This is a genomic window from Caenispirillum salinarum AK4, from assembly GCF_000315795.1.
GTDB classification, from domain to species: Bacteria; Pseudomonadota; Alphaproteobacteria; order Rhodospirillales; family Rhodospirillaceae; genus Caenispirillum; species Caenispirillum salinarum.
In genome coordinates this window covers 168,902-225,568 of sequence record NZ_ANHY01000005.1, presented here as the reverse complement: position 1 = coordinate 225,568, position 56,667 = coordinate 168,902, and the positions used below count along the sequence as shown (strand labels likewise).

The 56,667-nt window shown below is 70.1% G+C and carries 50 protein-coding genes; 24 read left to right on the top strand and 26 right to left on the bottom strand.

Annotated features, from left to right (window positions below; all coding sequences use genetic code 11):
* Positions 1-107 precede the first annotated feature (107 nt).
* From C882_RS06255 to C882_RS06230, 6 genes are read right to left on the bottom strand one after another with little or no spacing between them, the layout of a single operon-like run.
* On the bottom strand, positions 108-509 hold the full coding sequence (locus tag C882_RS06255; protein ID WP_009539729.1) for a hypothetical protein: 402 nt from the start codon (positions 507-509) through the stop codon (positions 108-110).
* Positions 510-525: 16 nt separating this feature from the next.
* Entirely contained in the window at positions 526-1,533 is a 1,008-nt protein-coding gene (locus C882_RS06250) for an ABC transporter ATP-binding protein (protein WP_009539728.1), read from the bottom strand.
* A complete protein-coding gene (locus C882_RS06245) occupies positions 1,530-2,591 on the bottom strand; it encodes an ABC transporter ATP-binding protein (RefSeq protein ID WP_009539727.1) in 1,062 nt (353 codons plus the stop codon). Before C882_RS06245 ends, C882_RS06250 begins: the two co-directional genes overlap by 4 nt.
* Position 2,592: 1 nt before the next feature.
* Complete coding sequence (locus C882_RS06240; protein ID WP_009539726.1) at positions 2,593-3,489, bottom strand: ABC transporter permease; 897 nt, start codon at positions 3,487-3,489, stop codon at positions 2,593-2,595.
* 1 nt (position 3,490) lies between these two features.
* A complete protein-coding gene (locus C882_RS06235) occupies positions 3,491-4,429 on the bottom strand; it encodes an ABC transporter permease (protein WP_009539725.1) in 939 nt (312 codons plus the stop codon).
* Positions 4,430-4,442: 13 nt separating this feature from the next.
* Positions 4,443-6,029, bottom strand: a complete 1,587-nt coding sequence (locus C882_RS06230) for an ABC transporter substrate-binding protein (protein WP_009539724.1) — start codon at positions 6,027-6,029, stop codon at positions 4,443-4,445.
* 305 nt (positions 6,030-6,334) lie between these two features.
* On the opposite strand from C882_RS06230, the gene C882_RS06225 reads away from it, so the two are divergent.
* From C882_RS06225 to C882_RS06195, 7 genes are all read left to right on the top strand, one after another.
* Positions 6,335-6,847 carry a sigma-70 family RNA polymerase sigma factor gene (locus C882_RS06225; protein ID WP_009539722.1) on the top strand — a complete coding sequence of 171 codons (513 nt, stop codon included), beginning with the start codon at positions 6,335-6,337 and terminating at the stop codon, positions 6,845-6,847.
* A 109-nt stretch (positions 6,848-6,956) separates the two neighbouring features.
* Positions 6,957-7,997: a FecR family protein gene (locus C882_RS06220; RefSeq protein ID WP_009539721.1), complete on the top strand. Its 1,041-nt coding sequence runs from the start codon at positions 6,957-6,959 to the stop codon at positions 7,995-7,997.
* A 150-nt stretch (positions 7,998-8,147) separates the two neighbouring features.
* Positions 8,148-10,556 (top strand): TonB-dependent receptor domain-containing protein, encoded by a 2,409-nt coding sequence (locus C882_RS06215; protein WP_083875715.1) that lies wholly within the window; start codon positions 8,148-8,150, stop codon positions 10,554-10,556.
* Positions 10,556-10,885, top strand: a complete 330-nt coding sequence (locus C882_RS06210) for a hypothetical protein (protein WP_009539719.1) — start codon at positions 10,556-10,558, stop codon at positions 10,883-10,885. The genes C882_RS06215 and C882_RS06210 overlap by 1 nt, the downstream gene beginning before the upstream one ends.
* A 16-nt stretch (positions 10,886-10,901) precedes the next feature.
* Positions 10,902-12,494 carry a PepSY-associated TM helix domain-containing protein gene (locus tag C882_RS06205; RefSeq protein WP_009539718.1) on the top strand — a complete coding sequence of 531 codons (1,593 nt, stop codon included), beginning with the start codon at positions 10,902-10,904 and terminating at the stop codon, positions 12,492-12,494.
* Positions 12,491-13,057: a hypothetical protein gene (locus C882_RS06200; protein WP_009539717.1), complete on the top strand. Its 567-nt coding sequence runs from the start codon at positions 12,491-12,493 to the stop codon at positions 13,055-13,057. The genes C882_RS06205 and C882_RS06200 overlap by 4 nt, the downstream gene beginning before the upstream one ends.
* 71 nt (positions 13,058-13,128) lie before the next feature.
* Positions 13,129-13,332 carry a hypothetical protein gene (locus tag C882_RS06195; protein ID WP_009539716.1) on the top strand — a complete coding sequence of 68 codons (204 nt, stop codon included), beginning with the start codon at positions 13,129-13,131 and terminating at the stop codon, positions 13,330-13,332.
* Positions 13,333-13,344: 12 nt separating this feature from the next.
* Here C882_RS06195 and C882_RS06190 read toward each other — a convergent pair whose 3' ends face one another.
* From C882_RS06190 to acsA, 5 genes are read right to left on the bottom strand one after another with little or no spacing between them, the layout of a single operon-like run.
* Positions 13,345-13,599, bottom strand: coding sequence for an acyl carrier protein (locus C882_RS06190; protein WP_009539715.1), 255 nt, complete (start codon positions 13,597-13,599; stop codon positions 13,345-13,347).
* Positions 13,596-14,768, bottom strand: a complete 1,173-nt coding sequence (locus tag C882_RS06185; RefSeq protein WP_009539714.1) for a dihydrolipoamide acetyltransferase family protein — start codon at positions 14,766-14,768, stop codon at positions 13,596-13,598. Before C882_RS06185 ends, C882_RS06190 begins: the two co-directional genes overlap by 4 nt.
* On the bottom strand, positions 14,765-15,790 hold the full coding sequence (locus C882_RS06180) for an alpha-ketoacid dehydrogenase subunit beta (protein ID WP_009539713.1): 1,026 nt from the start codon (positions 15,788-15,790) through the stop codon (positions 14,765-14,767). The genes C882_RS06185 and C882_RS06180 overlap by 4 nt, the downstream gene beginning before the upstream one ends.
* The gene (pdhA, locus tag C882_RS06175; RefSeq protein WP_009539712.1) at positions 15,787-16,806 is read right to left on the bottom strand and encodes a pyruvate dehydrogenase (acetyl-transferring) E1 component subunit alpha; all 1,020 of its coding nucleotides are present in this window, start codon (positions 16,804-16,806) and stop codon (positions 15,787-15,789) included. Before pdhA ends, C882_RS06180 begins: the two co-directional genes overlap by 4 nt.
* Positions 16,803-18,560, bottom strand: a complete 1,758-nt coding sequence (acsA, locus tag C882_RS06170) for an acetate--CoA ligase (protein WP_009539711.1) — start codon at positions 18,558-18,560, stop codon at positions 16,803-16,805. Before acsA ends, pdhA begins: the two co-directional genes overlap by 4 nt.
* A gap of 227 nt (positions 18,561-18,787) precedes the next feature.
* On the opposite strand from acsA, the gene C882_RS06165 reads away from it, so the two are divergent.
* The 4 genes from C882_RS06165 (at position 18,788) to C882_RS06150 (ending at position 22,522) form a co-directional block, all read left to right on the top strand.
* On the top strand, positions 18,788-19,675 hold the full coding sequence (locus tag C882_RS06165) for a mechanosensitive ion channel family protein (protein WP_052000017.1): 888 nt from the start codon (positions 18,788-18,790) through the stop codon (positions 19,673-19,675).
* Between the two features lie 136 nt (positions 19,676-19,811).
* Positions 19,812-20,834, top strand: coding sequence for a TerC family protein (locus tag C882_RS06160; RefSeq protein WP_009539708.1), 1,023 nt, complete (start codon positions 19,812-19,814; stop codon positions 20,832-20,834).
* Positions 20,835-20,897: 63 nt separating this feature from the next.
* On the top strand, positions 20,898-22,205 hold the full coding sequence (locus C882_RS06155; protein ID WP_009539707.1) for a hemolysin family protein: 1,308 nt from the start codon (positions 20,898-20,900) through the stop codon (positions 22,203-22,205).
* Positions 22,202-22,522 carry a PGPGW domain-containing protein gene (locus tag C882_RS06150; protein ID WP_009539706.1) on the top strand — a complete coding sequence of 107 codons (321 nt, stop codon included), beginning with the start codon at positions 22,202-22,204 and terminating at the stop codon, positions 22,520-22,522. Before C882_RS06155 ends, C882_RS06150 begins: the two co-directional genes overlap by 4 nt.
* 19 nt (positions 22,523-22,541) lie before the next feature.
* On the opposite strand, the gene C882_RS22990 is transcribed toward C882_RS06150, so the two are convergent.
* The 7 genes from C882_RS22990 to C882_RS06115 form a co-directional block, all read right to left on the bottom strand.
* Complete coding sequence (locus C882_RS22990; RefSeq protein ID WP_009539705.1) at positions 22,542-24,683, bottom strand: sensor histidine kinase; 2,142 nt, start codon at positions 24,681-24,683, stop codon at positions 22,542-22,544.
* A 124-nt stretch (positions 24,684-24,807) separates the two neighbouring features.
* Positions 24,808-25,719: a LysR family transcriptional regulator gene (locus C882_RS06140; RefSeq protein ID WP_009539704.1), complete on the bottom strand. Its 912-nt coding sequence runs from the start codon at positions 25,717-25,719 to the stop codon at positions 24,808-24,810.
* Positions 25,720-25,736: 17 nt separating this feature from the next.
* On the bottom strand, positions 25,737-25,922 hold the full coding sequence (locus C882_RS06135) for a hypothetical protein (RefSeq protein ID WP_009539703.1): 186 nt from the start codon (positions 25,920-25,922) through the stop codon (positions 25,737-25,739).
* Between the two features lie 126 nt (positions 25,923-26,048).
* On the bottom strand, positions 26,049-27,584 hold the full coding sequence (locus tag C882_RS06130) for a tripartite tricarboxylate transporter permease (RefSeq protein ID WP_009539702.1): 1,536 nt from the start codon (positions 27,582-27,584) through the stop codon (positions 26,049-26,051).
* A 167-nt stretch (positions 27,585-27,751) separates the two neighbouring features.
* Positions 27,752-28,240 (bottom strand): tripartite tricarboxylate transporter TctB family protein, encoded by a 489-nt coding sequence (locus tag C882_RS06125; protein WP_009539701.1) that lies wholly within the window; start codon positions 28,238-28,240, stop codon positions 27,752-27,754.
* A 122-nt stretch (positions 28,241-28,362) separates the two neighbouring features.
* Positions 28,363-29,367, bottom strand: coding sequence for a tripartite tricarboxylate transporter substrate binding protein (locus tag C882_RS06120; protein ID WP_009539700.1), 1,005 nt, complete (start codon positions 29,365-29,367; stop codon positions 28,363-28,365).
* Positions 29,368-29,555: 188 nt separating this feature from the next.
* Positions 29,556-30,644 (bottom strand): ABC transporter substrate-binding protein, encoded by a 1,089-nt coding sequence (locus C882_RS06115; protein ID WP_009539699.1) that lies wholly within the window; start codon positions 30,642-30,644, stop codon positions 29,556-29,558.
* Positions 30,645-30,707: 63 nt separating this feature from the next.
* Here C882_RS06115 and C882_RS06110 point away from each other — a divergent pair, with 63 nt between their 5' ends.
* From C882_RS06110 to bfr (C882_RS06090), 5 genes are all read left to right on the top strand, one after another.
* A complete protein-coding gene (locus tag C882_RS06110) occupies positions 30,708-31,373 on the top strand; it encodes a response regulator transcription factor (RefSeq protein ID WP_009539698.1) in 666 nt (221 codons plus the stop codon).
* Positions 31,370-32,773 carry a sensor histidine kinase gene (locus C882_RS06105; RefSeq protein ID WP_009539697.1) on the top strand — a complete coding sequence of 468 codons (1,404 nt, stop codon included), beginning with the start codon at positions 31,370-31,372 and terminating at the stop codon, positions 32,771-32,773. The genes C882_RS06110 and C882_RS06105 overlap by 4 nt, the downstream gene beginning before the upstream one ends.
* Positions 32,774-32,955: 182 nt before the next feature.
* Positions 32,956-34,656, top strand: coding sequence for a Na/Pi cotransporter family protein (locus tag C882_RS06100; RefSeq protein WP_236262506.1), 1,701 nt, complete (start codon positions 32,956-32,958; stop codon positions 34,654-34,656).
* A gap of 192 nt (positions 34,657-34,848) precedes the next feature.
* Positions 34,849-35,334 (top strand): bacterioferritin, encoded by a 486-nt coding sequence (gene bfr, locus C882_RS06095; RefSeq protein WP_043643866.1) that lies wholly within the window; start codon positions 34,849-34,851, stop codon positions 35,332-35,334.
* The gene (gene bfr / locus C882_RS06090) at positions 35,331-35,810 is read left to right on the top strand and encodes a bacterioferritin (RefSeq protein WP_009539695.1); all 480 of its coding nucleotides are present in this window, start codon (positions 35,331-35,333) and stop codon (positions 35,808-35,810) included. The genes bfr (C882_RS06095) and bfr (C882_RS06090) overlap by 4 nt, the downstream gene beginning before the upstream one ends.
* Before the next feature lie 66 nt (positions 35,811-35,876).
* Here the strand turns inward: bfr (C882_RS06090) and C882_RS06085 are convergent, their stop codons facing one another.
* The gene (locus tag C882_RS06085; RefSeq protein WP_009539694.1) at positions 35,877-36,698 is read right to left on the bottom strand and encodes a crotonase/enoyl-CoA hydratase family protein; all 822 of its coding nucleotides are present in this window, start codon (positions 36,696-36,698) and stop codon (positions 35,877-35,879) included.
* Positions 36,699-36,766: 68 nt separating this feature from the next.
* Positions 36,767-37,603, bottom strand: coding sequence for an alpha/beta fold hydrolase (locus C882_RS06080; protein ID WP_009539693.1), 837 nt, complete (start codon positions 37,601-37,603; stop codon positions 36,767-36,769).
* Between the two features lie 114 nt (positions 37,604-37,717).
* Between C882_RS06080 and C882_RS06075 the strand changes: the two genes are divergently transcribed.
* On the top strand, positions 37,718-38,485 hold the full coding sequence (locus tag C882_RS06075) for an SHOCT domain-containing protein (protein WP_009539692.1): 768 nt from the start codon (positions 37,718-37,720) through the stop codon (positions 38,483-38,485).
* A 127-nt stretch (positions 38,486-38,612) separates the two neighbouring features.
* Positions 38,613-39,572, top strand: coding sequence for a tyrosine-type recombinase/integrase (locus C882_RS06070; protein WP_009539691.1), 960 nt, complete (start codon positions 38,613-38,615; stop codon positions 39,570-39,572).
* A 3-nt stretch (positions 39,573-39,575) separates the two neighbouring features.
* Here the strand turns inward: C882_RS06070 and C882_RS06065 are convergent, their stop codons facing one another.
* Positions 39,576-41,042 carry a helix-turn-helix domain-containing protein gene (locus C882_RS06065; protein WP_009539690.1) on the bottom strand — a complete coding sequence of 489 codons (1,467 nt, stop codon included), beginning with the start codon at positions 41,040-41,042 and terminating at the stop codon, positions 39,576-39,578.
* Positions 41,043-41,232: 190 nt separating this feature from the next.
* On the opposite strand from C882_RS06065, the gene aceA reads away from it, so the two are divergent.
* The 3 genes from aceA to C882_RS06050 all read left to right on the top strand — a co-directional run bounded on the left by aceA (position 41,233) and on the right by C882_RS06050 (position 43,574).
* Entirely contained in the window at positions 41,233-42,540 is a 1,308-nt protein-coding gene (aceA, locus tag C882_RS06060) for an isocitrate lyase (RefSeq protein WP_009539689.1), read from the top strand.
* 45 nt (positions 42,541-42,585) lie between these two features.
* Positions 42,586-42,834, top strand: a complete 249-nt coding sequence (locus C882_RS06055) for a DUF4170 domain-containing protein (protein ID WP_009539688.1) — start codon at positions 42,586-42,588, stop codon at positions 42,832-42,834.
* A 155-nt stretch (positions 42,835-42,989) separates the two neighbouring features.
* Complete coding sequence (locus C882_RS06050) at positions 42,990-43,574, top strand: tetratricopeptide repeat protein (protein ID WP_009539687.1); 585 nt, start codon at positions 42,990-42,992, stop codon at positions 43,572-43,574.
* Positions 43,575-43,583: 9 nt separating this feature from the next.
* Here C882_RS06050 and C882_RS06045 read toward each other — a convergent pair whose 3' ends face one another.
* The 5 genes from C882_RS06045 to C882_RS06025 all read right to left on the bottom strand — a co-directional run bounded on the left by C882_RS06045 (position 43,584) and on the right by C882_RS06025 (position 53,445).
* Complete coding sequence (locus C882_RS06045; protein WP_009539686.1) at positions 43,584-46,892, bottom strand: PAS domain S-box protein; 3,309 nt, start codon at positions 46,890-46,892, stop codon at positions 43,584-43,586.
* Between the two features lie 73 nt (positions 46,893-46,965).
* Positions 46,966-48,402 (bottom strand): sensor domain-containing diguanylate cyclase, encoded by a 1,437-nt coding sequence (locus tag C882_RS06040; RefSeq protein ID WP_043643862.1) that lies wholly within the window; start codon positions 48,400-48,402, stop codon positions 46,966-46,968.
* Between the two features lie 127 nt (positions 48,403-48,529).
* The gene (locus C882_RS06035; protein WP_009539684.1) at positions 48,530-49,096 is read right to left on the bottom strand and encodes a winged helix DNA-binding protein; all 567 of its coding nucleotides are present in this window, start codon (positions 49,094-49,096) and stop codon (positions 48,530-48,532) included.
* A gap of 31 nt (positions 49,097-49,127) precedes the next feature.
* Entirely contained in the window at positions 49,128-49,781 is a 654-nt protein-coding gene (locus tag C882_RS06030) for a VOC family protein (protein WP_009539683.1), read from the bottom strand.
* A 4-nt stretch (positions 49,782-49,785) separates the two neighbouring features.
* The gene (locus C882_RS06025; RefSeq protein ID WP_009539682.1) at positions 49,786-53,445 is read right to left on the bottom strand and encodes a hydantoinase B/oxoprolinase family protein; all 3,660 of its coding nucleotides are present in this window, start codon (positions 53,443-53,445) and stop codon (positions 49,786-49,788) included.
* A gap of 216 nt (positions 53,446-53,661) precedes the next feature.
* On the opposite strand from C882_RS06025, the gene dctP reads away from it, so the two are divergent.
* The 3 genes from dctP to C882_RS06010 all read left to right on the top strand — a co-directional run bounded on the left by dctP (position 53,662) and on the right by C882_RS06010 (position 56,651).
* Entirely contained in the window at positions 53,662-54,657 is a 996-nt protein-coding gene (dctP, locus tag C882_RS06020; protein WP_009539681.1) for a TRAP transporter substrate-binding protein DctP, read from the top strand.
* 85 nt (positions 54,658-54,742) lie between these two features.
* Entirely contained in the window at positions 54,743-55,342 is a 600-nt protein-coding gene (locus tag C882_RS06015; protein WP_009539680.1) for a TRAP transporter small permease, read from the top strand.
* A 7-nt stretch (positions 55,343-55,349) separates the two neighbouring features.
* Complete coding sequence (locus tag C882_RS06010; RefSeq protein WP_009539679.1) at positions 55,350-56,651, top strand: TRAP transporter large permease; 1,302 nt, start codon at positions 55,350-55,352, stop codon at positions 56,649-56,651.
* Positions 56,652-56,667: the final 16 nt, after the last annotated feature.

The following is a 56,667-nucleotide window of genomic DNA, read 5'->3' as shown; positions in this document are numbered from 1 at the left end:
GCATTCGCGTTCGCCAAAATCGGCATCCTGTCCCCGCAACCACCGATGCCAAAGAAAGCCCGCAGTCCTCGCGACGGCGGGCTTTTTTCGTGGTGCGGCCGGTGACGCTATTCTCTGCCGCGCGACCTGACGAGCCCTGCCAGCACCTGCCGCCGACCGGTGTCGTCCTCTGCCGCGTCCGGGTCTGGCGGGCGCTGTACGAAGCCGCTGCAGGCGATGCCCGCTTGGGTCACGGCCACCACCACCACGGGGTCGTCGATCGCCCTGGCGACGTTGACAAGGTCGTCGATCGTCAGCCGGTCCGGAGTCTCGCTGTCCCGATAGGCGTCGGCGGCATCGCCGATCTGTTGAAGCTGGTCGTTCGACAAATCCGCGGCCAGGCGGTCTCCGATGCATTCGGCACGCTCGCGGTCCAGGCCATGATCGGTCAGGGCGGACGAGATGCGGTCCGCCGGAGTCGCGCAGGCGGCAACCGCCACGAGGGCCAGGAGGACACAGTGGGGGCGCATGATCTTTCCCTTCGGGTCACGCCTCGAGCCGCCGCTCCTTCGCGTCGGCTTCCAGCGGAAAGTGGCAGGTATAGGTGTGATCGGGCGCCGCCGACGACAGCGCAGGCGCCACCTCCCGGCAGTAGTCCCGGGCGCGCGGGCATCGGGTATGGAATTCGCAGCCCGTCGGACGGTGGGCCAGGCTGGGAATGTCGCCCCGCGCCTCCACCCGGTGCAGCTTGGCGTCGGGGTCGGGCTCGGGGTTGGCCGACAGCAGGACTTCCGTGTACGGGTGGCGGGGACGGTGGAAGACCTCTTCCGTCGGCCCCTGCTCGACGAAGCGGCCCAGGTACATCACCGCCATCTGGTCGGAGATGTGGCGCACGACGTTGAGGTTGTGCGTGATGACCACCATTCCGATGCCCAGCCGGTCCTGAAGTTCCGCCAAAAGGTTCATCACCTCGCCCTGGATGGAGACGTCCAGGCCCGCTGTCGGCTCGTCGGCGATCACCAGCCGCGGGTCGAGCGCCAGCGCCCGCGCCACGCCGACGCGGCGCGCCTGCCCGCCGGACAGTTGATGCGGGAAGCGCTGGGCGAAGCCGGCGGGCAGGCCGACCATTTCCAGCAGGCGGCGGGTTTCGGCATCCATGTCCCGGTCGCGAACCCCGTGAATGCGGAACGGCTCGGTGATGAGCGAGCGCACGGTCAGGCGCGGCGACAGCGATCCGACGGGGTCCTGGAACATCATCGCCATGTCGCGGCGCACGGGCTTATAGGCGCGCTGCGACAGGCCGCGCAGCTCGGTGCCGTCGAACCGCATGGACCCGCCGTGCGACGGGATCAGTCCCATGAGCGCGCGGGCGATGGTGGACTTGCCCGAGCCGCTCTCGCCCACAAGACCCAGCGTCTCCCCCCGTCCGATGCGGAAGGAAACGTCGCAGACGGCGTCGATGTACGGGTCCTTCACGCGCCGCATCAGCGCCCGCAGCGCCCCCATGCTGCGGAACCGGACCTTCAGGTGCTCGACCTCCAGCAGCGTGCTCATGGCCGGCGCTCCTCCGCCGCGTCGCGCAGATGGCAGCGGGCGGTGTGCGGGGCGTCGGGCGCGACCTCGCCGGAGACCACCGCGTAGGACGGCGGCACCTCGTGGTCGCAGCGGTCGAAGGCGTGCGGGCAGCGTGTCTTGAAGATGCATCCCGTCGGTACCTGGTCGCCCACCAGGCTGGGGACCACGCCGGGGATGGTGGGCAGGCGGCGGGTCTTTTCCTTGATGCGGCCGGGGTCGCAGTCCAGCAGCGCCTGGGTGTAGGGGTGGCCGGGATTGTGGAAGATGTCGCGCACGCTGCCCTGTTCCACCACCTCTCCGGCGTAGAGCACCACGACGTCGTGGCACAGTTCCGCCACCGTGCCCAGGTGGTGGGAGACGAACAGGATGGAACAGCCGATTTCCGCCTGGAGGCGCTCCAGCAGGCCGATGATCTGCACCTCCGTCGTGGCGTCGAGCGCGGTGGTCGGTTCGTCGGCCAGCAGCAGGGCGGGCTCCACCATCATGGCCATGGCGATGCAGATGCGTTGGCGCATGCCGCCGGAAAACTGGTGCGGATAGCCGTTCACCCGGTCCTCGGGGTCGGGGATGCCGACACGTCGCAGCGCCTCCACCGCGCGCTTGCGCTTCTCGGCCTTGGAGATGGGATCGCGGTACTGGATGTCGATCATCTGCTGGCCGATGCTCATGACGCGGTTGAGCGAGGTCATGGGGTCCTGGAAGATCATGGACATGCGCCGGCCCCGAATGCCGCGCATCTCGCGCGGGGAGAGCGTCAGCAGGTCGCGGCCGTCCATGACGATCTCGCCGCCGACCACGCGGGCGTTCTCGGCCAGCAGGCGGATGACGGCATAGGCCAGCGTCGACTTGCCGCTGCCGCTTTCCCCCACCACGCCGACGATGCGCCCCCTGGGCACGGTCATGGAGATGTCGCGCAGCGCATGGATGCGCCCGCGCGGACTGGTGAAGTCCAGCGACAGGTGGCGCACGTCCAGCAGCGGGGCGGCGGCGTCGCGCGGAGCCTCCGGGCGGGTCGGGGCGGCCGCGGGGTGGGTCATGTCACACGTCCCTCCGCAGCTTGGGGTCGAAGATGTCGCGCAGCGCCTCGCCCAGGAAGGTGAAGCCCAGCGTCGTCAGGATGATGGGAATGCCGCCGGCGATCACCGGCCAGGGCGAGTTCTGGATGTAGTTGTATCCGTTGTTGAGGATCGTCCCCCACGACGGTGTCGGCGGCCGCACGCCCATGCCCAGGAAGCTGAGGCCCGCCTCCAGCGCGATCACCAGCGGCACGTCCATGCTGGCCAGGATCAGCAGCGGACCGATGACGTTGGGCAGGATGTGAACGCCCAGGATGCGCGGCGTGCCGGCACCCATGGCGCGCTCGGCCAGGATGTACTCGTTGTCGCTCAAGGACTGGGTCTGGGTGCGGACCACGCGGGCGTAGACGGGGATGGAGGTGATGGCGACCACAAGCACCACCGTCGTCAGGCTGGGTCCCAGCAGGGTGATGACCGCTAGCGCAAAGATGATGACGGGAAAGGCGCGCACGCTGTCCAGCACCAGCAGCAGGCCGTTGTCCAGCCAGCGCGGCCCGAACCCGGCGATCAGGCCCAGCAGCAGGCCGATGGACAGCGCCACCGACAGCGCCGCCACCGCCACCAGCATGGCGACCTGCCCGCCCATGATGACGCGGGACAGCGTGTCGCGGCCCAACTGGTCGGTGCCCAGCGGGTGCTCCCACGACGGCGGCCCGAGGCGCGGGCCGACCAGGATCTGCGTCGGGTCGTAGGGCACGATGACATCGGCCAGAACGGCGCTGCCCACCATCAGCACCACCAGGACCAGCCCGAACAGCCCCAACGGGTTGGAGCGGAGCTGCTTCCAGTGCTGCACCCAGGCGCTGTCGCCCCGGACGTCGGTCTGTTCGCTGCGGGTGGTTTCGGCGGTGGCGACCATGTCACAGGCTCTCCCGTACACGCGGGTCCAGGGCGGCGTTGATGAGGTCGGCGATGGTGGTCGAGATCACGAACAGGGCGGTGGTCACCAGCACCGTGCCCATGACCACCGGGTAGTTCCGCGTGTCCACCGCCTGCACGATCAGCGCGCCCAGGCCCGGCCGGGCGAAGACCACCTCGGCGAAGACCGACGCCGACAGCAGGTGCGCCATGCCCACGCCCAGCACGGTGACGGTGGGCAGGATGGCCAGCGTCAGGGCATAGCGGAAGACGATGCGGCTTTCCCGCAGGCCGAAGGACCGCGCCATGCGGATATGCGTCTCGCCCAGCACTTCCAGCATGGAGGCCCGGACGATGCGGGCGATGTAACCGACCCACCCCACGCCCACGGCAAAGGCCGGCAGGATCAGGTGCCGCAGGCCGCCCCAGAACCCTTCGCCCAGGCCGATGGCCGGCAGCCAGTTGAGCTGCACCGCGAAGATCAACAGGGCGTAGACCGCCATGACGAACGACGGAATGGCGATGGCGCTGACCGACAGCACGCCGATGATCTTGTCGATCACCGAGTTGCGCCGGATGGCCGAGTAGGCGCCCAGCGGTATCCCGATCAACGCCGCCCAGGTGATGGAGGTCAGGATCAGGATGATCGTATAGGGCATCTGCCCGAACACGATGTCCGCCACCGGGCGCTGGGTGAAGACGTCCGTTCCCAGGTCGCCGGTGGCGACATTGCCGAAGAAGGTCACCAACTGGACGGGCAGGGGCTCGTCCAGGCCCATCTTCTCGTTGATGAGCGCCTTCTGCTCGGGCGTCGCGCGCGGCCCGAGCACCACGGCCGCGGGGTCGCCGGGAACGGACTGGATCATGATGAACAGCAGCGTCACCGCCAGCACCACGATCGCCACCGCCAGTCCCAGCCGCTTGACCAGGTAGAACAGCATGGCCGGACGCCGGTCAGACCGGCTGGAAGTAGCGGTAGAGCGCCCGGCCGTCGGGCCGTGTGGCGGGCTCCAGCACGGTGCGGCGGTAAATGAAGGGCGCGCCCTCGTGCGTCAGGAAGCGGTAGGCGCCCGACTCCTCCATCAGGTCCTGCATCTCGTGGTACATCTGGGCGCGCTTTTCCTCGTCCTGCACGGTCGTCGCCTCGCGGTTCAACGCGTCGAAACGTTCACTGCAGAAGCGTTCCCAGTTCCAGTTGCCGACCTGCTCGCAGGTGAAGAAGGTGGTGGCGTAGAAGGGGTCGGGCACCATGGAAAACCGCTGCAGGATCAACTGCATGTCCTTCCACCGCTCGCCCTCGGTCTCCATGCCGATGGTCCAGAAGGACCCGGCGTCCTGGACGTCGATCTGAAGGTCGATGCCGATCTGCCCCAGCTGCGCCTGGATGACCTGCGCCATGGTGGTGAACTTGGCCTGGTTGAGCACGTCGATGCGCAACTGAAGGCCTTCCGCCCCTGCCTCGGCCAGGAATTCGCGCGCTTTCTCCAGGTCGCCCTCGGGCGGGATCAGCGCCTTGTCGCGGTGGCCCACCAGCCCCGGGGCGATCATGCCGGTGGCGACGTCGGCGTAGCCGAAGTAGGCCACCTCCAGAAGCTGCGGGATGTTCACCGCCCACTGGATGGCCTTGCGCACGTTGATGTCCTGGAGCTTGGGATGCTCCATGTTCATGCCCAGGTAGACGTAGTACAGCGACGGCCGTTCCTCGATCACCGTGTTCTCGGGCGCGCGCTGGTTCAACTGCTCCAGCGAGGACAGGCTGACGTGGGTGAAGTCGATGTCGCCGGCGCGGTAGGCGGTTTCCGCCGTCTGCGGGTCCTCGATGGGGCGGATCTGGATTTCGTCGAAGCCCGGCTTCTGCCCTGTCCAGTCGGGGTTGCGCTCCAGGATCAGCACCTCGTTGGGCCGCCAGTCCGCGATGACATAGGGGCCCGAGAACATGGGCGGCTGCATCCCGAAATCACCGCCGTCGCCGGTCGCCTCCAGGACCGCCTCTTTCGAGACGATGTGCCCGACGCCGTAGGGCAGGCTGACGTTCCACAGCGGCACGAAGGGACGGTCCAGGACGATGACCCCGGTGTGCGTGTCCTCCACCTCCACGCGGTTGAGCGGGCCCCAGTCGTCCTTCATGGGACTGTCCTGCAGGATGACCCGCTCGAAGGAGAACTTGACGTCCTCGGCCGTGATCTCGCCATAGCCGCCGGTGAACATCAGGCCCGGCTTGAGCTTGAAGCGGATGTGGGTGGGGTCGATCTGTTCGATGCTTTCGGCGGCCTGAAGCTCGGTCGCCCAGTCGGTGCCCGGCTTGTAGTTCATCAGGCCGGAATAGATGCAGTTCATGACCGAGACGTTGTAGGCGTTCTGGTAGAAGCCCGGGTCCAGCTTGTTGATGTCGGCATAGGACCGGACGCGGAGCACCTTGCCCTCCTGCGCCCAGATCGCCTGCGACAGCGGCAGGCCCGAGGCGACGATGCCGGCCGTGCCGGCTGCGGCCGATTGAAGGAACCGGCGGCGGTCGAGAGTGAAGCGCGTCCTGGCGGTCATGTCCGATCCTTTCCGGCAGGCTGGTCACACCGTCCCCGTTTTCCCCTGCTTCGGAACTCCAACGGAACGGCGGAGCGGCCGGTTCCGGGCCCCCTCCCAACGCATGACCGCAGTTACGCCTGTTGTGCGGTTGCCGGCCCCGTTTCCGCAACAACCAGCGGCGGCGGCCGCCGAGATTGGGCTTGCCGAACCACACTGAAGTTGGGATAATTCCGTGGATGATAATCCTTCTCATTCGCAAATGAAGCCGGACGCGCGGCCGTTCTCGCCGCCCCTGATCGCCGTCCGGGTGTCTGGAGATCCGGGTGCGTCACGATCGCAACATGCTGGCCGTCTATCTGGCTCATCGCGGTGCGCTGGTCTCTTATGCCAACGGCATCGTCGGAGACGTGGGACGATCGGAGGACGTGGTACAGGAAGCCTGGCTGCGCTTCGGCGAGGCGGCCGAGGCGCGCCCGTTCGAGGAGCCGGTGGGCTACCTCTACCGTATCGTCCGCAACCTCGCCATCGACAGCCGCCGCAGACGCCTGCGGGAGGAGCGGGTGCTGACGTCCGGGCCTGCGGACGCGGTGCTGAACGCCGCCGACGACACGCTCTCGCCCGAGGCCGCCGCCACGGTCCGGGCCGAGGTGCAGCGCCTTGCCGAGGCCATGGCCGAACTGCCCGAGCGCACCCGTGTCGCCCTGGAGATGCGCCGCTTCGGGGGGTGCAAGCTCAAGGACATCGCCGATCATCTGGGCGTTTCGGTGACCACGGCGCATGAGATCGTCGCGCAGGGCATCGACCACTGCCGCCGCCGCGTCCGGTCCGGATCATGACCGGCTGCACGTTTTTCTTCCGAAATCCGGGCCCCGGTGATCGTCTTGTGGACAGGGCCGCCGCATCCGGCGGGCCTCGCCGTCTCCGGGCGCCCAGCCAAGGACCAACATGAGCATTCCGGCAAAAGACAGGGATCAAGCGGCTCTCGAGGCTGCCCGTTGGCTGGTCGTCCTGGAGGACGCGCCGGACGACGCGGCGCTGCGGGCCGAGTTCGAGGCGTGGCGCCGTGCCGATCCCGTTCATGCCGAGGCCTGGGCGGAGACCGCCGACGTTTACGCCCTGATGGCCGAGGTCCCGCCCGTCCATCACGCGCAGTGGGCAGCCGGGGCCGCGCCGCATCCGGCGGCGGCCGCCCGCAGCGCGCCCGAAGGCCGGCGTCATGCGGCACGGGCCGGCGCGGCGCGGGGCGCGGGACGGCCGGTCCGGCGCAGGGTGGCGCTGGGCGCGGCGGTCGCGGCGATGGCTGCATGCCTCGCGCTGGTTGTGGCGCCGGACCTGCTCCTGCGGCTGGAAAGCGACCACCTGACAGCGACGGCCGAGGCCCGCGTGCTGGACCTGCCCGACGGCTCAACGGTCCGGCTTTCGCCCGCCAGTGCGGTGGCCGTGGACTTCACCGCGGCGGAGCGGCGGGTGCGGCTGGTGGCGGGAGAGGCGTTCTTCGAGGTCGCGCCCGCCCCGGAGCGGCCCTTCCGGGTCATCGCCGGCGAGGCGACGGCGACCGTTCTGGGCACGGCCTTCAACGTCCGTCTGGCGGAGGAGGAGGTGGCGGTCGCCGTGCGGCACGGCCGCGTCGCCGTGACGCCGCCGGACGCGGCCTCCGCCCTGCCGAAGCCCCTTGAGGCGGGGGACTGGGTGCGGCTCGGCCCGTCCGGCGGCGTCACGCGCGGGGCCGTCCCGCCGGATGAAGTGGGCGTCTGGATGCAGGGGCAGATCGTCGCCCGCGACCGGACCATCGCGAGCGTGGTCGACGATCTGCGGCGGTACCACGCCGGCGTGATCCTCGTCGCCGACCCGGCCTTTGGCTCCCGGCGGGTCACCGGCGTGTACTCCGTGCGCGACCCCGCGGCGGCGCTGTCGGCCCTGGCCGGCGCCCATGGCGGCACCGTGCGCGCCCTGTCGCCCTGGGTGCTGGTCGTGACCGGCGGCTGATCCCGCCGCCGGACGAAAATCTTCGCAGGCGCGAAAATTTTTTCCGAAAAAGCCGGATCGTCCGTCGTCTTCCTGGTTGTGTGGTCACGAGTGCGAGGCATTCGCGAAAGGCGGCCCGTCAACCAGGACGATGTGAGGAGGAGAGTGACGATGGGGGTGATGACACAGGCACGAAGCGGCGGCCGGCGGACGGGACGCTACGGGATGCTGCTGATGACCACGGCCCTGGCGGCGGCGGTCGTGCCCATGGCCGGCGCGCAGGCGCAAGGCGCAAGTGACCCGCTCGTCGCCCAGGCGCGGCAGGTGGCCTTCAGCATCCCGTCGCAGCCGCTGCCCGACGCCCTGGCGCAGTTCGGCCGCCAGTCGGGCCTGCAGGTTTCGGCCGACGCGGCCCTCATCCGCGGCCGGACGGCGCAGGGCGTGTCCGGCAGCATGGCGCCCGAGGAGGCGCTGGCCCGGATGCTGGCGGGGACCGGCGTCACGTTTTCCATGGCCGGCGGCGACACCGTCGTGCTGAGGGCAACGCCGGCGCAGCAGACCGAGAGCATCCGGCTCGCGCCGATCGCCGTGGAGGGCACGCTGGTCGGTACCCGCAGCGGCGAGACCGAATTCGAGACAGCGGCCAGCGTCGAGGTCTATACCGCCGAGGACCTTGAGGAGCGGCCGGGGACCGACGAGGTTCGGGACCTTTTCCAGAAGACCCCCAACGTGGTCGACTTCGGCGAGGGCAACTTCGCGCCGGCCATCCGCGGCGTCGACGCGACGGGCCCGGCGTCCGGCGGCACCGGGTTCATCGCCGGCACCCGGCCGCGCGCCACGCTGAGCGTCGACGGCCGCCCCCTGTCCACCTTCGAGTTCGTCGGCGGGCCGACCGGGCTCTGGGACATCGAGCAGGTGGAAGTCTACCGCGGCCCGCAGACCACGCTCCAGGGCCGCAATTCCATCGCCGGTGCCATCGTCGTCCAGACCAAGGACCCGACGTTCTACTGGGAAGGCGCGGCCCAGGTCGCGGTCGGCACCGAGGACCGCCGCCGCGCCTCGGCCATGCTCTCGGGCCCCCTGGTGGAGGACAACCTGGCCTTCCGCGTCGCCGTCGATCAGATCGAAGCCACCAGCTTCATTGATTTCACCGGGCCGCAGGCCTTCGATGACGTGGAAGAGGACAACAGCACCGTCTTGCGCGGCAAACTGTTGTTCGCGCCCGAGAAGCTGCCCGACTTCACGGCCCAGCTTACCGTCGCCCACACCGATACGCGCCGGCCGCAGAGCCAGCTTGCCGACCCGCCTTTCGGCCAGCGCACGCGCCGGACCAGCCAGACGCTGTTCGAGACGGAGTCCACCGACTTTATCCTGAACGGGCGGTACGACTTCAACGACCACCTCTCGCTGTCGAACACGACCACCTACAGCGACATTCTGTTCGAGCGGTCCGACGCCCCGGCCCGCGGTCAGTTCACCCTCGATGGTCCGCAGATCACCAACGAGACGCTGCTGAACTACGACAACGCGGACGCCGGCGTGACCGGCGTGCTGGGCGCCTACGTCTTCCACGAGGACCGCGAGGACTTCATCTTCACCGGGACCCCGCTCGCTGCGACAGTGGAGGACCGGACGCTGACGACGGCCGTTTTCGGCGAAGTGGACTGGACGGTGGTGCCGCGCTGGACCCTGACCCTGGGCGCCCGCTATGAACGCGAGCACCGGGAGCGCGAAGGCACCGTGTTCGGCATCACCACCGATCTCGACGAAACCTTCGACGCGTTCCTGCCCAAGGTGGGCCTGGCCTACGACGTCACCGACGACGTGACGGTGGGGGCCGTGGTCTCGCGGGGCTTCAACGCGGGCGGCGCCGCGGTCTCGTTCGGCGCGTCCGACCCCGCCGGCAACCCCAGCCCCGACCCGGCCCTGGGGCCCAGGTCCTTCGTCTATGACTCCGAGTTCGTCTGGAACTACGAGCTTTATACGCGGGCGAGCCTGCTGGATGACCGCATGGTCTTCAGCGGCAACGTCTTCTACAGCGATTTCGAGGACCAGCAGCGCACCGAGCAGCTTTCCTATCCCGGCGGCTTCACCGACACCATCATCGTGAACACGCCGGAAACCCGTGCGTACGGGGCGGAACTGGGGGTGACCTACGCACCGGTGGACTCGCTGGAGGTCTTCGGCGACGTCGGCCTGCTGAAGACGGAGATCGTGCAGGCGCGCGACCCGTCGCTGGAGGGCAACGACTTCGCCCGCGCGCCCAGCCTGACGCTGTCGGCGGGTGCCGTCTACCGCCCGGCGGAGGACTGGATGATCGGCGTCGACGGCCGCTACGTGGGCGCCTACTACTCGACGGACGGCAACAACGCGCTGGCGCAGACCGATCCCTACATGGTGGCCAACGCCAAGGTCGCGTGGCAGGCCCTCGACCACGTCAAGGTCACGGCCAGCCTGAACAACATCTTCGGGACCGATGCCGAGACGCGCCTGTTCAGCTTCCCGGAAAGCGCCCCGCCGTCGCTGGCCCAGGTGGTGGAACCGCGCGTGTTCTGGCTCGGCCTGACGGTGGCGTTCTGATGAAAGACCTGGCGGCGGCCACGACCGGCACCCTGCGGCGGGCGGCGGATGCGGTGCGGGCCCATCCCCGCCTCACCCGCTGGCTGCTGGCCGGGCCGGGGGCGCTGGCCGGGTCCGTGCTGCTGATGGCGGCCATGCCCGTGTGGCTGCCGGCCGGGCAGGCGGGCGTCAACCATCTGGTCTGGCCGCTGGTGCTCGCACCGCTGCTGTGGGCGCTGGTGTTCCTCTACACCATCGTCGAGGAAAACCTGGTGCGGGGCGTCGCCGTCATCGGCGGCGCCTCGGCCGTCAACGCCGTCCTCATCGGCGGCTTCATGGCCTTCGGGTGACGGGAGCACAGGCACCATGGCACTCACGCAATCCCAGATGAAGCGGCTGACGGCCGTGCACGGCTGGTCGGGGACCATCCTCGGCCTGCTGCTGTTCGTCGTCGTCAGCACCGGAACCCTGGCGGTGTTCTCCCCGGAGATCGAGCGCTGGTCGGTCGGCGTCAGCGCGCCCAAGACCCTGGATGCGCCCATCGACGGCATCGTGCGCAACCTGGCCGACAAGATGCCCAATGCCATGCGCGAAGAGGTGGGCATCTGGCGCGATGCCCGCGGCAACCTCGTGGCCTTCTTTCATACGCATATCCCCCACCCGGAAAGCGGCAAGACAGAGGACTACGGCACTCTGTTCCACATCGACCCGGCCACGGGCGCGGTGCTCGACCGGGCGGAAGGCTTCGTCTGGACCGAGCCGTCCCTCTGGGTGCGAAGCGCGCTTGAATACTTTCTGGTGCATCTGCACGTGGAGCTGTTTTTGCCCGATCCGTGGGGACTGGTCGCCACCGGGATTCTCGGGCTTCTGATGATGGCAGCGGCGTTGACGGGAGGGCTCATGCACCGCCACCTGATCCGCGACCTGTTCGTCGCCGAGCGCCCCGGCGGCCGCCTGGCCAGCGTGCGCGACCGGCACGTCCTGGCGGCCACCTGGGGACTGCCGTTCGCCGTCATCCTCGCCTTCACCGGCTCCTACTACAGCTTCGCCGGCACCGTCACCCGACCGCTCTTGGCGGAGGTCGCCTATGCCGGCGACCAGGACCGGCTGCGGGCGTCGCTGTTCCAGCCGACGGCCGCCGAGGATGCCCGGCGCGCGCCGCCGGCCGATCTGGACCGTATGATCGCCCGCGCCACCGAGGAGGGCGGCACCGCGCCCACATTCCTGTCCATCACGAACTACGGGCGCGCGGATTCGCGGGCCCATGTCTGGCATCCCGCGGCGCCGGGCCGGCTGTCCTGGGGAAGCATGGTGTTCGAGACCGCGACCGGCACCTTTTTGGGTCCCAAGCCGACCATCGGCAACACGCCCTCGGCCGGCAGCACTTTGGTCGGGCTGATCTGGCCCCTACACACCGGGGACTTCGCCGGGCTGGCCTCCAAGGCGGTCTGGGGCGCGCTGGGGGGCGCCATGTGCTTCGTCATCCTGTCGGGGCTGCGGCTGTGGGTGCGGCGGCGCGACGCCGACCCCCTGTGGCGCGCCTTCGGCCGGGCCGTCCTGGCGACCGGGTGCGGCGTGCCGCTGGCGATGGTCGCCTGCGCGCACGTCTTTTTCCTGGCCCAGCCCTTCGGCACCGCCGCCGCGCTGACCTGGACGCCCGCCGGCTTCTTCGCCGCCGCCCTTGGCTGCCTGGCACTTGCCTGGCGCATGGCCGACGTGGGGCGGCTGCGGCGGCTCTACCTGGCGCTGTTCGCCTACGGCTGCCTTTTGCTGCCCGCCGTGCGGCTGGCCTGCGGCGGTACGAGTTGGGCCAATGCCCTGGCGCAGGGGCATGGCGTGGTGGTTGCCGTCGACGGGCTGCTTCTGGCCGCCGGGGCGGCGGCGCTGGCGCGGCACCGCGGCTGGGTCGGGCGGTGGTCGCGTCATTCGCGGACCGAAAAGATGGAGCCTGCCGAATGAACGGGGCCTGGACGCTCATCGCCATCGCGGCGACGCTCATAGCCATCGGCCGCCTGGCGGTCGCCGATCCCAAGCGCCGCCGGGTCTTCCGCCTGCCGCCGCGCCCCGTGCCCCTGCGGCCCCTGCCCGCGTGGGGGCTCGTGCTGGCGCCCGGCCTGATCCTGGCGGCTCTCGGCACACCGGCCGACGTTGTCATCTGGTGCGGCGCGACCACCGCCGCCGGCTGGGCCCTGGCGGCCGTGCCGCCGCCGCTTGCGCAGCGGCTGATGTCGGCCGTGGCCGCCGGGCGGTGGCGGCGGCACGTTGCGCGCCTGCCCGCGCTCGTCCCGGCCCGCCGGGCGCTTGTCGGCATGGCGAGACGGGCGGACCCGCCGACCCGCACCGCGGACGCCTCCGGGACCAGTGCCCGTGTCGCCGCCCTGGAGGCACGCCTGGCCGTCCTTGAGGCGGAACTGGCCGCATTGCAGGCCCGCCCGTCGGTTCCGGCCCCGGCCCCGGCCTCCGAGCCCCGCCTGCACGCGGTCGAAACCCACCCGCCCACACGGGCCGCCGGGCCGCGGTAGGGGCCGCCCGGCGCGGGCGGCTCACGCTACGGCTGCGATACGCACCGCGACCCGGCCTGAGAAGGGGTGCCGTGCATCTTTGCGTGAACACCGATGATCCGGCGGTCTTTCCGGCGACGATCATGGCGGAGCACCAACTGCTTCGTCATGCCGCAATAGAGAAGTTCGGTGTTGCCTCGGCCCAGGCCGACATTTGGCTGGAGCGGATCAGGCGCCACGGCGAGGCACTGTTCCACAAGCAGCAGGCAGGGGTTCGCCATAAGACGGACCGCTGACCCGGGCGCCTTTCATCCACTCGCTTCGGTCAGATAGGCGACGGCGCCGGCGATGGTCAGCACCTCCGGCACGTCGCGCTCGGGGATGTCCACGTTCAGGCGCTTTGACAGCCCGGTGACGAAGTTCAGGACGTCCATGCTGTCGAAGTCCAGCGCCTCGCGGATGTCGGCGTCCTCGGGGATGTCGGCGGGGTCGGTCTCGGGCGTGAGCGCGCGCAGCTCGTCGATCACGGCGGCGCGCAGGTCGGTGGCGGCGGTGGTGGTCATGTCAGGGCCTCCGGGTCTTGCAGAAGGGCGTCCAGGTCGCGCAGGAACAGGGCGCCGCGATGGCCGTCGCTCACCCGGTGGTCGGCGGCCAGGCTGGTGGTCACCACCGGGCGGACCTCCAGCGTCGCGCCGTCGTCGGCCACCCACGGGCGGCGCAGCACGGCGCCGAAGCCGACGATGGCGACCTGCGGCGGCGTGATGATGGGCATCAGCGCATCCACCCCGCGCTCCCCCAGGCTGCTGACGGTGACCGTCGCGTCCGACATCTCGGAGCTTCGGAGCGTCCCGGCACGCGCACGGGCCACGAGGTCGCGGAAGCCGGCCATGAGGTCGGGCAGGCTGCGCGCATCCGCGTTGTGCAGAGCGGGCGCCGTCAGCCCGCCGCCGCGCAGGGCGATCGCCATGCCGAGATGCACGTGGTCCGCCGGCGCGAACCCCTCCGCCCCGTAATGGCCGTTGAGCATGGGGTGCTTTTTCAGCGCCAGCGCCACGGCCTTGCCCAGCACCAGCGTCATGAGCAGCCGGTCGGCGGCCGGGCGGTCGGCGTTGAAGGCGTCCAGCCACGCCACGGCGCGGGAGGCATCCATCGTGGCCGACAGGTAGTAGTGCGGGATCTCCCGCTTGGACCGCGCCATGGCCGCCGCGATGGCCTGGCGCATGGCGGCGGGGTCGACGCGGCCGGGCTTGCGCTCGGGGGCCGGAGCGGGGGCCGCGCGGGCGGCCTGCTCCACGTCCGTGCTGATGATGGCGCCGCCGGGGCCGGTGCCGGTAAGGGCCGCAAGGTCCACGCCCCGCTCCGCCGCCATACGCCGCGCCGCCGGGGAGGCGACGGCGCGGCTTGGGGCGGGAGGTGGCGCGATGGGGGCTTGGGCCGCGTCCGCCATGGCCGGCTCGCGCGCCTGCGCTGGGGCGGCCGGCGCCGGCTCCTCGTCCTTCCCGTCGTCGATGACGGCCATGGGGGTGCCGACGGGAACGGTGGTGCCGGGGTCCACCAGCAGCCGGCCGAGGATGCCGGGCTGGAAGCATTCCACCTCGATGGCGCCCTTCTGGGTCTCCACCACGGCGATGATGTCGCCGCGTTCAACCTGTTCGCCGGGCTTCTTCAGCCATTCCACCAGCCGCCCGGCCTCCATGTCCGCGCCCAGGGACGGCATCTTGAAGGTGCTCATGGCGCCCCCTTGCCGAGCGTCCCCCGCGCGGCCTGCACGATGGCCTCCACCGAGGGAAGGGCGGCCTGTTCCAGGTGTTTGGCGTAGGGCATGGGCACCTCCGCCGAGCACACCCGGGCCACCGGCGCGTCCAGGTCCCAGAAGGCCTGGTCCATGATCCGGGCGCTGATCTCGGCCGAGAGGCTGCCGCTGCGCCAGCCTTCGTCCACCACCACGGCGCGGCGGGTGCGGCGGACGGCGGACAGCACTGTGTCCTCGTCCAGCGGGCGCAGGACGCGCAGGTCGATGACCTCGGCCGAGATGCCGTCCTTCTCCAGCGCCTCGGCGGCCTCCAGCGTGCGGCCGAGCATCCCGCCGTAGGTGATGAGCGCAACATCGGTCCCTTCGCGCCGGCGGGCGGCGTGGGTGATGTCCACGGCCTTCACCGTATCCGCGTCGGGCGTGGGGCCGGTGGCGTTGTAGAGCATCACGTGCTCGAAGATCAGCACGGGGTCCGGGTCCTCAAGCGCCGGCCAGAGCATCCCGCGCGCATCGGTGAGGGTGGCGGGGGCGAGGATGCGCAGGCCGGGGACGTGGGCGTACCAGCCTTCCAGGCTGTGGGAATGCTGGGCCGCCAGTTGCCGGCCGGCGCCGGTCGCCATGCGGATGACCAGCGGCACGGTGAACTGTCCGCCGCTCATGTGCAGCAGCGTCGCGGCGCCGTTGACGATCTGGTCCATGGCGAGAAGGCTGAAGTTGACCGTCATGATCTCCACGATCGGCCGCATCCCGTTCAGCGCCGCGCCGATGCCCGCCCCCGTGAAGGTGCTTTCGGAAAGGGGCGTGTCGCGGATGCGGTCCGGCCCGAACTCCGCCAGAAGCCCCTTGGTGACGGCGTAGCAGCCGCCGTAATGCCCAACGTCCTCCCCCATCAGGAACACCCGGTCGTCGCGGGCGAGCGCGTCGCGGATGGCCTCGCGCACGCACTCGCGGTAGGTGGTGGTGGCCGTTTGCGGGATTGGCGGAAGGGTCTGGGTGCTCATGGCCGGTCCTCCGCGCTGGTGACGAAGCGGGTCAGCGTCTCCACCGGCTCCCATTCGGCTGCCTCGGCGAAGGCGACGGCGTCTTCAAGCTCCGTCGCGACGGCGTCTTCCAGCGCCTTCAGGTCGTCGTCGTGCAGGTGGCCGGCGGTGCGCATCCAGTCGATGAGGCGGGGCAGCGGGTCGCGGTGCGTCCATTCCTCCACCTCCGCCTTCTCGCGGTAGAGCTGGGCGTCGAACATGGAGTGCGCGCGGAAGCGATAGGTGCGGCATTCCAGGAAGTACGGCCCGGCGCCCGCGCGGATGGCGGTGACGGCCCGCCGCGCGGCGGCCTCCACGGCGACCACATCCATGCCGTCCACCGACTCCGCCGGCAGCCCGTAGGAGTGTGCGCGGGCGGCCAAGTCGGGGCTCGCGTGGCTGAAGCGCAGCGCGGTGCCCATGGCATAGAGGTTGTTCTCGCAGAGGAACAGCACCGGCAGGCGCCACAGGGCGGCGAGGTTCAGGCTTTCATGAAACTCGCCCTCCGCCGCCGCGCCGTCGCCGAAAAAGCAGGCGGTGACCGCGTCGCGCCCCCGCATGGCATCGGCCAGGGCCAGCCCGACGGCCACGGGAAGCCCGCCGCCGACGATGGCGTTGCCGCCGTAGAGCCGGTGCTCGCGGTCGAACAGGTGCATGGAGCCGCCGCGCCCGCCGCTGCATCCCGACGCCTTGCCGAACATCTCGGCCATCACCGCGCGCATGGACGTGCCGCGCACCAGCGCCTGGGCGTGCTCGCGGTAGGTGGCGACGACGGCGTCGCGGGGCTCCAGGGCCGCACACACGCCCACCGTCACCGCTTCCTCTCCGTTGTAGAGGTGCAGGAAGCCGCGGATTTTCTCCTGCGTGTACAGCTCGGCGCAGCGGTCCTCGAAGCGGCGCACGCGCAGCATGTCGCGCAACAGCGCCATCAGGTGCCCGTGGGTCAGGTGAACCTTGCCGCCGCCGGGCGCGGGCTTGGAGACTTCGGCGGTCATCATGCGCCTCCTTCCAGGGTGGAGGTGTCGCCCTCGGGCAGGCCCAGTTCGCGCGCCTTCAAGAGCCGGCGCATGATCTTGCCGCTGCGGGTGCGGGGGAGCGTGTCGCGGAAGGCGATGTCGCGGGGCGCGACGGCGCGGCCCAGGCGCTTGCGGGCATGGCCCAGGATATCGCGCTTCGTCTCCTCCGATGGCTCATGGCCGGGCTTCAGCGAGACGAAGGCCTTCACCACTTCGCCGGCGACCGGGTCGGGCAGGCCGATGACGCCGGCCTCCGCCACCGCCGGGTGTTCCATGAGGATGCTTTCCACCTCGAACGGGCCGATCAGGTGGCCGGATGACTTGATGACGTCGTCGGCCCGCCCGACGAACCAGAAGTAGCCGTCGCCGTCGCGCATCGCCAGGTCGCCGGTCAGGTACCAGCCGTCGGCGAAGCACTTGGCGGTGCGCTCGGGCTCGTTCAGGTAGCGGCGGAACATGGACGGCCAGCCGGCCTTCAGCGCCAGTTCGCCGCTGGTGTCGGGGGTGGTGACGGGGGTGACACGCTCGCCCTCGCGCGACACCACGGCGGCCTCGATGCCCGGCACCGGCTTGCCCATGGAGCCCGGCTTGACGTCCATGCCGGCATAGTTGGCGATCATGATGCCGCCGGTTTCCGTCTGCCACCAGTTGTCGTGGAAGGGCTTGCCGAAAACCCGCTGGCTCCATACCACCGCTTCCGGGTTCAGCGGCTCCCCCACGCTGGCCAGGAAGCGCAGGCGGGACAGGTCGTGGCCGCGCGCCACGTCCTCCCCCAGTTTCATCAACATGCGGATGGCCGTCGGCGCCGTGTACCAGACGGTCACGCCCTCGCGCTCCAGGATGGTGTACCAGCGTTCGGCGTCGAACTCGGCTTCATCCACGATCATGGGCGCGCCCGAGACCAGCGGCGCGACGATGCCGTAGGAGGTGCCGGTCACCCATCCCGGATCGGCCGTGCACCAGTAGGTGTCGGCGCCGTGCAGGTTCAGCACCGCGCGCGCGGTCATGCGGTGGACGACGACGGCGGCGTGGACGTGCACCGCCCCCTTGGGCTTGCCGGTGGTGCCGCTGGTGAAGTGCAGGAGGGCGGGGTCCTCCGGCCCGGTGGCGGCGATCTCCGCGCCCTCTCCGCCGGCGTCTTCCAGTGCCGCCTCCAGGTCCAGCGTGCCGGCGGGAAGGTCATCGCCCCCGCCGGCCAGCAGCACCAGAGACAGGCCCGGCATCTCGTCGCGCCAGGTCATGACCTTGCGGCGGTAGAAGGTTTCCGTCGTCACCAGGACGCGGGCGTCGCCGATGGTCATGCGGGCGCGTACGGGCTCGGGCCCGAAGGCGGAGAACAGGGGCGAGAACACGCAGCCCGCCTTCCAGGTGCCCAGGATCGCCGCATACAACGCCGGCCCGCGCCCGAGCAGGCTGAAGACGGTGGAGCCGTGCGCGATGCCGTGCGCGCGCAAGATCGCGGCGAAACGGTCGGACAGGCGGTCCAGGTCGCTGTAGGTGAAATCCCGCGGCGGGCCGGAGGCGGGCAGGAAGCGGATGGCCCGCCGGTCGCCGCGCCCGTCCTCCACATGGTGGCGCACGGCCTCGTAGGCGATGTTCAACCGCCCGCCGCGCATGGCCAGCAGGCCGTCCAGTTCGCGGTGCAGGTCCACCTCGGCGCGGAGCGTGTCGTAGTCCGGCGCCGAAGGGTCGTCCTTGCGGAGGATGGGGAAGTCCCCGGCCGTGGTCGCCTGCATGATGCCGCTCCCGCCCTGGTGGTTCGGTCTCCCTCAAGGGTAGGCGGCCGGCGGGGCGGCGCATTGATCCAGGTTAGGGCGCCCGTCCCGATGCGGCGAAAGGGGGCGGGTGAACCCGAAAGTGCAAATCGGCCATGGAGATTTTCCGCCGCGGACAATATGTATGTTCGTGGCACGGGGCTCGATCCCCGGCGCCTGTCCCTCCACTGTCCCGACCCTCCCTTCGCATGTCCTGGCTACCCGAAACCCTCCTGTCTCCCGACGTGACAGAGTCCCTGCTTCTCGTCGTCGCGGTCTTCCTCATCACCACGCTTGCCGTCCGCTTCGTGCGGCGGCGGACGCGGGCGGCCCCGCACGTTCAGCGGCGGTGGACCGCCAACCTGAAGAACGCCGCGTGGTTCCTGCTCCTGGTCGGGCTCATGCTCATCTGGGCGCCGCAGTTGCAGGCGCTGGCCCTGTCGCTGACGGCGGTGGCCGTCGCCATCGTGGTGGCGACCAAGGAACTGATCCTGTGTTTTTCGGGCTCGTTCATGCGCACGTCCTCGCGGGCGTTCTCGGTGGGCGACTGGGTCGAGATCGGGGCTGTGCGCGGCGAGGTGGTGGACCACAACATCTTTGCGACGACGCTTCAGGAAATCGACGGCAGCCACTACACGGGCCGCACCGTGGTCATGCCCAACAGCGCCTTCCTGACCTCGCCCGTGCGCAACATGAACCTGCTGCGCAGCTTCGCCTTCCACAGCTTCAACATCACCGTCGATCCGGCCTTCAACCTGTTCCGGGAAGAAGCCGCCATCCGCGCGGTGGTGGAGCGCCATGTCGCCCCCTTCGCCGCCGACGCCGCCAAGGCCAACGCCCAGATCGAGCGGCGCAGCGGCGTCGACATCCAGGAACCGACCGTGCGGCTGCGGTTTTCGACCACCGACCTCGGCAAGTACCGTGCGACGGTGACCGTCTTCGTGCCCACCGCCGAGGCCGAAGCGATCGAGGCCGCCGCCACGCGCGAGATCATGGAGGCCCTGCACGAGCGCATCACCGAGGCGCGCGAGGCCAAGGAGGCGGCCGCGAAGGCCGACGCGCCGGCGGTGCCGGCATCTTCATCGGCAGCATCTTGACGGCGCCCCGGCGCCGGCTTATCTGTTGAGCGTCCCGGTCCGGGCCCCTCTGGCGATGACGGCGGTCGTCGCGATGTCGGACCTTTCGTTCCCAACGCGCTGACGCGGCGCCAGGAGCGGGCCGGAGGCTCTCCCCTTGGAATTTCTTGATCTGTTTTTCGCGCCCGTGCTCGGCAAGCCGGCATGGGCGTGGATGACGTTCGCCGGCATCGTGGTGACGCTGCTGGTGCTCGACCTGGGCGTCCTCCACCGCAAGGCGCACGCCATCGGCGTGCCCGAAAGCCTGAAGCTGTCGGCCTTCTATATCGCCGTCGCGCTCGCCTATGGCGGCTGGGTGTGGTGGTACATGGGCGAGACCGCGGGCGTGCAGTACATGACCGCCTACTTTGTCGAGAAAAGCCTGTCGCTCGACAACGTCTTCGTCATTTCGCTGATCTTCACGTACTTCGCCGTTCCGCGCGAATACCAGCACCGCGTGCTGTTCTGGGGCATCCTGGGCGTCATCATCCTGCGCGGTATCATGATCGGCGCCGGCTCGGTCCTGGTCAGCCAGTTCCACTGGGTGCTTTACCTGTTCGGCGCCTTCCTGGTGCTGACCGGCCTGAAGATGCTGTTCGCCAAGGACCACGCCCCGGCGGACCTGTCGCAGAACCCCCTGATCGGCTTCCTGCGCCGCCACCTGCGGGTGACGGACGACCTGCACGGCCAGCGCTTCTGGGTGAAGCGCACCGACCCGCAGACGGGCCGCGCGACATGGTGGGCGACGCCGCTGTTCCTGGCGCTGATCGTGGTGGAGGCGTCCGACTTGCTGTTCGCGGTGGACAGCGTGCCGGCGGTGTTCGCCATCACCACCGACCCGTTCATCGTATACACCAGCAACATCTTCGCCATCCTCGGCCTGCGCGCCCTGTACTTTGCGCTGGCGGCGATGGTCCACCGCTTCGCGTATCTCAAGTACGCCCTGGCGGCGGTGCTGATTTTCATCGGCTCGAAGATCTACTACGCCGAGTTCTTCGGCAAGATGCCGGCCATCCTGTCGCTGGGCGTGACCTTCGGCCTGCTGGCGGCCGGTGTCATCGTCTCGCTGGTCAAGACGCGCCGGGCGCCGGTGGCGGTCGTGGCGGCGGATCAGGTGCCGCAGGAAGGCGGCACCCAGTAAGGAAACGGCGACGGGCGGTGGCGGCGGTCTTGCCGCTGCCGCCCGCCGCGAAGGAAAGGTTACATGTCTCTTACGTTTGAACTCGGCATCATCGTGCTGCTGGTTCTGTTCAACGGCTTTCTGGCGATGTCGGAACTGGCCGTGGTGTCCTCCCGCCGGGCGCGGCTGGCCGCCATGGCCGAGGCCGGCTCGGGCGGGGCGCGCCGCGCCATGGCCCTGGCGGAGAACCAGGGCCGGTTCCTCTCGACGGTGCAGATCGGCATCACGCTGGTCGGCGTACTGGCCGGCGCGTTTTCGGGCGCGACCGTCGCCGGGCGCTTCGACCGCTGGCTGGAGGCCGAGGTTCCGGCACTGGCCCCCTATGCCGAGGAACTGGCGCTTGCGGTGGTGGTCGGCGCCATCACCTACCTGTCGCTGATCGTCGGCGAGCTGGTGCCCAAGCGCATCGCGCTCGCCCATCCCGAGCGCATGGCGGCGCTGGCCGCCGGACCCATGCGGCTGGTGTCGGCCGTCGCGGCGCCCTTCGTCTGGGTGCTCGACCGCTCCAGCCATCTCATTCTGCGCCTTCTGCGCATCGAAGCCACGGAGACCGCCATGAGCGAAGACGAGATCAGGGCCGCCATCGGTGAAAGCACCGCCGCCGGCGTCCTGGCGCCCGAGGAGAACGAGATGATGCGGGCCGTGATGCGCTTCGCCGACCGCAAGGTACGCACCATCATGACGCCGCGGCGCGAGATCGACTGGCTCGACCTGAACGAGGCGCACGACGTCATCGTCTCGCGCCTTCGCGCCACGAAGCATTCGCGCTATCCGGTCTGCCGGGACGCGATCGACGACCTGGTGGGCATCGTGGTGGCAAAGGACATCCTGGACATCGTCCTGTCCGGCCGCGACTTCAATCTGTCGGCGCTGGTGCGCCCGGCCGAGGTGGTGCCCGACAGCGCCGGCGCCCTGTCGGTGCTGGAGCGGCTGAAGCGCGCGCCCGTGCACCTGGCCGTTGTGGTCGATGAGTACGGCGCCGTGCAGGGCGTGGTGACGCCGTCGGACATTCTGGCGGAACTGGTCGGCGGCATGGCCGAGCACGGCGAGAACTGGGTGCCACAGGCCGTCCGCCGCGACGACGGAAGCTGGCTGATCGACGGCGACATGGACGCCGCCCGCGCCGGCGAGGTCATCGGCTTCCGCGGCCTGGGCGAGAACGCCAGCTACGCTACGCTGGCGGGCTTCATCCTGACCGAGTTCCGCACCCTGCCGCGCGCGGGCCAGGCCTTCGACCGCGGCGGCTTCCGGTTCGAGGTGGTGGACATGGACGGGCGGCGCATCGACAAGGTGCTGGTCGTGCCGCCGTCCGCGACGGAGGACCGGGCATGACGCTCGCGGAAAAGCTCCGCCGCCTGCGCCCGTCCGGGGCGGCAGGCGGCATGGTGCGCGGCCTCTGGCTCGGCGCGGGGTGCGTGCTGATCCTGGTCGGGGTGATCATCTCGCCCATTCCCGGACCCCTGGGGACGCCCCTGGTCCTGGCGGGGCTGCTGATCGTCCTGCGCACCTCGCTGTGGGCGCGGCGCCGCTATGTCCGCCTCAGCCGCCGCTGGCCGGGGCCGTTCCGCCTGACGGACCGACTGCTCCGCCGCCGCCGCCGTCGCCGTCGCCGGCGCGGCCTGCCGGTGGAGAGCGGCGCAGCGGCCTGATCCTGCCGCGGGCGCGGCGTCAGCGTCCCGCCGCGATGGGCAGCACGCGGTCCGTCTCCACAAGGCGCGTTGCCGGCAGCCTCACCGTCACCCGCGTCCCCTCGCCAAGGCGGCTGTCCAGGGCCAGGGTGCCGCCATGCATCTCGATGAACTGCTTGCAGATGGGAAGGCCGAGGCCCGTTCCTTCCTTCTTGCGCACCAGGGCGCTGCGGGCCTGTCCGAACGGCTGGAGGACGCGCTCCATGTCCTCCTCGGGGATGCCGGCGCCCTGGTCCTCGACGGTCAGCGCCAAGCCGCCGGCATCGGCGCGGGCGCTGACGGTGACGGGCGCGCCGGGATCGCTGTACTTGATGGCGTTGCTCAATAGGTTGATCAGCACCTGGCGGACCCGCAGCGGGTCGACGCGCACCAGCGGCAGGGTCTCGGGCAGCGCCACCTTCAGCCGCACGTGGGCACGCTCGGCCGGCTCCTGAACCAGCGAGACGGCGGCCTCCACGATGTCCTGCAGCCTGGATTCCGACTCGTTCAGCTCCATCTGGCCCGCCTCGATCTTGGACAGGTCGAGCAGGTTGTTGATGAGGTCCAGCAGGTGCTTGCCGGAATAATGGATGTCGTTGGCATAGCCGGCGTAGCGCTCGGGAAGCGGGCCGTCGATGCCCATGGTCAGCAATTCCGAATAGCCGATGATGGCGTTCAGCGGGGTGCGCAGCTCGTGGCTCATGCTGGCGAGGAAGTTGGACTTCACGCGGTTCGCCTCCTCGGCCGCATCCAGCGCCAGCCGCAGGCGTTCCTCGTTCTCCTTGATGTGGGTGACGTCCTCTCCCAGCACGAAGAACCGCACGATGCGGCCCCGGCTGTTGCGCAGCGGCGTGATGACCTCGTACTCCCAGAACAGGTCGCCGTCCTTGCGCCGGTTCAGAAGCTCGCCGCGCCACTGGCTGCCGTCGAGCACGGTCCGCCACAGGGTTTCATACGTGCTTGCGGCGGTGCGGCCGGATTTCAGCAGCGACGGCGTGCGGCCCACCACCTCGGCCGGCGCATAGCCCGTCATCTCGCCGAAGCGCGGGTTGACGAACTCGATGCGGCCGCGCGTGTCGGTGATGGCGATGCTGACGGGGATGCTCTCCAGAACCTTGTAGAGCGCCGCGATGTCGGCCTTGGCCTCCATCTCCTCGGTGATGTCGGTGACGATGAGCAGCCAGTGCCGGTCGGCCTCGCCGGCGGAGACCTCCAGGTGCAGGTCGTGGCCCTCGCGGTCGACGCCGTGAAGCCGCGCCCGGCTGCAGCCGCGCAGGCGGTCCAGAGGCCAGTCGCCCTGGAACAGGGCGTCCAGGCGGGGCATCTCGTCGCGCACCCAGCCGAAGATCGCCTCCGCCTCGTCGTTCATGCGCACCACCCGCCGCCCGTCCGGATCAAGGACCAGAAGACCGATGGGAAGATGGTCGAGCAGGCCGCTCTGAAAGCCTTCCAACTGGGCCAGGCGCACCACCGCGCGCTCCACGTCGTAGCTCAGCGGCCAGAGAAGCCGGCGGCCGAGCAGCGCGAGAAACGCGAGGAACGCGACCACGGCCGCCAGCGAGTAGTCGCGAACCCGGTCGTAGCGGCGCTGCGAGGCCGCCTCCAGGTCCGAGACCAGGGCCTCAAGCTCGCGGGTCAGGGGCCCCGCCACGGCGGTCTTGATGCGGTCGGCGGCCCGGGCGAAATCCAGCGTATAGGGACCGCCGGCCAGGGCGGCGGCGGCCAGGGCGTCGGCCTTGAACCGCGCGAACTCCTGCCGCAGCGGTTCGTCGAGCGCGGTGCCCGACTCCTGGGCATCCAGCGTCAGCCCGTCGGCGCGCGCCTGTTCCAGCCGGGTGAAGCCCGTCTCCATGGCCGCGATGTCCGACTCGATCCGGTCGGCGATCGCGGCCGCGTCGGCCATGCCGTCGCGCAACTCGACGACCGACAGGGCGACGCGCTGGGCCAGCATGCGCTGGCGGCCCATGGTGTTGATCAGCGAGCCGACCTGGTCGCGCTCCACCACGAAGATCAGGAACGTCGCGCATCCCACCACCGACGCGGCACCCACCAGAAGCAGGACCGCCAGAAGCCGCCGCCGCATGACGAGGCCGACGCGCTGCCACCGCCCGCGGATTTCGGGCATCAGGTCGAACAGATGCATGAACCGTCCCCCAGTCCTGTAAGCGCCCCTCCCCACGATGTATATTTATTACACCTAAAGCATCTTTCTTTGACTTTGGATAAGTCCGGCCCGGATGAAGGGCCGGCGGGGGACGGCGGGAGCCTCAGGCGACGGTCGCCGCGTCCCGCAGGGCGGCCAGCAGCCGCCGTGCCGCCGGCGGCAGCGTGGGCTCGCCGGCATGGATGACGTTCAGCCGGCGGCGCGCCCAGGAGTCCGACAGCGGCGCACCGGCGATGTCCATGGTCTCGGCGTGCCGCTCGACGCTGCTCTTGCGCAGGAAGCCGATGCCCAGCCCTTCCTCCACCAGCCGGCGCAGCGATCCGAAGCGGGTCACCAGCATGGTGGGCGCGAGCGTCACTCCCGCCTCGGCACAGGCGGCGGTGATCAACTCGTCGATGGAGCCGCCCTGGTGGATGGAGATCACGTCGTAGCGGCAGGCTTCGGCGAAGGGGACGGGCGTTCCGGCCGGCCGGTCGCGCAGCAGGGGGTGGTCGCGCGGGGTCACCACCCAGATGGGGTCCTCGCAGAATGGCAGGTGGCAGAGCCCCTGCACGGCGGCGTTGTCCGCCACCACCGCAAGGTCGACGCGGCCCTCGCGCACGGCCTCGACGGCTTCACGCGTGTACAGCTCCTGCAGGTGCAGCGTGATGTCGGGGTTCTCGGCCCGGAAGCGGGCGAGCACGCGGGGCAGGTGGCCGTTCAGGGCCGACGTCACGGCCGACAGCCAGATCTCGCCGCCCGTGCCCTCGGCGAAGGCGCGCAGGTCCTGGCCGAGGGTGCGGATGTCGGACAGGATGCGCTCGCCGTGGCGGGCCAGGGCCTCGCCCTCGGGCGTGAGCGCCACCCCGCGCGGCAGCCGGCGCAGCAGGCGGACCTTGAGCATGGCTTCCAGGTCGCTGATGCGCCGGCTGACGGCCGAGGCGGCGATGTGCTCGCGGCGGGCGGCCTCGCCGATGCTGCCGGCGCGGGCCACGGCCAGGAACAGGCGGATGGTGACGATGTCGAAGGTCTGCAAGCGTCAACTCCGATACGTCAGAGCTTCAGACGCCGGATCTCCGCCTCCATGACATCGGTCATCGCGCGGGCGGAGCGTTCGCTGTGGCCGGTCATGGCGACGGCGAAGGCGAACACGGCGGCGGTCCGGTCCACAAGGCGGGCCAGACGCGGCAGAAGCCTTGGCGCCGCGGCCGGACGAGGGGCGGCGGTGGTGGCGGGCATGATCCTTCTCCTCTGCAAGTGCGTGAGGGAAGTCTAGGACCACGCCCGTCCGGCCACCATCGCCGGTTGACGAGGGGAGGGGGCGCGGCCCGGCAAGGCTGCCGACGCCGCGCCCCTCCGGGGGCTCTACTCCCCGTCTCCCGAGGCGGCGGCCCAGCGCATCCGCCGCCACGTGTTGACGGTGCGGATCAGCGGCACCACCAGCGTCAGCACCGTCAGCAGGGTGATCGCCAGCGTCAGCGGGCGCTCCCACAGGAAGGCGATGGAGCCGTCGTAGATGGAGAGCGCGCGGCGCAGGTTGTCCTCGATCATGTCGCCCAGGATGAAGCCCAGGATCAGCGGCGCCATGGGGAAGGCCAGCAGCCGCAGGATGATCGCCGCCACGGCGAAGGCCGCCATCATGTAGATGTCGAAGGTGTTGAACGACACCAGGTACACGCCGATCAAGGAGAAGAACAGGATCAGCGGGATCAGCACCGGCCGCGGCAGCGCCAGAAGCTTGGCGATGTAGGGGATCAGCGGCAGGTTCAGGATCAGGAGGACGATGTTGCCCAGGTACATGGACACGATGACCGACCAGAACACGTCCGGCGCTTCCTGGAACAGGCGCGGCCCCGGCTGCACGCCGTAGGAGATCAGCGCGCCGAGCATCACCGCCGTGGTGCCCGAGCCTGGAATGCCCAGCGTCAGCAGCGGCACGAACGAGCCCGTGCAGGCGGCGTTGTTGGCCGTTTCCGGTGCCGCCAGACCCTTCAGGCTGCCCTTGCCGAAGCCCAGCTTGTCCTTGGCCGAGGCGACCGTGCGCTCCATGCCGTAGGCGAGGAACGAGGCGATGGTCGCGCCTGCGCCCGGCAGCACGCCGATGAAGAAGCCCAGGATCGACGACCGGCCGACGGTGGGCGCGATGCTGCGCAGCTCCTGCCGCGTAACCTTAAGCGACCCCATGCCGCCGACGGAGGCGTCGCGGGTCTTCTCGCTGGACTCGTCGCGCTTGAGCACCGCCATCAGGGCCTCCGACAGGGCGAAGGTCGCCATGGCGAGCAGCAGGAAGCTGATGCCGTCCACCAAGTCCAGGCTGCCGAAGGTGTAGCGCTGCACACCGGCCGAGGGGTCGGTGCCGACGGTGGAGATCATGAGGCCCAGAACCGTTGCCATCAGCGCTTTTATCACCTGCCCGGGCGCGGTGAAGGCGGACACCGCCGTCAGCCCCAGGATCATCAGCACCAGGTAGTCCGACGACTGGAAGCTCAGCGCCACCGAGGCCAGCGCGGGGGCCGCGACCAGCAGGAAGATGGCGCCGATGGTGCCGCCGGTGAACGACGAGTAGGCGGCGATCGCCAGCGCCTTGCCGGCCTGGCCCTTCTGCGCCAGGGGATAACCGTCGAAGGCGGTGGCGACGGTGCCGGCGATGCCGGGCGCGTTGATCAGGATGGACGACGTCGACCCGCCGAACACGGCGCCGTAGTACACCCCGGCCATCAGGATCATGCCCGACGCCGGGTCGAAGCCGTAGGTGATGGGGATCATCAGCGCGATGGCCGAGATGGGGCCGAGCCCCGGCAACATGCCGATGAAGGTGCCCGCGAAACACCCGACGAAGACCATCAGGATGTTCAGGGGCGTGATGGCCGTGGACAGGCCGAGGGAAATCCCTTCCCACATGGTTCAGGTCCTTCTAGTGCGTGTCGCTGATTGAAATCATCGACGCTGCGGTGTGTGCTCCGCACACGCCTTCGGCTCCAGGCGCCGCGCAGGCTCACGCGCCATAGGGCGCGGCGGCGCGTCGGCCTTGCCGGGCGACGCGTGTTCGATGCCGGTGTCGCCCGGGATCAACTCGTCAGGGCGCGGATCAGCGCGCCGGGGTCGAGGTACAGGCCGAGCACCTGCGTCATCAGCGCCCAGAACACCACGGCCACGGGCACCGACGCGCCCAGCACCACGGCCCAGCGCCGCTCGCCCAGAATCAGGTAGCCGGCGGCCAGGAACAGCGAGGTCGCGATAACGAAGCCCAGCGGCTTGAAGGCCGCGCCATAGGCGACCATGGCGACCACCAGGGCGGCGACGCGGCCCCAGTCGAAGCCGGCCCAGCTTTGGGGCTTCTCGCGCTCCTGGCCGGCCTTGGGCTTGCGCATGACCGTGAACAACTGCGCCAGCGACAGCACGATGCCGATCACGGCCAGCGCATAGGGGAAGGTGCGGGGGGTGAAGGGTTCGAACTCCTGCCCCGGGAACAGCTGGATGCTGCCCGCGTGCCACCCGTAGGCGACCGACAGGGCCAGGAAGCACAGTGCCGCGACGGCATCGCGCGACAGAGTCATGGGAGGTCTCCGCGTGTCGGGGGAGGGAGAGGCGGGTGGCGGCGGGCTTACCGGGCGACACTTGGAATCATCGGCTCGTCTCGTCGCCCGCTAAGTCACGCCGCCGCGTGAACCGGCCGGGATCAGCGCAGGAAGCCCATTTCCCGCATCAGTTCACCCATTTCCTCTTCCTGCTTGGCGAGGAAGTCGACGAACTCCGCCGGCGGCAGGTACAGGTTCTGCCAGCCGTTCTTGGACCGGATTTCCTCCCAGGTCCCGGTGTCCATCATGGTCTCGACCTTGGTGGCGAAGGCCTGCTTGCGCTCGTCGGAGATGCCGGGGGCGGCGAACACGCCGCGCCAGTTGGCGAAGTCGATGTCGGCGCCGGATTCCTTGAAGGTCGGCACGTCGGGCAGCACGTCGACGCGCTCCGGCGCGCTGACGGCGATGATGCGCAGCTGGCCGTCGCGGTGCGGGCCGATGGCCTCGCCCAGGCCGGTGGACAGAAGCTCCGTCTCGCCCGACAGGAAGCCGGCCAGCGCCTTGCCGCCGGCGTCATAGGGCACGTAGGCGACCTGGCGCGGGTCCTCGCCGGCGGCGCGGAAGGCCGAGGCGGGCACCAGGTGGTCGAGGTCGCCGCGCACGGAACCGCCGGCGATCTTCACGCTGCGCGGGTCCTCGCGGAAGCGCTCCAGCACGTCCTCGAAGCCCTGGATCTCGGAATCGGGCTGTACGGCCAGAATCTGATAGTCGCCGATGACGCGGGCGACCGGCGTCACGTCGCGGTAGGAATAGGGGAAGATCTGGGTCAGCGAGCGCACGATGATCGGCGTCGAGTTGACCATCAGGGTGTTTTCCTGGCGGTCGGCGGTCTCGATCAGGTAGCCGATGGCCTTGCCGCCGCCGGCGCCGGACATGTTTTCGTAGGAATCGTTCTCGATCAGGCCTTCCTGCTTCATGGTCATGCCGATGGCGCGGGCCGTCGAGTCCCAGCCGCCGCCGGCGCCGCCGGGAATCAGGAAGTGGATGGTGTCGATGTCCTGCTGCGCGCTGGCGCTGGTGCCCGGCAGGCCGGACGCGGCGATCAGGCCGGCGGCCGCGATGCCGCCCAGGACGGCGCGGCGGGTCAGGCTCTTGAAGCTCTTCATGGATGTTCCTCCACGGTACGGTCATTGGAATGGCCGTCGCGGGGGAGGCAGGGAATCATTCGGATTGTCGTAAACGTCCTCCCGGCGCTCCTCGGACCTTCTTGCTTTTCTGGGAATGGTCCGCGCGACTGGGAAAGGATCGTACGGGCGCTACCTGTCACCAACCTGTCATCCGGAGATGGGGGGCATCACGGATGGAGAAGGGTCTGGTTCCAGCGCCGGATGATCTGCCGGCGCTTGGCCTGGTCCAGGAAGGCGAGCAGACCCGATCCCACCGGAATGGGCCGGAACCGGCGGTCCAGGCGCCCGGTCGGATCATGCCCGGCGGTGGCGGCGTCCACGCTCGGGTGAAGGGTGCCCAGGCCCGCGTCGGCGATGGCCCGCTGCCCTTTCTCCGACAGCAGGAAGGCGAGGAAGGCGCGGCCCAGTTCGGGCAGGCGGGCGGCGCGCGGCACGAGGCCCAGCCGCGACAGCACCACCGTGTAGTCCCTGGGCTGCACGATGCCGATGTCGGTGCCGCCGGCCGCCATGGCGCGGGCGTACGAGCCGAGGATGTTGTAGCCCAGCGCGAAGCGTCCCTGCGCCACGCGGTCGATCATGGCGGCCGAGTTGGAGTACAGCTTCACCCCCGCCCGGCCCATGAGCGCCACCAGCCGCCAGATGTCGTCGGACTGCCGGACGTCCCACGCCAGGAACTGGAAGCCGACGCCGCTGCGCTCGACGTCGTAGGTGGCGATGCGGCCGTGGAACAGGTCCTGCCGGGCATCCAGCAGCGCCGCCAGCTCTGCCCGCGTCGCCGGCGGCGTCAGGCCCTCGGCGGCGAAGAAGGGTTTGTTGTAGATGATCGTCGCCGGCTCGAACGTCAGGCCGAACAGGGTGTCCCGCCACGATGCCCACGGCGGCAGGTAGTTGGCCGTCGGCATGTCCAGCCGGCGGGCGTAGCCGTCGTTGGCCAGCTTGAACTGAAGCCCGATGGCGGAACTGAAGACGAAGTCGGCGGTCTGCCCGCCCGCGTCGGTCTCGTCGCGCACGCGCTCGAAGATCTCCACCGACTGCAGGTCGTGGTAGGCGACGGCAACGGCGTCGTACTCCGCCTGGAAGGCCTCGATCACCGGGGCGATGAGCGGCGTGTCGGCGGTGCTGTAGATGACCAGCGTCGCGGCCGGTGCGGCCTCGCTGGCGCTGGGTGCGGGGAACAGGGTCGGCTCCCGCGCCAGGGCCACGGGGGCGGCAAGGCAGAGCGTCAGAAGGACAAGGAGTCGCAGAAGGGCTTGCATGGCGCCAGAATGCCGGCTTCGCGGTCTCTTCACAACGGCCGAGGGTGGGGATAGCCTCAGGCGATGCGCCTGCTGATCGTCGAAGACAACCCCGACCTGGCCGACACCCTGCGCCGCCTTCTGGCGGCGGACGGTCATGCCGTCGACATCGCCACCGACGGGGAAGGCGCCGACGCAACCCTTGCCGCGGAAGCGTTCGACCTGGTGGTGCTGGATCTGGGCCTGCCCGACATGGACGGGATGGAGGTGCTGAAGAACCTGCGCGCGCGCGGCAGCGAGACGGCGGTGCTGGTCCTGACCGCGCGGGGCGGGCTGGACGACCGGGTGCGGGGGCTCGACCTCGGCGCCGACGATTATCTCGCCAAGCCCTTCGAGGTGGAAGAACTGGAGGCCCGCGTCCGCGCCCTCCTGCGCCGCAAGGCCGGCACGTCGGCCGGCACGCTGCGGGTCGGGCGGCTGGAGTTCGAGGTGGCGACGCGCCGCCTGCGCCTGTGCGGGGATGTGGTGGAACTGCCGCGCCGCGAGCTGGACGTGCTGGAGGCCCTGGTGCTGCGTCACGGGCGCGTGGTGTCCAAGCGGGAACTGGCCGACAGCGTGTCGGGCTTCGACGAACCCTTGAGCGACACGGCGGTGGAACTGTATGTCAGCCGCCTGCGCCGCAAGCTGGAGCCGGCGGGCCTGCGCCTTCGGGTGCTGCGCGGCCTGGGCTACGTGCTGGAAGACGCATGACCGGGCGCCGCCATTCCCTGCGCCGCAGCCTGTTCGGCTGGGTCCTTGTGCCCCTGGTGGGCCTGAGCCTGGTCTTCGCGCTGGAGGGTTACGCCGATGCGCGGCACCAGGCCAACCGGGCCTTCGACCGCACGCTGGCGGGCTCGGCCCTGACCATGGCGGACCGCGTCGCCATCGCCGACGACGGGGGGCTGCAGGTGGACATCCCCTACGTCGCCCTGGAGATGCTCACCTCGCTGGCCGAGGAGCGGGTGTTCTATCAGGTGCGCAATCCGGTCGACGGCTTCGTCACCGGCTACCAGGACCTGCCGCCGCCGCCCGACGAGCCGGCGGTCGGGGGCGGGCCGGTGTTCTATGACGCCACCTATCGCGGTGCCCCCATCCGTGCCGTGGCCCTGGCCGGCGCGGCATCCGACGCCGCCCGGTCGGTCGGCTACACCGTCATCGTCGCCGAGACGACGCAGGCGCGGGAGAGCCTGGCCCGCGCGGCGCTGGCGCGGTTGTCGCTGCGCCTGACCATCCTGGTGGGCATCGTCAGCCTGATGGTGTGGCTCGGCATCCGTCGCGGCCTGGCGCCCCTGGCCCGGCTGGAAAAGGCGGTGGCCCGCCGCAACCCCGATGACCTTCGGCCCCTGCGGCGGAACATTCCGGCCGAGACGGAACGGCTGGTGGATGCCTTCAACGCCTTCATGGGCCGGCTTGCGGATGCGCTGGGGTCGCTGCGCCGGTTCACCGGCAACGTCGGCCACCAGTTGCGCACGCCCCTGGCGGTGGCGCGGGGGAACCTGGCCCTGGCGGCGCGCGCCACCGACCGGGCCGAGATGGCGGAACATCTGCGCAAGGCCGACGCCGCGACGCGCGAGGCCGAACGGCTGGTGGAGCAGTTCCTGTTGCTGGCCCGACTGGAGGAAAGCCGGGCCAGCGGCGAAGGCATGCAGCGCCTCGACCTGGCGGAGGTGGCGGAGGAGGCGGCCCTGGACCGCGCCGATCAGGCGCTGCGGGCGGGGCTGGACATGTCGCTGGAAAAGCCCGCCGCACCCGTCCTGGTCAAGGGCAACGCGATCCTCCTGCGCGAGGTGGTGCTGAACCTTATCGACAACGCCATCCGCCATGCCGCGCCCGGCCCTTTGCGGATCGCGCTGAAGGCGGCCGGCGACACGGTGGAACTGGCGGTCAGCGACGCGGGTCCGGGCATCCCCGCCGACAAGCGCGCCCTGGTGCTGTCGCGCTTCGGGCGGACGGGCGACGGCGGAAGCGGCGGCTACGGCCTGGGGCTCGCCATCTGCCGGGAGATCGCCGACGCCCACGGCGGCGCGCTGCGTCTCGACCCCGGCCCTGGCGGCCACGGCCTGCGGGTCAGCCTTCAACTTCCCCGCGATGCGGACCCGGCGGTGCGATAGGGCCTCGGCAGGGGGCGCGACCGTCCTCAAGGGGACCCTTGGAGGCGTTCAAGCGTTCCAGAAGAATGCGATAGTCGTCAAACCCTGGCGCCTGCGGCGGCGGGCCGGTCCCGCCGGTTGCCGTCGTCGCCGTCAATTCTGGACATGGAGCATTCGACCCGGTGGGCTCTGGCACCGAAGGCTTGATCACCGTTCTGGGTGGCGTGGCGCTCCTGCTCTGGGGCTTGCGCATGGTCAGCACCGGCGCGACGAGGGCCCTCGGCGGAGAGTTGCGGACGGTCCTCGGCAGGGCGACCGGGAACCGCGTCTCCGCCCTGCTTTCCGGCCTCGGCTTCACCCTTCTGCTGCAATCCAGCACGGCGGTCGTGCTGCTGGTGTCGGGCTTTGCCTCGCGCGGCATGATGACCGTGGCGGCCGGTCTGGCGGCGGCGCTGGGCGCGGACGTCGGGACCACGCTGGTGGCGCAGGTTCTCAGCCTCGACCTGGGGGTGCTCGGGCCGCTGCTGGCCCTGGCCGGCCTGATCGTGTTCAAGGCCCAGTCCAGCAAGGCGGGGCGCAATTCGGGGCGCATCCTGCTGGGCCTCGGGCTCATGCTGGTGGCGCTCCAGCTGATCGGGGCGGGCGCGGCGCCCATCCGGCAGTCGCCGGTCATGCAGCAGGTGATCCTGGCGCTGGGGGACGAGCCGTTGCTGGCCCTTCTGCTGGGCGCGCTGCTGACGCTTGTCAGCCATTCCAGCCTTGCCATGGTGCTGTTGCTGGTCACGCTGGCCCGCGCCGGCGACATGCCCATGGAGGTCGGCTTCCTGTTGCTGCTGGGCGTGAACCTGGGCGGCCCGCTGCCGGCCCTCATCGCCACGCTGGGTGACCCGCGCGAGGCGCGGCGCGTCCCCCTGGGCAACCTGGTCTTCCGCATGGTCGGCGTGCTGGCGGTGCTGCCGTTCCTGGGCGTGCTGGTGCCCTGGATGGCATCGCTGGAGGCCGAGCCGGGACGCCAGATCGTGCACGCCCACACGCTGTTCAACCTTTGCCTGGCGGTGGTCTTCCTGCCGCTGACCGGCGCCGCCGCCCGGCTGGCCGAGCGCCTGGCCCCGCCGGCTGTGGTGGAGGACCCCCTGGCGCACGGCCAGCCCCTGTACCTGCGCGACGACCGGGGGCGGAGCGCCTCGCAGGCGTTGAACAGCGCAACCCGGGAGGCCCTGCGCATGGGCGACATCGTCTTCGCCATGCTCGACGGCAGCATCGAGGCGCTGAGAAGCGGCGACACAGCCCGGATCAAGGCGATCCAGCGCATGGACGACGATGTCGATTCCCTGAACGAGGCCATCAAGTTCTATCTGACCGAAATCAGCCGCCAACCGCTGACCGGCGCGCAGAGCCAGCGCTGCATGGCCGTGTTCAGCTTCGTGACGAACCTGGAGCACATCGGCGACATCATCGACAACAACCTGATGGACCTGGCCAGCCGCAAGGCGAAGCGGCATCTGGCCTTCTCGGAGGCGGGCGAGCGCGAGATCGCGCTGCTGCACGGCCACCTGACCGAAAACCTGCAACTGGCGCTGAACATTTTCGCGTCGAACGACCAGGACCTGGCCGAGCAGTTGCTCGACGACAAGCGGGCCTTCCGCGACGAGGAAGTGCGGGCGACGCACGCCCATCTCGAGCGCCTGCAGATGGGCTATGCGGAGACCATCGAGACCAGCGCGATCCACCTCGACCTGCTGCGGGACCTGCGCCGCATCAACTCTCACATCACCGCGACCGCCTATCCGGTGCTGGCGCCGCAGGGGATGGGGGCGGCGGCGGCGCACGGCCGGGGGCGGCGAACGGATGACGTGCCGGGCACCTACGGCCTGACCGGCGGATCGGCGCGACCGCTGCGCTGAGGAGCAGCCGCGGCGGTGCGCCTTGTGGCTGATTGCCTTCGACTGTTTATTCACATAATACTGTGTTGAGAATGAATTTCACTTCCCTTTTCATCTTTAGGTGGAGATTTTTTCTTTTCCGCACTTGCCTGTGGGCGCATCCGCTGGTAGCGTTGGGACCTTCTTTGAAAGATTCAAAAGAGGAGCGCACCGATGCGGGGCGACCCCACGATTATTGCCGAACTGAACGGCCTTTTGGCCTACGAGATGCTTGCCGCGGACCAGTATTTCGTTCACGCCCACGTCTATGAGGACATGGGCTTCTTCCGCCTGTACGAGCGCATCAAGCACGAGCAGGAAGAAGAACTGGAGCACGCGCAGAAGCTGATCCGCCGCATCCTGTTCCTCGGCGGCACGCCGGACCTGGGCACCCGTCAGACGCCGACGCTGGCGGCCGACGTGCCGGCCATGTTCAAGGCCGACCTGGACATGGAGATGAAGGTCGTCTCGGAACTGCGCCGCGTCATGGCCCTGGCGGAAGAAAAGCGGGACTACGTCACCCGCGACACGCTGCTGAGCCTGCTCGACGATACCGAGGAAGACCACGTCTACTGGCTGGAGCAGCAGCTTCGCCTGATCGACGCCATGGGCATCCAGAACTACCTGCAAAGCCAGATGGACGGGAGTGTTTCGGAATGAAGGGCGACAAGGGCATCAACAAGGAGCTGAACGCCGTCCTCAAGGTGCAGCTCACCAACATCAACCAGTACTTCCTGCATGCCCGCATGCACCGGAACTGGGGCTACCACGAACTGGACGAGCGCACCTACAAGGCCTCCATCAAGGCCATGAAGCACGCCGACAAGGCGATCCAGCGCATCCTGTTCCTGGAGGGCCTGCCCAACCTGCAGGACCTGGGCAAGCTGTATATCGGCGAGGACGTGCCGGAAGTCCTGAAGAACGACCTGAAGGCCGAGTACGGCTATCGCGAGGTGCTGGTCGAGGCCATCGCCAAGTGCGAGAAGGAGCAGGACTTCGTCAGCCGCGCCATGCTGGTGGATTTCCTGGACGATGCCGAAGAATTCATCGACTACCTGGAAACCAACATCGGCCTGATCGACAAGGTGGGCATCCAGAACTACCTGCAGTCGGCCATGGGCGAGATCGACGACTGATCCCGCCATTTGGGCAGATGACCGTCGAAGCGGGCCGCGGGAGCATGTCTCCCGCGGCCCGTTTTCTCATTCCCCCCGGAAGCTGGGCGTGCGCTTTTCCAGGATGGCCGCCACGGCCTCGTCGTGGTCGGCGGTGTGGTGGGCGGTGCCCTGGAAGGCCGCCGACATCTCCAGCAGCGTGTCCAGGCGCGTGTGCTGGCCCTCGCGCATCAGGCGCTTGGTCATGCGCAGGGCGTGCGGCGGGTTGGCGGCGATGCGCTCGGCCAGGTCCCGCGCGGCCGGCAGAAGCTGCTGCGCCGGCACCACGCGCGACACCAGGCCCCACGCAAGTGCCGTCTGCGCATCCACCGGATCGCCGGTGAAGGCCATCTCGGCGGCGCGCGAGGCCCCGACGGCGCGCGGCAGCAGCCATGCCCCGCCGTCACCCGGGATGATGCCCACCTTCACGAAGTTCTCGGCGAACACCGCTTCCTCGGCGGCGATGCGGATGTCGCACATCAGCGTCAGGTCGCACCCGGCGCCGTAGGCCGCGCCGTTGACGGCGGCGATGGTGGGCACGTCCAGGTCGTACAGCGCGCGGGGAATGCGCTGGATGCCCCGGCGGTAGTTCTCGCGGATGCGGGCCGCCGAGCCCCCGAAAGTGCCCTGCTTGTCGCGCATGTGCTTGACGTTGCCGCCCGAACTGAAGGCCTTGCCGGCACCCGTGATGATGACGCAGCGCACGCTCTCGTCCACGTGGATGCGGTCGCAGGCGGCGACGAAGGCATCCACCAGCGCCACGTCGGTGATGGCGTTGCGCGTTTCCGGCTGGTTCAGCGTCAGGGTGACGACGGCGCCGTCCTGGGCATAGAGGACGGGGTCGGTCTCGGGCGTTTCGGGCGTGCTCACGCAAGGTCTCCTCGGTTGACGAAAGGCGGTCACCAGCATAGGCCGCCGCGCCTGCGCGGGCCAAGCGGTCACGGTTCCTCGGTGCGATGCACCTCGGCGATCAGGGCGTTCAGTTCCTCGGCCAGCACGTCGGGGTGGTCCTCGGGCGTGAAGTGCTTGCCGCCGGGGATGTGACGCAGGGGTGCGCCCAGGTCGCGCGCCAGGCGCTCGCCGTAGGCCAGCTTCTGGAACTGGTCGTCGTCGCCCCACACCACCCGGGCCGGCACCTTCAGCGTCGGCAGGCGGTCGGCGACGGCCTTGGTGTCTTCGACATTCAGGGCCTTCATCTGACGCACAAAGGCCGCCGCGCCGTCCTGCGCCTGATAGTGCGGCCAGTGCGCCTGCAGCGCCGCCCGGGCGGCCTCGTCATCGTCGTGGCCGCGCTTGTAGAACATGGCCAGCATGGGCTTGAGCATGCCGTCGGGCACATGCTCCAGCGCCCCGCCCATGGCGCGCATGCTCTTGACCGAGGGAATGGGCCAACTGTCGTAGCAGATGGCGTTGGTCAGCAGCAGCCCGGCGCAGGCCTCGGGGCGGCGCACGGCGGCGATCTGCGCCACGCCGCCGCCCAGGTCGTGGCCGCAGAGGATCGCCCGCCCGAGCGCCAGTTCATCCATCCAGTCCAGCAGATAGCCGGCCTGAGCGGCGACGGAGATGTCGCGGTCGCGCCCGGCGTCCATGGACCCGCCGTAGCCCACCATCTCCCAGGCCAGGCAGCGGCCTCCGGTGACGCGCGGCATGACCTCGCGCCACAGGGCCGGGCTGGTGGGAATGCCGTGGATCATCACCACCGGCAGGCCGTCGCCGGCGCCGTCCTCCAGCCAGCGCATGGGAATGCCGTCGACGGCGATGGTCTTGGTCTGCATGGCATCGGCCTCCAGGTGACTCCCCCGCCTTCAACGAAGGGCCGCCGCTCGGCGTTCTTGATGACGTCGGCGGGTCGTCCGTTCCGCCAGCCAGTCCAGCCAGGGAGGCGCACCATGCAGGAGATGCCGGACCTCACGCCGGAAGGCCGCCGCGCGGTGGCCGAGGCCGCCAACCGCCACGGCGTCAGCCAGGATGCGGCGGCCGCCGCGTTGCGGGCGCTGGCGGCCGGGCAGGGCACGCTGGCCCAGTTCAACCACCCCGAACTGGGCGGCATGGTGCAGTGGGCCCAGGGCGGCATGGTGATGATCGGGGACATGTTCAACAACGCGCTCAAGGCCCGCGTCGACGCCCTGTGCCAGGACCTGTCGGCGCGCCTGCGCACCGCGACGCTGGTGGAGCCGCCCGCCTGGAGCGTCGCCACCGGCGGGGGCGGCGGCGGAGGCTGGTGGCCGCAGGACCTGGGCCAGCCGTCCTCCGCCGGCTCGCAGAACGACCTGCGCTACGCCCTGTTCCCGGCACGACAGCGCCTTGCGGTGGAGCGCAACGGGCGGGTGACGGTCTACGACACGGGCGATCACGTCATCACCGGCTTCGGCCAGCAGCAGCAGGGCGGCGGCGGCTCGGCCACCTTCACCAGCCAGCACGGCACGGTGCGGCTGGAGGCCCTGCCGGTGGTTTCCGGCGGCGGCGGTGGTGGCGAAGCCGGCGCGCCGGCCGCCGGCGCCGCGCCCGAGCCGAAGCGGGAGGCCGAGGCCGCCCCGGCGTCCGGCGACGACGACATCTTCGGCAAGATCGAGCGCCTGGCGGACCTCAAGGCCAAGGGCATCCTCAGCGAACAGGAGTTCCAGGCCAAGAAGGCGGACCTGCTCAAGCGCCTGTAGCGGGTGTTCCGGCGGCAGGTACGACGGGCAGCCTTCAGCAGTATAAACTTCAAGTATGTTTTAATTTGCGCCTCTCCATTGTAAGGGGTGGTCGGATACCGTTTCCGTCCACCGGGTGGGGCCGCCAATGACCTTCGAAGACGCCTGCCGCGCCTTCCTCGCCTACTGCCGCGCCGTCAAGGGCCTTTCGGACCACACGCTGCGCGCCTATCAGCAGGATCTGGCGGAGGCCCGCGCCTTCTGCGGGCCGGATGCGGCGGCGGCGTGGTGGACGCGCACGACCATCCGCGAGTACGTCGCTCACCTGGGATCGGCGCGGGGCCTGCGGGCGGCGACGGTCAAGCGCCGGCTGGCCTGCCTGAAGGCGCTGTTCCGCTGGCTGGAGACGGACGAGGTGGTCGATGTCTCTCCCTTCCACCGGGCGCCGGTGACCGTGCGCCTGCCGCGCCGGCTGCCGCGCGACCTGTCGCGGGCGGAGGTGCGCCAGTTGCTCGACAGCCCGCGCTGTCGCCTGCTGGGGCGAGCGGACTTCGGGCGGATGACCGTGCGGCTGGCCATCCTGCTCATGCTGTCCACGGGCGTGCGGGTGGGGGAACTGGCGGCGGTGCGGCTGCCCGACATCCGCCTGGCCGATGGGGTCATCCGCATTCACGGCAAGGGCAGCCGCGAACGCCGCGTGTTCGTCACCGACGCCGGCGTGCGCAAGCTTCTGGAGCGCTACATGGCCTTCCGCGACCGGCGCGGCGTGGTGACCGACGTGCTTCTGGTGGACGACCGCGGGCACGGCCTGAGCCCCCAGGGCATCCGGCAGCGGCTGCGGGCGGCGGCCCTGGCGGCGGGGATCGGGCGACGGGTGACACCCCACATGCTGCGCCACACCGCGGCGACGCAACTGCTGGAAGCCGGCGTCGACATCCGGTTCGTGCAGAAGCTGCTCGGCCACCAGAGCATCGCCACCACCCAGATCTACACCCAGGTCAGCGACGTCAGCCTGCAGCGGGTGGTGGCCGAGGCCGGGCACCTGCGCCGGCTTACGGCAAGGGGCGGGGCGCGGACGCCCGCCGGGGAGACGCCGGCGGCGGAGTAGGGATTACCCCGCCGCACGGCCCGTCCCTTCCGGCTTTCCGGCGAAGGCGAACGGGCTGAAGCCGCGGGTGTGCTCGTCCAGCAGCAGGCGGTGGCGCAGCGGCGGATGGGCGCGCTGGCTGCAGTCGGCGCGTTCGCACAGGCGGCAGTTGACGCCGATGGGCATGGCCACCTGCGCCGCCCCGGCCCCCAGGTCCAGGCCATCGGCGTAAACCAGTTCGCGGGCGTCCTCCAGCGCGCAGCCCAGCGCCACGCTGAACTGCTGGCGCGAGGCATGAAAGCCGCCCGCCGCCTGCTGCACCGTGCGCGCCAGCGAGAAGAACCGGCTGCCGTCGGGCATCTCGGAAATCTGGGTCTTGATGACGCCCGGCACGCGGAAGGCGTCGTAGACGATGTAGCGCGGGCAGGCGCCGCCGAAGCGGGCGAAGGGGAAGGCGGCGGCGGAAAAGCGCTTGGACACGTTGCCCGCCTTGTCCACCCGGATCAGGAAGAACGGCACCCCCTTGTCGCCCGGCCGTTGCAGCGTGGTCAGGCGGTGGCAGACCTGTTCGAAGCTGGCCTCGAAGCGGTGCTGCAACAGTTCGATGTCATAGCGCAGGCGGCGGGCGGCGGTCAGGAAGGGCGCATAGGGCATCAGCACGGCGGCGGCGAAATAGTTCGCCAGGCCCAGCCGCGCCGCCCACCGCGCCTCGGGCTGGCCCGGTCCGCCGCCGTCGAGCAGGCGGTCGAGCAGGTCGCCGTATTGCAGGTAGGCGATCTGGCAGGCCACCTGGAACCGCCGCTTGGCGGGCGAGAGCAGCTCCGACAGCAGCAGTTGCCGGCCGTGGTGGTCGTAGCGGCGGATGGCCGCGCCCATGGTGTCGGCCGGCAGCACGCGCACCCGCACCCCCAGCGCCGCCTCCAGGTGCAGGCTCAGGCCCCGCCCCATTTCGCCGCGCTTGAGGTCGGCTTCCTCCCACAGGTGGTCGGCGGCGGCCTCCAGGTCAGGAAAGTGATTGCCGGCGGTGCTGAAGAAGTCGCGCACCGTCTCCAGCGGCTGCGGAGCGGCGTGGGTGCCGTCGATCTTCTCCTCGTCGGCGACGCGCTCGGCGACGGCCTGGAAGTCCTCCGACGTGCGCCGCCACGCGCCGTAAAGGGTCAGCACCGCGCGGGCCAGTTCGGGCGACTGTCCGGCCAGGTCGCGGATGTCGCGCTTGCGCAGGTCGCCGTCGTCGAACAGCGGGTCGGCGAAGACCTCCGTCAGGGCGTCGGCGAGCTGGCTTTCCTCGTCGCGGGCGAAGTCCTGCAGGTCGACGTCGAACGCCTTGCCCAGCCGCAAGAGGACGGGAACGGTGACCGGGCGCTGGTTGTGCTCGATCAGGTTCAGGTAGCTGGCGGAAATGCCCATGCGCTCGGCCATCTGGGCCTGGGTCAGGCCGTGGTCCTGGCGCAGGCGGCGGACCTTGGGGCCCAGCATCGTCTTCTTGTCCATGACCGGCCGTCTCCCGCGGTTGTGCGCTGCCACGATTTTACAGGCTTTACAAATTTACTGGGGCGGCTTGTCGAGGTCTTTACACGCCAACCCCTTTACTTTCCAAGTCGTGTTGCGCTGCGGCGTTATCAAGTCAAAATCATGACGGACATCGCAACGCACAATTTACAGATGGAAAGGAGGACCGCCCATGGCTCCGCTCGACACCGCCCGCTCCGGCCCCGGCGACGGTCGCGAGGCTGACCGCGACATCCACGCCAAGCGCTTCGAGAACGTCACCCGCGCCTATTCGCAAGAGGAGGTGGAGCGCCTGCGCGGCAGCGTCCGCATCCGCCACACCCTGGCCGAGATGGGCGCCCGCCGCCTGTGGGAACTGCTGCACGACCGCGACTACGTGCCGGCGCTGGGTGCCCTGTCGGGCAATCAGGCGGTGCAGATGGTCAAGGGCGGGCTGGAAGCCATCTACCTGTCCGGCTGGCAGGTGGCCGCCGACGCCAACCTGGCCGGTCAGACCTACCCCGACCAGAGCCTCTACCCCGCCAACTCCGCCCCCGCCCTGGTCAGGCGCATCAACAATGCGCTCCTGCGCGCCGACCAGATCGAGCACATGGAGGGCCACTCGGGCCGCACGCACTGGATGGCGCCCATCGTGGCGGACGCGGAGGCCGGCTTCGGCGGTCCGCTCAACGCCTTCGAGATCATGAAGTCCTTCATCGAGGCGGGCGCGGCCGGCGTGCACTTCGAAGACCAACTGGCATCGGAAAAGAAGTGCGGCCACCTGGGCGGCAAGGTGCTGGTGCCCATCGGGCAGTTCCTGCGCACCCTGAACGCCGCGCGGCTGGCCGCCGACGTCTGCGACGTGTCCACCATCCTGGTCGCCCGCACGGACGCCGAGAGCGCCCGGCTGATCACCAGCGACATCGACGAGCGCGACCATCCGTTCATCGACTTCGACGCCGGCCGCACGCCGGAAGGCTTCCACCGCATCAAGGACGGCATGGGCGTCGACTACTGCATCGCCCGGCAGATGGAATTCGCGCCCTATGCCGACCTGCTGTGGTGGGAAACCAGCAAACCCAACCTGGACGAGGCCAGGCGCTTCGCGGAGGCCATCAGGGAGGTCTATCCCGACCAGATGCTGGCCTACAACTGCTCGCCGTCCTTCAACTGGGCGAAGAACCTGAGCGAAAGCGACATCGCCCGCTTCCAGCGCGAGCTGGGGGCCATGGGCTACAAGTTCCAGTTCGTCACGCTGGCGGGCTTCCACTGCCTGAACCACGCCAGCTTCGAACTCGCCCGCGGCTACCGGGCCGAGGGCATGGCGGCCTATTCCCGCCTCCAGCAGGCCGAGTTCGCCTCCGAGCAGTTCGGCTACACCAGCACCCGCCACCAGCGCGAGGTGGGCACCGGCTACTTCGACGCCGTGTCCAACGCGGTCGGCGGCGGCCAAAGCTCCACGGCCGCCATGGCCGAGAGCACCGAAACCGCGCAGTTCTGAAGCGCGCATCCAAGACCTGACCACGAAAACAAGGGAGAATTCGTCATGGGACAGTCGACGCGCTACTGGGTCATCGGCGGTGAGTACACCGACACCGCCTTCACCCGCATCAAGGACGGCACCCAGACCATCGCCGGCCCCTACGCCGACTACCAGCAGGCGCTGAAGGACTGGCGCGACCTGAGCGAGGAGAACCGCGGCGACGCCTGCCTGCGCTATTCGATCGCCACCGAAGGCGCCATGATGGCCGCCGCCGCCAGTGCGCCGGTGCCGGGGTCGTCCATGCGCTCATAAGCCGCCTGTTCTCTTGCGGTCCGCATCGGTCGGCGCCCGTCCCAAAGGAGACTTCGGGGCGGGCGCCGGCGTGTCCGCCTGCGCCGAAGGTGTCATGGACGGGCGGGGCGCGGCGGGCGTAGCGTGAAGGGCCTGATCCCGCCGGAGCCTGCGCCATGCGCCGTCGCCTTGCCGTGTCCCTGATCGTCTTGATGACGGCCGCCGCGCCCGTCCTGGCGGACGATTTCGGTGCCGAAGATACCGTCAGCCGTCAGGCGGTGGCGGGGCTTGAGGCCTATGCCGCCTACAAGATGGGCGACTACGACACAGCCCGCGCCCTGTGGGAGGACCTGGCGGCCAAGGGCAATACCACGGCCATGGTCAATCTCGCCAACCTGTTCGAGCAGGGCCAGGGCGCCCCCGCCGACCGCGCCGCCGCGCTGGAGTGGACGCGCAAGGCGGCGGAGGCGGGGGATCCCCGGGCCATGGTGTCGCTGGGCGTGGCGCACGAAGGCGGGGCGTCCGGCCTGCCGCGCGACCTGGAGGCGGCGGAGCGCTGGTTCCGCAAGGCCGCCGGGGCGGGCGACGCCGACGCGCACTTCAACCTGGGCGTCCTGCTGCTCACCAACCGGGGGCAGGGGCTCGACACCACCCCGCCCGACCAGCGCCGCGCCGCAGCCTGCCACCTGCGCGCCGCCGCCGACCAGGGCCATGTCGAGGCCCGCGCCATGCTGAAGATTGCCGAGAAGGGCGGGGACTGAGGGGCCGGCTCAGCCCGAGGCATCGGCGTCCTCGGGCGCCGTGACCACCGAGAGCGCGGCGATGGTCCGGGCGTGCAGGTCGCGCACCCGCGGCAGTGTCTGGCGCACGGCATCGGCATCGCCGCATTGGGCATCGGCCTCCATTTCGCTGAACAGGGCGTGCACCGGCGTCAGCCCCAGAACGCCCGCCGCGCCCTTCAGTGCATGGGCCTCCTCGGCGGCGGCATCGGTGTCGCCGGCATCCAGCGCCGCCTCCAGCGCGTCCAGCCGGGGCGGGGTGGTGTCGCGGAACAGCTCCACCAGCCCGCGGACGGCCGTCGGCCCCAGTTCGTTCCACTGCCGCACCACCAGCGAGCCCGGCGGCACGAGCGTCGGATCGGGGCCGGGGACGGGGGCGCCGCCGGAGGAGGCGGACGCCGGCGCCGCGGCGTCGGGTTCGACGTCGGCCGCGCCCACCGGCGGCAGGGCGGCGCCGGCGGCGGCGGCCCGCTCGCGCAAAAGGTCGGTGATGACGCGCTTGAGCAGGTCCAGCTTGAAGGGCTTGCCGAGGACGGCATCGGCCCCCGCCTCGCGGGCGGCGCGCTGGCTGGCGTCGGTGACGTCGGCCGACAGTACGACGATGGGCACGCCGGCGCGCTCCGGCTCGGGCAGGGCGCGGATGCGGCGGATGGCCTCGGTGCCGTCGATGCCCGGCATGTGCAGGTCCATCAGCACCACGTCGTGCGATCCCTCCGCCGCCGCCGCGACGCCGTCCAGGCCGCTGTCCACCGCCTTGACCTTATGGCCGTCGCGGCGCAGAAGCTCGGCCGCCAGCATCCGGTTGACCTTCTCGTCCTCCACCAGCAGCACCCGCAGGGCCGTGCCGTCCGCATCGGCCGGACGCCAGGCCGGGGCGGCGCCCGGGCGTTCCGGCGCGCGCGAGGCGGCGGCGTCCTCGGCGTCGGTCAGGTCGAGGTTGAACCAGAAGGTGGAGCCTTCGCCGGGCGTGGTTTCGAAACCGATGCGCCCGCCCATGGCCTCCACCAGGCCCTTGCAAATGGCAAGGCCGAGGCCGGCCCCGCCGTGGGCGCGGGAGCGCGAGGCGTCGCCGACGGCGAACTGCTCGAACAGCTTTTCCCTAGTTGCCGCGGGGATGCCCGGGCCGCTGTCGTCGACGGCGAACTGCACCCGCAGGCCGCCTTCCGGGGCCGCGCCGACCGGCCGCAACCGCAGCCGGATGCCGCCGCGCCCGGTGACCTTCACCGCGTTGGACAACAGGTGGAACAGCACCTGCTTGATGCGCGCGGCATCGCCGACCAGCCGCTCCGGCAGGCCCTCGGACATGGCCACGTCCAGCGTCACCCCCTTGGCGATGGCCGACGGCCGCATCAGTTCGGCCACGCCGTCCAGCAGCGCGCGGGGATCGAAGGCTTCGGCGGCGACGGTGACCGAGCCCGATTCGATGCGGCTCAGGTCCATCACGTCGTCCACCAGCCGTACCAGGCTGTCGCCCGACCGCTGGATCGTGTCGACATAGCCGGCCTGCGTCTTGGACAGGCGCGTGCCGCCCAGCAGCTGCACCATGCCCAGGATGCCGTTCATGGGCGTGCGAATCTCGTGGCTCATCACCGCCAGGAAGTCCGACTTGGCGCGCGCCACGGCCTCGGCCTGGGCCTTGGCGCTGGCGAGCATCTCCTGCGCGCGGTGGCGGCTGGTGATGTCGGTGGCGGTGCACATGGCGGCATCCTCGCCCTCGTACTCCACCGCGACGCCGGCGACCACCGCCCACCGCGCAGACCCGTCGGCGGCGTTGCGTATCCGGACCTCGTGGTTGTCCAGGCGGCGGTGGCGGCGCAGGATGCCGATGGCCCGGTCGAAGTCCTCGGGGTCGTGGAAGAAGCCCACCGATCCCAAACCGACCGCCTGCTCCGGCGACACGTCCAGCAGGGCGGCGGCCTCGGGATTGATGTGCAGGATGCGACCGTCCGACAGGCGCCCGACCATCATGGGCAGCGGCACCGCCTCCACCAGCCGGCGCAGGCCGTCCATTCCGGCCTTGAGCGCATCGGCGGCGCGCTTGCGGTCGTCGATGTCGATGAAGCCCGACAGCACCGCCGGGCGGCCCTGGTACGACACCATGGCCGCCGACAACTCCACCCACAGCCGCCGGCCGTCGCGGGTGCGCAGCTCCACGTCCATTCCGGGCACGCGGCCATCGCGGCGCAGGGTGTCCAGCAGACGGTGGCGGTCTTCGGGATCGACATAGAAATCCCGCGCCTCCACCCGCGGCAGTTCTTCCTCAGCCACGCCGAACAGGGCCAGCGCCCGACGGTTGGCGGCCAGCGGCCGGCCGTCCTCGGAAACCACCGTCATGGGCACCGGCGCGGCGTCGAAGATGCGGCGCAGGGTTTCCTCGCTGTCGCGGACGGCGGCCTCGGCGCGGATGTAGTCGGTGATGTCCTGGTCGATGCCGAACAGGCGGGTGACCCGTCCGTCGGGCCCGAACTCGCGGTAGCCCTTGGAGAACACGTGCCGGACCGAGCCGTCGTCGCGGATGATGCGGAAGACGCGCTCGCGCTCCTTCCAGCTCTGGTCCTGGGCATCGGACAGGACGTCGGGCAGGTCGTCGGGATGGACCCGCGACAGGAAGGTGTCCAGCCCGCGCGTCACGCCGGGCTCCGCCGGGTCCAGGCCGAAGATGCGCTCCAGCTCGCGCGACCACTGGGCCTCGTCGGTGGCGGGATAGAAATCGTAGCAGCCGATGTGGGCCAGATGCTCGATCTCGCGCAGCAGCCGGGTGTTGCGCTCCATCTCGCGGGACTGGCGGCGCAGGGCGTCGTCGGCGGCGCGGCGGGCGCTGCCGTCGCGCAGAGACAGGACCGCGCCGCCCCCGCCGTCCGCCGCGGCCATCAGTTCCAGGACGAGCGTCCGCCCGTCCGCCGTGAGCCCCCGCACCTCGCGCACGCCGTTGCGCGCGGTGCCAAGGCCCGCCGCCGGAGTGCCGTCGGCAGCCTCGGGCAGCAGGTGGGCGAGCGGGGTTCCGGGGGGCAGGCTGCGGCCGAACAGGGCCTCGGCGGTGGCATTGGCGGCCGTGAGGCGGCCATCGGCATCGATAGCCATCACCGCATCGGGCTGGCCGTCCAGCAGCCGCCGCTGCCGCCGGGCGAGGCGGGCCGTGGCGATCGCCGCGACGGCCAGGAGCCCGCCGCCGGCCCCGGCCAGCGCACCCGCGCCCGTCGCCTGCGGCGTCCAGTCCAGCGGCGCCATGGCCAACGCGGCGCCGCCGGCGGCCAGCAGGGCCGTGGCAGCCGCCGTCAGGGCGTCGGGAAGGCGGGTCATGATGGCAGGGTCCTCGAAAGACGGGCAGCGCTACGATCGGAGGACGATGATACCACGCGCGGCACTTCCACCACTAGGCGACCGCCGCCGGCGGTGCGGCGCGGCCGGGCGGGGCTTCTTCCGCCAGTCCGCCGGGAAGCCTGGCCAGGGCGCGCTCCAGCGTATCGACGATGCCGCCGTCCTCGCGGCGCAGGCGGGTGACCGCGATGTCGATGCGCGGCACCACCGTCTGGTCGCGCCATGGCACCCCCGTCAGGTCGATGTGATGGATCAGCCGGCGCCCCGCCACGGCGGCGTCCAGGGGCTCGGTTTCCGGCAGCAGCACGGCGAAGACGTCGGGGGACACGCGCGCCACGGTGTCGATCATGCGCAGCGATTCCCGCGCCTGGGCCGCCACGGCCCGGCGCACGGCGGCGGCGGCGCCGGCGCCGTGGCGGGCGTCCAGGGCGTCGGCATCGCTCAGGCGGATCGCAAGCACCGTGAGCTGATGGCCGAAGCGCCGGCAGCGGGCCATCTCGGCGGCGCCCGCGTCCTCGAAGCGGCGGCGGTTGTCGACGCCGGTTTCCAGGTCGACCGTGGCGGTGCGGCGCAGGGCGGTCTCCACCCGGCGGCGTTCCTCGGCCCGGGCCGTCAGCAGCCGGGCCAGCACCCCCGCCGTCACCACCAGGGCGAAGGCAAGGGCGCGGACGATCCACAGCACGGCGCCTCCGCCCGACCACCCGGCTGCGGGCACGGCGGCCAGCTGCCACGTGCCCTGACCGGCCAGCGAGACGTCCAGCAGTACCGGATCGCTGCGGAAGACCGCCGCGTCGCCGAAGAACAGGTCGCCCGCCGCACCCGTGGCATCCCGGCCGCGCAGGGCGACGCGCAGCGGCAGCTCGGGGTCGAGCAGGCCGGCATCGCGCCACAGCCCGCGGGAATCCATGGCCATGGTCACCAGCCCGACGAAGGGCCCGCTGGCCGGCGGGCCGTCCGACGGGGACAGGAACACGGGCATGCGTCCGATCAGCCCTTCGCCGCCCTGGATGAGGGGGACGGGGCCGGCGACCACCACGTCGCGGGCGTTGATGGCGCGCAGCACCGCGTCTCGCTGTTCCGGCAGCGCGGCGACGTCGACGCCGATGGTGGCGGCATTGGGCCCCTTGGGATAGGCGTAGGTCAGCGTGGTGCCGCGCGCGAAGGCCAGGTTGCGAATCTGGGGGCCGTCGGTGATCAGGGCGCGGGCGAGGCGGGTGAATTCGGCCTCGCTGGTTTCGGGATAGTGGGACATGTGCGCCGTCAGGCCGCGCAGCAGCAGGACGTTGCGGTTGACGACCTGCTCCAGCCGCGCGCGCAGCGTTGCCGTGCGATCCAGCACGGCGGCGTGCTCCGCGGCCTCGGTGGAGGCCGCGACCAGCCGCTCCACGCCCAGAAGCGCAAGCGCCGTCAGCGCCATGGCCAGAACGGCGGCCACCCATGGGCGCCGGCGCTGCGGCCCGCGGGCCGGCCCGGCGCTGTTCACGCTGTCCATGGCGAGCGGCCCCCCAAATGCCGTGCTGCACCCGTGACTTCAACCTTCATGCTACCCGGGACCGAAGGGATCGGCAACGGGCGGAAGGGGATAGCCCCGATGCGACGAGGGTCTGAGACGAAGGGCTCTACAACACCGTCGCCGCCCGTGCCGCCTGGCCGTAGAGGCCGGACAGGGCGCGGAGCTTGCCGGCGAGGTCGCCGATGTCCTTGGGGTCCAGACCCATGCTTTCGAAGGTGGTCACCAGGCAGTCCTCGCGCACGTGGCGGTAGCCGCTGCACACCCAGGCGCCGCGGCCCGTGGTGGTGAACCACACCTCCTTGCCGCGCTTGGTGCGCTCCACCAGCTCCAACTTCTCCAGCTTTTTCAAGGAATAGCTGACGGTATGGGTGTCTTCCACGTTCAGGGTGAAGCAGATGTCGGCCAGGCGCTTTTCCCGCTTTTTATGATTGCAGGTGTGCAGCACCAGAACGTCCAGCGCGTTCACGTCCTCCAGCCCCACGGCCTGCATGCAGCGGACCATCCAGCGGGAAAAGGCATGGAAGCTGACGATCAGGCCGAACTCGAACTCCGACAGTTCCGCCGCCCGCTCGCTGACCAGATGCTCCGACGAGACGATGCGGCGCGGCTTGGGCGGGGCGGTCGGGTCGTCGGGACCGGCCGTCGCGGCGTCGTCCTTGTGCTGGTTGCTCATGGTCTCTCCCCTTGCTGTCTGGCGGCTGTGGTCAGCTGTCGATGACGACGGTGCGGCCGCGCGGCGTGCGGATGTCCGCGGCCAGCCCCGGCGCCTCGTCGGGCGTGGCGACCACGGCGGCGGGGCCGGCGACGAACTCCAGCCGCATGAGGCCGTCGCGGATGCGCTCGGGCGCGGTGTGGCGGAGCGTCAGGCGTTCCAGCCGGCAGCCGCTTTCCGGCAGGCCGTCGGCCGGGTGACGGTCTTGCGGCCACTGGATCAGCAGCGGCAGCGCCCCGCCCGCCGGCGGTGCGCCATCCGGCCGCACAGTGATGCGCCACTCCAGGTCGCCCCGGCTCATGGGCTGGACTTCGCCCAGGCCTTCCGGCCCCTGGGCGAGGGTGGCGCCGATGTCGTTGGTGCGCGCGATCCAGGCCAGCAGGCGCGGACGCTCCGCCAGACGCGCTTGCACCGCCGGATCATCCAGGCCGAACCAGCGGGGGCGGTCGGGCGCCGGGGCGTCCGGGTCGATGGCGATGACCTCCAGGTACAGGCGCTGGCCCAGCTTGAGCAGCCGGTTGTGGGTGCCCATGCGGGGATGGGCGCCGCCGCCGGACAGCGGCACGCCCAGGCGGTCCTCCAGCCAGGCCACGCCGTCGTCCAGAGAGGCGGCGCCGATGGCGATGTGGTCCAGGCGCAGCGTCATGACCTCAGCCCTTCGACGAACCGAAGCCGCCGCCGCCGGGCGTTTCCACCACGATGACGTCGCCGGGGTGCATCTGCGTCTGGTCGGTGGAGCCCAGTTCCTCCGTCGTGCCGTCGCGGCGCTCCACGGTCGTGCGGCCGACGGCGCCGGGATCGCCGCCCTCCATGCCGTAGGGGGCGATGCGGCGGTGGTTTGACAGGATCGCGGCCGTCATGCCCTCCAGGAAGCGCAGCCGGCGCACGGTGCCGTCGCCGCCCTTATGCTTGCCCGCACCGCCCGAGCCCCGGCGGATGGCGAAGCTTTCCAGCAGGACGGGAAAGCGCCACTCCAGCACCTCCGGGTCGGTCAGGCGGCTGTTGGTCATGTGGGTGTGCACCGCCGAGCAGCCGTCGTAGTCGGGTCCGGCACCGGCGCCGCCGCAGATGGTTTCATAGTACTGGTAGGTCTCATTGCCGAAGGTCAGGTTGTTCATGGTGCCCTGGCTGGCGCCCATGACCCGCAGCGCGCCGTAGAGGGTGTCGACCACCACCTGGCTGGTCTCCACGTTGCCCGCGACCACGGCGGCCGGGTAGACGGGGTTGAGCATGGAGCCTTCGGGGATGATCAGCTCGATGGGCTTCAGGCACCCCTCGTTCATGGGGATGTCGTCGTCGACAAGCGTGCGGAAGACGTACAGCACGGCGGCCCGGCACACGGCCGAAGGGGCGTTGAAGTTGTTGGGGCGCTGGTCGCTCGTGCCCGTGAAGTCCACCGTGGCGCAACGCTTTTCCGTGTCGACGGAGATGCCGACCTTGATGACCGAGCCGTCGTCCATCTCGTAGGAGAAATCGCCGCTTTTGAGGTTGCCGATGACGCGGCGCACGCTTTCCTCGGCGTTGTCCTGGACGTGGCCCATGTAGGCCTTCACTACGTCCAGCCCGAAGTGCTCCACCATCTTGCGCAACTCGCGCACGCCCTTCTCGTTGGCGGCCACCTGGGCGCGCAGGTCGGCAACGTTCTGGTGCGGGTTGCGGGCGGGATATTTGCCCGACGAGAGAACCTTGACGATCTCGTCTTCCAGGAAGCGTCCGTCCTCCACCAGTTTCAGGTTGTCGAGCAGCACGCCTTCCTCGTCCACGGTGGTGGAGTCCGGCGGCATGGAGCCCGGCGTGATGCCGCCGATGTCGGCCTGATGGCCTCGGCTGGCGACGTAGAACAGGATTTCCGCACCCGCCTCGTCGAACACCGGGGTGATGACGGTGACGTCGGGCAGGTGGGTGCCGCCGTTGTAGGGCGCGTTCAGCACGTAGACGTCGCCGGGCTTCAACTCGGCCCCGTTCTCGCGGATGACCGTGCGCACGCTCTCGCCCATGGAGCCCAGGTGGACGGGCATGTGGGGCGCGTTGGCGACCAGATTGCCGCCAGCGTCGAAGATGGCGCAGGAGAAGTCCAGCCGCTCCTTGATGTTCACGCTGTACGCGGTGTTGGCGAGCGTGGCGCCCATCTGCTCGGCGATGGACATGAACAGGTTGTTGAAAATCTCCAGCATCACCGGGTCGGCGGTGGTGCCGATGGAGACGCGCGCCGGCCGGGACTCCACGCGGGTCAGGACCAGGTGGTTGCGCGTGTTCAGCTCCGCCGCCCAGCCGGGTTCCAGGACCGTGGTGGCGGTGGATTCGATGACGATGGCCGGGCCCTTCACCGTGTCGCCAGGGAACAGGCGCTCGCGGTCGTAGACGGGCGCGTCATGCCACTCGCCGCCGGAGTAGAGGCGCACCGTCTCCGCCGGTTCGGGCGTCTCGGGGGCGTCGGCGGGGCGCTCGATGACCGGGTCCTCGGCCTGCTCCGTGGCGCCGACGGCCTCCACGCTGCACGCCTCGACGATGAAGCCGCGGCCCTGGATGACGAAGCCGAACTGCTGGCGGTGGGTCTCCTCGAAGGCCGCGATCAGGCCGGCCTTGTCGGCGGCCTCCACGACGATGGGCGTGTCCGTGCCCTCGTAGCGCAGGTGGACGCGGCGGATGCCGGAAATCTGGCTGTCCTTGACGCCTTGGGCGTGAAGCTCCTTGCGGGCCTCGGCCTCCAGTTCGTCGTGGGCGGAGGCAATGTCCGCCATGGCGGCGTCGGACAGTTTCACCTCCAGGGATCGCTCGCGCATGGCCCGCAGGTCCGCCAGCCCCATGCCGTAGGCCGACAGGACGCCGGCGTAGGGGTGGATGAAGACCGAGTTCATGCCGAGCGTATCGGCCACAAGACAGGCGTGCTGCCCGCCGGCGCCGCCGAAGCAGGCCAGCGTGTACTCGCTGACGTCGTAGCCGCGCTGGACGGAGATTTTCTTGATGGCGTTCGCCATGTTCTCGACCGCGATCTTCAGGAAGCCCTCCGCGACCTCCTCGGGCGTGCGGTCCTGGCCGAGCTTCTCCTTGATCTCGGCGGCCAGGGCGGTGAACTTCTCGCGCACCACGGCGGCGTCCAGCGGCTCGTCGGCGTTCGGGCCGAAGACCTTGGGGAAGAAGGCGGGCTGGATCTTGCCCAGCATGACGTTGCAATCCGTCACCGCCAGCGGGCCGCCCCGGCGATAACACGCGGGGCCGGGGTTCGCGCCCGCGCTGTCCGGCCCGACGCGGAAGCGGCTGCCGTCGAAGAACAGCACCGAGCCGCCGCCGGCGGCGACCGTGTGAATGCTCATCATCGGCGCGCGGATGCGGGCGCCGGCCACCACCGACTCGAAGCTGCGCTCATAGGCGCCGTCGTAGTGGGAGACGTCGGTCGACGTGCCGCCCATGTCGAATCCGATGATCCGCTCGAACCCGCCCATGGCGCAGGTGCGCACCATGCCGACCACGCCGCCGGCGGGGCCCGAGAGGATCGCGTCCTTGCCCTGGAACAGGCGGGCGTCGGTCAGCCCGCCGTTGGACTGCATGAACATCAGCCGCGTGTCGCCCAGATCACCCGCCACCTGATCCACATAGCGGCGCAGGATGGGCGACAGGTAGGCGTCCACCACGGTCGTGTCGCCGCGCCCGACCAGCTTCATCAGCGGGCTCGCCTCGTGGCTGACGGAGACCTGCGTGAAGCCGATGCGGCGCGCCAGGTCGGCCACCTGCTTTTCATGGCTGGTGTAGCGGTAGCCGTGCATGAACACGATGGCGCAGGCGCGGATGCCGCTGTCGTATGCGGCCTGCATGGAGGCCTCCGCCTGCTCCAGGTCGAGCGGCGTTTCCACGGTGCCGTCAGCGCGCACCCGCTCGTCGATCTCGGCCACCTGCTCGAACAGCATGTCGGGCAGGATGATGTTGCGGTCGAACAGGCGGGGGCGGGCCTGGTAGCCGATTCGCAGGGCATCGGCGAAGCCCTTGGTGGTGACCAGAAGCGTGCGGTCGCCCTTGCGCTCCAGCAGCGCGTTGGTGGCCACCGTGGTGCCCATCTTCACCGCTTCCACGTCGTCGGCGGGGATGGAGTCGGTCTTGCCCACGCCCAGCAGGTCGCGGATGCCCTTCAGGGCGGCGTCCTTGTACTGCTCGGGGTTCTCCGACAGCACCTTGTGGGTCATCACCGTGCCGTCCGGCGCGCGGGCGACGATGTCGGTGAAGGTGCCGCCACGATCGATCCAGAACTGCCAGGACCCCGTGGCTTTCTGCGCGGGTGCGGCGGTGGACGGAGAGGGGCCGGACGCGGCGGACATGGGCGGTTGCTCCTGCTCTTTGGCGGCAAAATATCTACAAGATCGTCAGAAAACGTGGACATTTTGTCAACGTTTTCTCAGAATGGCCTCGGCACGAAAGAGTCGAAGCGGCAGCCCGGCGCGGTCGCAACAAGCGAACGGGCATCGCCGCTGCATCGCCCATGGCGGCTGAAATGTTTCGACCCTGTATCGTCATCAGAACGGGAGGCAGAAAAAATGTGGAGTGCTTTCACCACCAAGGCGAAGACCCTGACGGCGGCCGTCGCCGTGACCGCCGCCCTGGGGGCTGCGCCGGCGCTGGCCGCCAGCTGGGACATGCCGACGCCCTACCCGGACAACAACTTCCACACCATGAACATCCAGCAGTTCGCCGATGACGTGGCCGAGGCCACCGGCGGCGACCTGACCATCAACGTTCATCCGGCCGGCTCGCTCATCAAGCACCCGGAGATCAAGTCCAGCGTGCGCTCGGGCATCGTGCCCATCGGCGAGTTCCTGCTGTCCTCGGCGTCCAACGACAGCCCGCTGTACGGCGTCGACAGTGTGCCGTTCCTGGCCACCGACTACGAGCAGTCCAGGAAACTGTGGGAGGCCAGCAGGCCCGAGATCGAGGCCCTGCTGAAGGAACAGGGCATGATGCCGCTGTTCAGCGTGCCGTGGCCGCCGCAGGGCATCTACACCAAGGAGCCCATCGACGAGATGTCGGACCTGACCGGCATGAAGTTCCGCGCCTACAACCCGGCGACCGAGCGCATCGCCGTTCTGGCCGGCGCGGTGCCCACCCAGGTGGAGGTGCCGGACCTGCCGCAGGCCTTCGCCACGGGCCGCGTGGACGCCATGATCACCTCGCCGTCGACGGGGGCGAACTCCAAGGCGTGGGACTACGTCAACCACTACTACGACACCAAGGCCTGGCTGCCGAAGAACATCGTTGTGGTCAGCGAAAAGGCCTTCCGCCGCCTGGACGAGTCCACCCAGCAGGCCCTCATGCAGGCCGCCGCCGCCGCCGAGGAGCGCGGCTGGGAGATGAGCCAGAAGGAAACCGCCGAAAAGACCAAGATGCTGTCCGACAACGGCATGACGGTCGAGGACCCGAGCCAGGACCTGCTGGCTGGCTTCGGCGACATCGGTGCCACCATGGCCGACGAATGGGCCGCCAGCGCCGGCGAGCCGGGCAAGAAGGTGCTGGAAGCCTACCGCTCCAGCCTGTAAGGCCCGTTGAGCACCCCGGCCGTCGCGGGCGCGGCGGCCGGGTTTTCCCGAGACGACGGTTCCACGTTTCCAAGGACGCCGGCCCATGCGGAAGGCTCTCGACACCCTGTACGCCGGCAGCGGCGCGCTGGCGGCGCTGTTCCTGGTGTTCATCTGCGTCATCGTGCTGCTGCAGGTGGGCGCCAACGCCATCGGCAAGGTGGCGGAGTGGATCACCGGCACGCCGCTCGGCCTCGTGGTGCCGTCCTACGCCGACTTCACGGGCTATTTCCTGGCCGCCAGCAGTTTCCTCGCCCTGGCCTACACCCTGCGCCACGGCGGGCACATCCGCGTCAGCCTGCTCATCCAGGGCGCCGGGCGGCGGGCGCGGTGGGTGGTGGAGCTGTGGTGCCTGAGTCTGGGTGCCATCGCCGCCGGCTACTTCGCCTGGTGGGCCATCAACCTGGTGATGGAAAGCCTGGAGTACGGCGACGTGTCCGCCGGCATGGTGCCGGTGCCGCTGTGGATACCGCAAAGCGGCATGGCGCTCGGCCTGGTGATCCTGTGCATCGCCATGGTCGACGACCTGGTCCGCACCCTGCGCGGCGGCATGCCCTCGTACGAGCACGCCAGCGCCGACCTTGCCGACTCTTTCGAAGACGCGCCGACCGACGAAATGAACGCGTCCAAGCCGCCGAGGGGATGACACCGCCATGACCGACGTTTTCCTCTCGCTGTTCCTCGTCGTCGCGCTGTTCGGCCTGCTGGGCTCGGGCGTTTGGGTGGCGCTGTCGCTGCTTGGCGTCGGCTGGTTGAGCCTGTCGCTGTTCACCGGCGCGCCGGTGGGGCAGGTGCTGGCGACCACCGGCTGGGGTTCGGCCAACTCGTGGGCGCTGGCGGCGCTGCCGCTGTTCATCTGGATGGGCGAAATCCTGTTCCGTTCCCGCCTGTCGGAGGACATGTTCGCCGGTCTCGCCCCCTGGATGGGGCGGCTGCCGGGACGCCTGCTGCACGTCAACGTGATCGGCTGCGGCATTTTCGCGGCCGTGTCGGGATCGTCGGCCGCGACGGCGGCGACCATCGGCAAGATGTCCATCCCCGAGCTTCAGAAGCGCGGCTACGACCCCATGATGACCATCGGCACGCTGGCCGGGTCGGGCACCCTGGGGCTGCTCATTCCGCCGTCGATCATCCTGATCGTCTACGGCGTCGCCACCGAGGAGAGCATCGCGCGGCTGTTCGTCGCCGGTGTCCTGCCGGGCGTGCTGCTGGTGGCCCTGTTCATGGGCTTCATCATGGTGTGGTCGCTGTTCAACCGCGGCAAGGCCCCGGTCGACGATCCCCGCCTGCCGTTCATGGAGAAGATGCGCCGCACCGCCGGGCTGCTGCCCGTGGTGGCGCTCATCGCCGGCGTGATCGGCTCCATCTACGCCGGCATCGCATCCCCCACCGACGCCGCCGCCGTGGGCGTGGCGCTGGCGCTGGTGATCGCCTGGGCCTCGGGCTCGCTGTCGTGGGAAAGCTTCAAGGACGGCCTCATGGGGGCGACGCGCACAAGCTGCATGATCGCCTTCATCCTGGCCGGCGCGCATTTCCTGACCGTGGCCATGGGCTTCACCGGCATCCCGCGCGACCTGGCGGGATGGATCGCCGGCCTGGGCCTGTCCAAGTACGAGTTGCTGGCCGCGCTGACGGTGTTCTTCGTCGTGCTGGGCTGCTTCCTGGACGGCATTTCCGTGGTGGTGCTGACGACCGCCGTGGTCATGCCCATGGTGGAGCAGGCGGGCATCGACCGCATCTGGTTCGGCATCTACCTGGTGCTGGTGGTGGAAATGAGCCAGATCACCCCGCCCGTCGGTTTCAACCTGTTCGTCCTGCAGGGCCTGACCGGCAAGAACATCCTGTATGTCGCCAAGGCGGCCCTGCCGTTCTTCCTCATGCTGGGCGTGGCGGTGGTGCTGATCACGCTGATCCCGGAAATCGCGACGTACCTGCCGGGGGCGATGCTGGGGTGAGAGCGTGCTGGCTGAG

Excerpts from the sequence above, each read along its gene's own strand:
- C882_RS06230 (WP_009539724.1), bottom strand. The coding sequence starts at position 6,029 with ATGACCGCCAGGACGCGCTTCACTCTCGACCGCCGCCGGTTCCTTCAA.
- C882_RS06180 (WP_009539713.1), bottom strand. The coding sequence starts at position 15,790 with ATGAGCACCCAGACCCTTCCGCCAATCCCGCAAACGGCCACCACCACC.
- C882_RS06220 (WP_009539721.1), top strand. The coding sequence starts at position 6,957 with ATGAGCATTCCGGCAAAAGACAGGGATCAAGCGGCTCTCGAGGCTGCC.
- C882_RS06030 (WP_009539683.1), bottom strand. The coding sequence starts at position 49,781 with ATGACGCTGCGCCTGGACCACATCGCCATCGGCGCCGCCTCTCTGGAC.
- C882_RS06075 (WP_009539692.1), top strand. The coding sequence starts at position 37,718 with ATGCAGGAGATGCCGGACCTCACGCCGGAAGGCCGCCGCGCGGTGGCC.
- bfr (WP_009539695.1), top strand. The coding sequence starts at position 35,331 with ATGAAGGGCGACAAGGGCATCAACAAGGAGCTGAACGCCGTCCTCAAG.
- pdhA (WP_009539712.1), bottom strand. The coding sequence starts at position 16,806 with ATGATGACCGCCGAAGTCTCCAAGCCCGCGCCCGGCGGCGGCAAGGTT.
- C882_RS22990 (WP_009539705.1), bottom strand. The coding sequence starts at position 24,683 with ATGCATCTGTTCGACCTGATGCCCGAAATCCGCGGGCGGTGGCAGCGC.
- C882_RS06040 (WP_043643862.1), bottom strand. The coding sequence starts at position 48,402 with ATGGACAGCGTGAACAGCGCCGGGCCGGCCCGCGGGCCGCAGCGCCGG.
- bfr (WP_043643866.1), top strand. The coding sequence starts at position 34,849 with ATGCGGGGCGACCCCACGATTATTGCCGAACTGAACGGCCTTTTGGCC.
- C882_RS06235 (WP_009539725.1), bottom strand. The coding sequence starts at position 4,429 with ATGCTGTTCTACCTGGTCAAGCGGCTGGGACTGGCGGTGGCGATCGTG.
- C882_RS06210 (WP_009539719.1), top strand. The coding sequence starts at position 10,556 with ATGAAAGACCTGGCGGCGGCCACGACCGGCACCCTGCGGCGGGCGGCG.
- C882_RS06215 (WP_083875715.1), top strand. The coding sequence starts at position 8,148 with ATGGGGGTGATGACACAGGCACGAAGCGGCGGCCGGCGGACGGGACGC.
- C882_RS06155 (WP_009539707.1), top strand. The coding sequence starts at position 20,898 with ATGTCTCTTACGTTTGAACTCGGCATCATCGTGCTGCTGGTTCTGTTC.
- dctP (WP_009539681.1), top strand. The coding sequence starts at position 53,662 with ATGTGGAGTGCTTTCACCACCAAGGCGAAGACCCTGACGGCGGCCGTC.
- aceA (WP_009539689.1), top strand. The coding sequence starts at position 41,233 with ATGGCTCCGCTCGACACCGCCCGCTCCGGCCCCGGCGACGGTCGCGAG.
- C882_RS06025 (WP_009539682.1), bottom strand. The coding sequence starts at position 53,445 with ATGTCCGCCGCGTCCGGCCCCTCTCCGTCCACCGCCGCACCCGCGCAG.
- C882_RS06205 (WP_009539718.1), top strand. The coding sequence starts at position 10,902 with ATGGCACTCACGCAATCCCAGATGAAGCGGCTGACGGCCGTGCACGGC.
- C882_RS06240 (WP_009539726.1), bottom strand. The coding sequence starts at position 3,489 with ATGGTCGCCACCGCCGAAACCACCCGCAGCGAACAGACCGACGTCCGG.
- C882_RS06035 (WP_009539684.1), bottom strand. The coding sequence starts at position 49,096 with ATGAGCAACCAGCACAAGGACGACGCCGCGACGGCCGGTCCCGACGAC.
- C882_RS06010 (WP_009539679.1), top strand. The coding sequence starts at position 55,350 with ATGACCGACGTTTTCCTCTCGCTGTTCCTCGTCGTCGCGCTGTTCGGC.
- C882_RS06120 (WP_009539700.1), bottom strand. The coding sequence starts at position 29,367 with ATGAAGAGCTTCAAGAGCCTGACCCGCCGCGCCGTCCTGGGCGGCATC.
- C882_RS06150 (WP_009539706.1), top strand. The coding sequence starts at position 22,202 with ATGACGCTCGCGGAAAAGCTCCGCCGCCTGCGCCCGTCCGGGGCGGCA.
- C882_RS06130 (WP_009539702.1), bottom strand. The coding sequence starts at position 27,584 with ATGTGGGAAGGGATTTCCCTCGGCCTGTCCACGGCCATCACGCCCCTG.
- C882_RS06165 (WP_052000017.1), top strand. The coding sequence starts at position 18,788 with ATGTCCTGGCTACCCGAAACCCTCCTGTCTCCCGACGTGACAGAGTCC.
- C882_RS06135 (WP_009539703.1), bottom strand. The coding sequence starts at position 25,922 with ATGCCCGCCACCACCGCCGCCCCTCGTCCGGCCGCGGCGCCAAGGCTT.
- C882_RS06055 (WP_009539688.1), top strand. The coding sequence starts at position 42,586 with ATGGGACAGTCGACGCGCTACTGGGTCATCGGCGGTGAGTACACCGAC.
- C882_RS06070 (WP_009539691.1), top strand. The coding sequence starts at position 38,613 with ATGACCTTCGAAGACGCCTGCCGCGCCTTCCTCGCCTACTGCCGCGCC.
- C882_RS06045 (WP_009539686.1), bottom strand. The coding sequence starts at position 46,892 with ATGACCCGCCTTCCCGACGCCCTGACGGCGGCTGCCACGGCCCTGCTG.
- C882_RS06255 (WP_009539729.1), bottom strand. The coding sequence starts at position 509 with ATGCGCCCCCACTGTGTCCTCCTGGCCCTCGTGGCGGTTGCCGCCTGC.
- C882_RS06015 (WP_009539680.1), top strand. The coding sequence starts at position 54,743 with ATGCGGAAGGCTCTCGACACCCTGTACGCCGGCAGCGGCGCGCTGGCG.
- C882_RS06105 (WP_009539697.1), top strand. The coding sequence starts at position 31,370 with ATGACCGGGCGCCGCCATTCCCTGCGCCGCAGCCTGTTCGGCTGGGTC.
- C882_RS06080 (WP_009539693.1), bottom strand. The coding sequence starts at position 37,603 with ATGCAGACCAAGACCATCGCCGTCGACGGCATTCCCATGCGCTGGCTG.
- C882_RS06065 (WP_009539690.1), bottom strand. The coding sequence starts at position 41,042 with ATGGACAAGAAGACGATGCTGGGCCCCAAGGTCCGCCGCCTGCGCCAG.
- C882_RS06050 (WP_009539687.1), top strand. The coding sequence starts at position 42,990 with ATGCGCCGTCGCCTTGCCGTGTCCCTGATCGTCTTGATGACGGCCGCC.
- C882_RS06245 (WP_009539727.1), bottom strand. The coding sequence starts at position 2,591 with ATGACCCACCCCGCGGCCGCCCCGACCCGCCCGGAGGCTCCGCGCGAC.
- C882_RS06185 (WP_009539714.1), bottom strand. The coding sequence starts at position 14,768 with ATGAGCACCTTCAAGATGCCGTCCCTGGGCGCGGACATGGAGGCCGGG.
- C882_RS06200 (WP_009539717.1), top strand. The coding sequence starts at position 12,491 with ATGAACGGGGCCTGGACGCTCATCGCCATCGCGGCGACGCTCATAGCC.
- acsA (WP_009539711.1), bottom strand. The coding sequence starts at position 18,560 with ATGCAGGCGACCACGGCCGGGGACTTCCCCATCCTCCGCAAGGACGAC.
- C882_RS06190 (WP_009539715.1), bottom strand. The coding sequence starts at position 13,599 with ATGACCACCACCGCCGCCACCGACCTGCGCGCCGCCGTGATCGACGAG.
- C882_RS06115 (WP_009539699.1), bottom strand. The coding sequence starts at position 30,644 with ATGCAAGCCCTTCTGCGACTCCTTGTCCTTCTGACGCTCTGCCTTGCC.
- C882_RS06250 (WP_009539728.1), bottom strand. The coding sequence starts at position 1,533 with ATGAGCACGCTGCTGGAGGTCGAGCACCTGAAGGTCCGGTTCCGCAGC.
- C882_RS06125 (WP_009539701.1), bottom strand. The coding sequence starts at position 28,240 with ATGACTCTGTCGCGCGATGCCGTCGCGGCACTGTGCTTCCTGGCCCTG.
- C882_RS06110 (WP_009539698.1), top strand. The coding sequence starts at position 30,708 with ATGCGCCTGCTGATCGTCGAAGACAACCCCGACCTGGCCGACACCCTG.